Source organism: Microbacterium sp. 01T413_2, from assembly GCF_056398985.1.
Genome location: NZ_JBFTQL010000029.1, coordinates 1 through 48,524, shown reverse-complemented (window position 1 = coordinate 48,524; position 48,524 = coordinate 1). Strand labels below are relative to the sequence as shown.

Here is a 48,524-nt window from a genome sequence, read left to right as displayed (position 1 = left end):
CGATGCGACCGCGACCTCGAAGAAGGACGTCGTCAGCGCMTTCCRGCGCGCGATCGCGAAGTCCAACGAGTACGCCACCGCGCATCCCGAGGAGGCGATCAAGGCCGGCCTCGCCTACACGAAGTCGACGCTCTCGGTCGATCAGGTCAAGGTCCCGGTCTGGCCGGCGACCGTCACGGACGAGGACCTGCAGCGCCCCGACGACAAGATGGTGGGTCTCGGGTTCCTGAAGAAGCCGGTCGACCTCACGGGCGTCATCCTCACGAAGTGACGGCCATGACCCGCTCCCGCATCCTCCCCGCGCTGCTCGGCGCCGCCGGTGCGCTGACCGCACTCGTCGTGTGGCAGCTCGCGGCGACGGTCGGCCCGCTCGCCGGCGCGCCGCTGCCCTCCGCCCTCGAGGCGCTGGGCGCGGCGGGCCGCCTCCTGGGCGCGCCGCAGCTCTGGCAGGCGACGGCGGACACCCTGGTCATGGCCCTCAGCGGCCTCATCGCCGCCGCCCTCGTCGGCGTGCTGCTGGGCATTGCGATCGGATCTTCTCCGCTCGCGATGCACGCGACCAGGGTGCCGCTGGAGTTCCTCAAGCCGATCCCGCCCATCGTGATCCTCCCGGTCGTGGTGCTCGTGCTCGGCCCCACCTCGGGGATGGGGACCTTCCTCGTCTTCTTCGGCTCGTTCATCGCGATCGCGGTGCAGTCCTCCGCCGGGGTCTTCGACACCGACCCCGTGGCCCGCGCGACGGGCGCCTCCTACGGGATGAGTCGCGCGGAGATCCTCACCCGGATCGTGATCCCGAGCGCGCTGCCCTACATCGGCACCGCGCTGCGCGTCGCGGCCCCCACCTCGCTCGTCATCGCCGTCGTCGCCGGCCTCCTCGGGGGAGGCCCGGGACTCGGCCAGAGCCTGCTCATGTCGCAGATCTCCGGCAACCAGCCCGAACTGTTCGGCTACGTGCTGATCCTCGGCGTGCTCGGCCTGCTCATCCAGGGGCTCAGCCAGTGGGGCGAGCGGCGTCTGCTGCACTGGCACCCGCAGTACCGGAAGGCGGAACACGCATGACCCTCACCACGTCCGTGCAGACGAGTGCCCGACTCCGCCGCGGCCGCCGGCTGAGTTCCTCTCCGCGCTGGCTGCTGATCCTCGTCGAGATCGCGGTCCCGATCGTCCTCATCGCGCTGTGGTGGATCGCCTCGGCCGGATCCACGAACACGTTCTTCCCGCCGCTGTCCGCGATCCTCGCGCGCCTGGGCGAGCTGATCGGAACGCCCGCGTTCCTCGGCGACATCGGCATCTCCGTGCTGAATCTGGCCGTGTCCTTCCTCATCGCCACGGTCATCGGCGTGCTGCTGGGGTGCGCGCTCGGGCTCATCGCCCCGCTCAGCTGGTTCGTCGAGCCGACGATCCACTTCTTCCGGGCGATCCCGCCGGTCGCACTCGTGCCGATCTTCGTGTCGCTCATCGGCTTCGGCAACGGCACGCGCATCCTCTCGATCTCGCTCGCCGCGCTCTTCCCGATCCTCATCTCGACGATCGACGGCGTGCGCGCGGGGGAGCCCACCCTGCTGATGGTGGGACGGGTCTACCGGCTCACCCGCGCGGAGCGGCTGTTCCAGGTGACGCTGCCGGCCGCGAGTCCTCGGATCCTGTCCGGCATGCAGGTGAGCCTCATCACCGCGTTCGTCGTGATGATCGCGAGCGAGATGCTCGGATCCTCGGCGGGCCTGGGGGCCGCGACGCTGCTCGCGCAGCAGTCCTTCGCGATCGCCGACATGTGGGCCGGCATCATCGTCCTCGGCGTGCTCGGCTACCTCTCCACCGCCCTGTTCGTCCTGTTCCGCCGCGCGGTCCTGCGCTGGTACATCGCCTCACAACAACTGGAGAAGAGCGAATGAGCATCACCACCAGCCCCCGGCTCAGCGTCCAGGGCCTCGCCAAGACCTATCGCACCAAGGGCGGCGACGTCCCGGTCATCGCGGATCTCACGTTCGACGTGCAGGCGGGCGAGGTGGCCTGCATCGTCGGGCCGTCCGGCATCGGCAAGACCACGCTGCTGAAGTGCCTCACCGGCCTGCAGCCGATCACGTCCGGATCCGCCCGCATCGACGGCGTCGAGATCGACGGSCCGCCCGAGGAGATGGCGCTCGTCTTCCAGGAGTACACGCGCTCGCTCATGCCSTGGCTCACGGTCGASAAGAACGTSCGRCTGCCGCTCCGGCACCTYCGGCTGAGCACCGCRGAGCGGGAGGAGCGCATCGTGTCGGCGCTCGCCGCGGTCGGGCTCGCCGGCGCAGGCGCGAAGTATCCGTGGCAGCTCTCCGGCGGCATGCAGCAGCGCGTCGCGATCGCCCGCGCGATCGCCTACCGTCCCGAGGTGCTCGTGATGGACGAGCCGTTCGCCTCCGTCGACGCGCAGACCCGGTTCGAGCTCGAGGATCTGTGCCTGCGGATCCGCGAGCAGTTCGGCATGACGATCCTGGTCGTGACGCACGACATCGACGAGGCCGTGTACCTCTCGGATCGCGTCATCGTGCTCGGCGAGCGGCCCGCGCGCGTGACCGAGACCATCGAGATCGACTTCGGCGGCCCCCGCGACCAGCTGGAGACGCGGGCCACGGMGGAGTTCGCCGAGCTCCGCACCCGCATCTTCGGTCTCATCCGGAAGGCGGGCTGAATGGACCCCGCGGCACGCGGCTACGAGGGCTTCGCCGGGCGCGTCGGAGAGTTCACGTCCGAGTCGGATCCCGCGTGGCGCCCCCGGCCGACCGCCGCGGAAGGGGCGCCCAACATCGTCGTCATGCTCGTCGACGACCTCGGGTTCAGCGACCTCGGCCCGTTCGGCGGCGAGATCCGGACGCCGTTCATCGACGGCCTCGCGGCCGACGGCTGGCTGTTCACGAACTACCGCACGGCGCCGATGTGCTCGCCGGCCCGTGCCGCGCTGCTCACCGGGCTGAACCCGCACCGGGCGGGGTTCGGGTTCGTGGCGCACATCGATCCGGGCTACCCCGGCTTCGCCTGCGAGCTGCCCGCCGCCGCCCCCACGCTCGCGGAATCGCTGCGGGCAGGCGGGTACGCGACGTTCATGGTCGGCAAGTGGCATCTCACCCTCGAGTCGCGGCTGCACGATGGTGCGGATCGGTCGTCGTGGCCGCTGCAGCGCGGTTTCGATCGCTACTTCGGATCGATGGACGGGTTCACCTCGCTGCACCACCCGCACCGGCTCGTGCAGGACAACTCCGTCGTGGACGTGCCGGAGTTCCCCGACGGGTTCTTCCTCACCGACGAGCTTACCGACCGGGCGATCGCCATGGTCGACGAGCTCCGCGCGAACGATCGTCGTAAGCCCTTCTTCCTCTACTACGCGCACACCTCGGTGCATGGGCCGATCCAGGCCAAGGAGGAGGACATCGAGCGCTATCGCGGCCGGTACGAGCGCGGCTGGAACGCCGTGCGCGAGGAGCGGTTCGCGCGCCAGCGCGCCCGCGGCATCGTGCCCGCGCACGCCGAGCTGCCGGGGGATCCGCTCGCGGACGGAGACCGGATCCCGCACTGGGACGACCTCGGTCCCGAGGAGCGGGCGCTGTTCGCCCGCCACATGGAGGTCTACGCCGCCGCTGTCGACGAGATCGATCAGAGCGTCGGCCGCCTGCTCGCCCGGCTCGATGAACTCGGCGAGCGCGAGAACACGATCATCGTGATCGCGAGTGACAACGGCGGCACCGCCGAGGGAGGTCCGACCGGAACGCGCAGCTACTTCGCGCAGTTCGGCCTGCATGGCGCGGTGCCCGACGGGTGGGTGAACGACGTTCCCCGCGATCTCTCGGAGATCGGCGGACCGCGGTTGTACGGCCAGTACCCGACCGGCTGGGCGCGGGTGTCGAACACGCCGTTCCGGTCATTCAAGTCGAGCACCTACGAAGGCGGGGTGCATGCGCCGCTCGTGATCTCCTGGCCCGCCGGTGCGGCGTCGCCGGGACTCAGGGACCAGTTCGTCTTCGTGTCCGATCTCGCCCCGACCCTGCTCGAACTGGCCGGCGTCGCGCGTCCGGAGCAGTGGAACGGGACGTCCGCGCTCGAGGTCGACGGCGACAGCATCGCCGGGATACTCGCGGATCCGGCGGCTCCGGGACGCGAGCAGCAGTACTTCGAGTGCGTCGGCCGGCGCGCGTTCGTCGACGGCGAGTGGAAGGCGGTCTCGCCGATCCCGCCGACGCGCGCGCAGGGCGCCACCGGGGGCACGTGGGAGCTCTACCACCTGCCGAGCGATCCGACCGAGACGCGGGATCGTGCCGAGCATGAGCCCGAGCGGGTGCAGGAGCTCGCGGAGCGCTGGCGCGAGGAGGCCTGGCGCAACACCGTGTTCCCGCTGGACGACGACGGCACGCTGCACTCGGTGCGACCCGGAACCGAGGCCCCGCTCTCGGAGCCTGTCGAGCTCGTGCCGTTCCGACCGCCGCTCGAGCGGTTCCGCTCGGCGCGCCTCACGGTGCTGCGCTCCTTCGAGGTGCACGCCGAGCTCGAACTGGAGCACGGCGCGGAGGGCGTGGTGCTCGCGCACGGCGATCAGGGCGGGGGGTACCTGCTGGCATTGGACGGCGCCGAGCTGCTGCTCTCCTACAACGCGTACGGCGCGATGCGCCGCGTGCGCGCGAGCGCCCCGGAACCCGGCCACCACCGCATCGACCTGCGGGTGCGGGCCGACCTCGGGCTGCGCTCGAGTCTCGCCGTCGATGTCGATGGCACCGAGCGGCTCCGCCTCGACGACATGCCGATGCTCGTCGGCATGGCGCCCTTCACCGGTATCAGCGTCGGCTACGACTACGGCGGCCCCGTGGACTGGGATCTCCACGAACGGCACCGCTCCTACCCGTTCCGCGGCGGCCGGATCCGGTCCTTGCGCTACGTGCCGGGCGAGGCCTCGCCCGAAGACGCGACCGTGCTGCGCGCGATCGAGCAGGAGATGCGCGACCTCGTCGACTGAAAGGCGCTCTCAGCCCGCCACAGCCGCAGCGGACTCCGGGGTCGGGATGTTCACGCTGTACGGGACGTGCAGGGCCTGCGCGAAGCGCTCGAAGAGAGCCGGATCCCCCTGGAGCTGTACGGCCTCCGTGGCGAGCGCGTCGTGCGGGCTCAGCGTGCCCGCGAGCAGGTCGCGGATCGCCGGGCCCGCCATGATCTCCAGGTCCGCGTCCTCGAGCAGGCCCGGTTCGGCGACGACCCGGCCGTCGCGCATGACGACGTGCACCTCGATGTCGCCGACGCGCACGTTGTAGGTCGTGTCCCAGACGGCGGGTACGACGCCGTCGCCCGCGGCCACGCGGAGCGCCGCGGTGATCGACGACGTCGTCACGATCTCGCCCTCGCGGGGCGTGCGCATGCCACCCGCGCCCCATCGCGACAGCGCGTCCAGCGCGGGTCCGAGCTCCTGGCCGCGCGGCGTGAGGCCGTAGACGACCGAGCGCTCGCCGCCGGCGGGCGCCGCCCTCTCGACGATGCCCTCGTCCTCGAGCTCCTTCAACCGCGTTGCCAACGTGTTCGTGGGGATGCCGGGCAGTCCGGCGACGAGTTCCGAATAGCGCCGCGGTCCCACGCTGAGATCGCGCAGGATCAGCAGGGTCCAGCGCTGTCCTACGATCTCCGCCGCGCGGGCGAGACCGCAGAACTGGCCGTAGTGCTGGTTCGTCATGAAAATCACGATACCACTTGACTTCATTATTTGCAGTGTGCTTTATTTTTTGCAGTAACCCGGATTCGGGCACATCGCGAGAAGGAGAAGGACATGACCGCCACCATCGCCCCGGCCGAGATCGACGCCTCGCCGGAATCGGACGCCGGAGTTGCCGCGCGCAACCGCACCGCGCTGAGGCTGCTGCTCGCCGCGGTCTTCGTCGTGTTCCTGAACGAGACGATGATGGCCGTGGCGCTGCCGCGGATCCAGGAGTCCCTGCACATCGACGCGACCCGTGGGCAGTGGCTGACTACGGCCTTCGCGCTCACCATGGCGGTCGTCATCCCGACCACCGGCTGGCTCATGCAGCGCCTGCGCACCCGCACGGTCTTCACCGTCGCGCTGTCGAGCTTCGTCGCCGGCACGGTCATCGCCGCGCTGTCCCCGGTCTTCGAGATGCTCGTGGTGGGCCGCGTCGTACAGGCCATGGGCACCGCCGTGATGATGCCGCTCATGATGACGACCGTGATGACGGTCGTGCCCGCTGAGGAGCGCGGCAGGGTCATGGGGCGCGTGTCGATCGTCATGTCCGTGGCGCCTGCCGTCGGCCCCATCGTCTCGGGCGCCCTGATCCAGGTGCTGCCGTGGCAGGGGCTCTTCTGGGTGATGCTTCCCATCGCACTCACGATGCTCGCCATCGGGATCCGCCGCATCCCGAACGTCTCGGAGACGCGTGCCGTTCCGCTCGATGCGCTGTCGGTGGTCCTCGCCGCCCTGGCGTTCTCCGCACTGGTGTTCGGTCTCAGCCAGATCGGCGCGACCGCTGTCGGCGAGGCGGCGGTGCAGCCCTGGATCCCGATCGTGCTCGGCCTGGCCGGGCTCGGGCTCTTCGTCTGGCGTCAGCTCGTGCTGCAGCGCACCGACTCGGCGCTGCTCGATCTGCGCACGTTCCTCTCGCGGGACTTCGCCGTCGCCGTCGCGATGATGACCGCGGGCATGGTTTCGCTGTTCGGCGCCTTCATCGTGCTGCCGCAGTTCGCGCGCTACACTCTGGGCCTCGACCCGCTGTGGGTCGGTGCAATCCTGCTCCCCGGCGGCCTGCTGATGGGGCTCGCCGGACCCACCGTCGGGCGGCTGTACGACCGCTTCGGTCCGCGCCCGCTGGTCATCCCGGGCTCCATCGGCCTCGCGGTCTCCCTCTGGACCCTCGCCTTCGGGCTGGGGGAGCAGTCCTCCTGGGTCGTGCTGCTCGGGGCGCACATCGTGCTGATGCTGTCCCTCGCCTTCCTGTTCACGCCGGCGTTCAGCGCCTCGCTCGGATCGCTGGCCCCGCAGCTGTACTCGCACGGCAGCGCCACGATCGCGACGCTGCAGCAGGTGGCGGGCGCCGCGGGCACGGCGATCTTCGTCGCCCTCTATGCGACCGGGGTGACCGCGACCGGATCCGCGGATCCCGACCTCCCCTCGCCGGCAGCAGCTRCCGCGGGCTCGCACCTCGCGTTCCTCGCAGGCGCGATCCTCTCGCTCGTCGTCATCGCCCTCGCCCTGTGCGTGCGCCGTCCGGCGGCGGTGGCGGCGACGACGGCGGAGGAGGAGGCAGCGGTAGCGGCCGCGGAGGCGGAGGCGGAGGCCTGAACCGCCGACGCCCCCTCTCAGAATCGGGGCCCCCTCGCAGTGACGTTCCTGCGAGGGGGCCCCGATGCTGCAAGGGGGTGCCGGCGTCGGGGGCGCTCAGTCGTCCAGCAGCGCCACGGCGAACATCGGGCGAGCGGCGTCCGCACTCGGCGGGTGGAAGAGTCCCGCCGTGGCATCGCGGTACAGACGGCTCAGTTCGTGGCCGTTGTCGAAACCGGATCCGCCGGTGCACATGAGGGCGGCCTCGGCGGCGCGGCGGGCGGCCGTCGAGGCGTTCAGCCGTGCACTCACGAGCAGCAGCGGCCACCGTGCGCCGTGGTCGAGCAGTTCGTCGAAGTCGCGGCAGTACGCCTCGAGCTGCGCCGGCACGGCGAGATAGTCGAGGTGCGCATCGGCGAGCCGGGTGCGGGACTCGGGAACCTCGGCGTAGGTCGCGTCAGCTTTCGCGGAGCGTCGCTTCTTCAGACCTGCTGCGCCCAGGTCGAGCGCACGACGGGCGACGCCGGCGTAGACGGATCCGATGAGCAGCTGGAAGTTGCTCGTGATCGCGAACGTGAGCAGATCCGGCACCCGCCCCACGGCGATGCGGCGGTTCACGCGCTCCGGCGCCATGCGCACGCTCTTCAGGATCGTGGCGCGGCTCTGCGASGCCCGCATCCCCATCACGTCCCACTGGTCCGACACGGTGATGCCCTCCGTGCCGCGTTCGAGGAAGCCGTAGACGAGCATCGGGTTCTCCGGATCCGTGTCGTCGCGGCCGTGCGTGATCAGCCGGGTCCAGACGGGGGAGAGAGACGTGAAGATCTTGACGCCGCTGAGGAGGTAGCCGCCGTCGGCCTGCGGAACGGCGGCCGTCTTCGAGTCCTGCATGACCCAGTCGTTCGAGGGCTCGCTGATCCCGAAGGCGAAGATCTCGCCGGCCATCGCCTCGGCGAATACGTCGTCGAGCGAGTGGTCGCCGCGGTCGGCGAGGGCTTTCGCGACGCCGGTGCACATGAGGTGCATGTTCACAGCCAGCGCCGTCGCGGGAGCCGCGGTCGCGAGCCGCTGCTGCAGATGCGAGACCTCATCGAGGCTCAGGCCGGGGCCGTCGTGCGCCTCCGGCACGAACAGCAGCAGGTACCCGCGCTCGGTGAGTTCGGCGAGGTCCTCGTCGAAGAACCGGTTCTCCAGGTCGTACACGGCGGCGCGTTCGCGGAACCGCTCGAGCAGCTCATCCGGCAGATAGTGCTCGGCGAGCTCGGCGTGGCGGGTGAGACGGTCGGTCATCGTGCCTCCTGTGCGTGGTCGGAGAGGTCGGGGGACTCGAGCACGATGGCGCCGTTGTGGCCGCCGAACCCGAAAGAGGGGGAGAGGACGCGGCGGATCCGCCCGGCCGCTCGGGCCRTGCCGCGSACGATGTCCCAGTCSKCGAACTCSGGGTCGTCGAGGTTGACSGTGGGGGGGATCAGGCCGGTGCGCAGCGTCTGGATCGCGAGGATGGCCTCGACGGCTCCGGACGCGCCGAGCAGGTGTCCCGTGCTCGACTTCGTCGCCGTGATCGGGATCTGCCGGGCGCGCGCGCCGAACACGTTCTCGAGTGCCGCGAGCTCGGCCGCGTCGCCGGCCGCCGTGCCTGTACCGTGCGCGTTGACGTGGTCTATGCCGTCGGCGGCATGCGGATCCAGCMCGGCGTCGGCGAGCGCCGCGGCGACGGCCTGCGCGGCGCCGAGTCCCTGCGGATGCGGGGCCGTGGGATGGTGCGCGTCGCTGGACTCGCCGAACCCGGCCAGCACGGCGAGCGGTGCGGCGCCGCGGGCGCGCGCGACGTCCTCGGCCTCGAGCAGCAGAGCCGCGGCGCCCTGGGCCATCACGAAGCCACGGCGTCCGCGGTCGAACGGACGGCTGGCCGCGGACGGATCCGACTCGTACCCGCTGGCGAGCGCGCGCAGGTTCGCGTTCGCCGCAAGGTTGACAGGGTTCAGGCAGTCCTCCATGCCGACGACGAGCACGGCGTCGGCGTACCCGTGCCGGATGCGACGCAGCCCGTCGCCGAGCGCGATCGCGCTGGACGCGCACGTCGCCGTGACCCCGTGCGCGGTGCCGCGGGCGCCGTACCGCTCACTGAGCAGCGCCGCCGCGGCATCCRGCGCGCCGTGCACGACGACGCTCAGCGGCACGCCGCGGGGACCACGGGCGTCGAGGGCGCGGGTGGCGGCCTGCATCGCGTCCACCGGGCCGGATCCGGTCGCGGCGAGGACGGCGGCGCGGGTCGGATCCCAGGGGAGCGCTGCTCCGGCGCGCAGCGCGCCGGGATCGACGCCGGCGTCGGCTAGGGCCTGATCCGCGGCGGCGATCGCCCAGAGCTGCAGGGGGCTGAGGCGGCGGCTCAGCGGCGGATCAACGACCCCTGTCGCGTCGAAGCCCTGGATTCTGCCGCCGATCCGCACGGCCAGTTCTCGGAAGTCCGGTTCGTCGAGGGCGGTGATGGCGCTGCGGCCCGCGACGACCGCGTCCCAGAGGGAGGGGACGTCGAGGCCGCTCGGCGTGATCGCGCCGAGCCCGGTGACGACGACGCGCCGCGCCGCCGGGCTCACAGCCGGATCCCTTCGCGCTGCTCGATGAGCGCGGTGGTCGCCGGGCGCCGGATCTTGCCGCCGGCCGTGCGCGGGATCCGCTCGAGGACGTACCAGCGCCGTGGCACGAACTGCGGCGCCAGCCGCTCGCGCGCCCAGGCCTGGAGGGTGGCCTTGGTGATCTGCGCGGGGGAACCCGCCTCGACCACGAGCGCCACAACGCTGCCGAGTCGCGGATCCGGCAGGGCCACGGCGCACACCGGACCGAGCCCGGGCATCGCGTCGAACGCGCGCTCCACCTCGGGCAGTGAGACCTTGTGCCCGCCCGTCGTGACGATGTCGCCGGCTCGTCCGGCCAGCTGCAGTCGCCCGTCCACCAGGCGGCCCATGTCGTGCACGGTCGCCCAGCCGTCGGGCCCTCGCAGCACGGCGTCGGTCGTCGCAGCGAGGTAGCCGTCCGAGCAGGCGGCGGCGCGGATCCACAGCGTGCCGAGCTCGCCGTCGGGCAGGACGCTGCCCTCGTCGTCGCGGATCTCGGCGCCGATGCCGTCGTAGACGTCGAGCAGGGTGCCGTCGCCGCCGCGACTGTCGCCGATGAATCCGATCTCCGCGGCGCCGTAGTAGCTGATCAGCCGCACGCGCGGCAGTGCCGTGGCGAGGCCACCGCGCAGCGCCGCGGGCAGGTTCGCACCGCCGGTGACGACGAGGTCCAGCCCGGCGAAGGCGTCGGGAGCGCGCCGGGCGGCATCGATGAGCACCTGCACCACGGCCGGCACGGCGACGATCCGAGTGATCCTCTCCGCCGCGACGCGCTGCGCCAGGTGGGCGGCATCGAAGGCATCGGCGAGGTGTGCGCCGCCGCCGGTGGCGAGGCATTCGATGAGCGCGTACAGCGTGAGGCTGTACGACAGCGGTCCCGGGGCCAGGGTCTGCACACCGGGACGTGGTTCGAGGTGCGCGCTCGAGACGGTGACGTTCTCGCGGTACTGCCGTCGCGTCTTCAGGAAGGCCTTCGGATCGCTCGTGGTGCCGGAGGAGAACAGCAGCAGGAACGCCTCGTCGGCATCGCGCACCGTGGGCGGATCCGCGAAAGCCGTCGTCGCCTCCCGCGCGCGGAACTCCGCGAGGGAGAGCACGGTGCCGGTCCATCCGGCGGCGCGGAGTGCGGGTGCGAGCGCGGGGTCGTCGCCGATGACGAGCCCGATCCCCGCCGCCACCACGACGTGCACGCGGTGCGCGAGCGGCCACTGCGGGTCGATGGTGGCGGACACCGCGCGATAGCCGGCGAGGCCGGCGACGATGCGCGCGGCGTGGAAGGCGCTGGCGATGCTGACCGCGGTGATCGGGATCCCGCGGGTCTCCGGCGCGGGTGGCGGGGGAGCAGCCTGTGCGCGATGTGCGGCGTCGACGACGGCGAACACGCGACGGGAGTCCTCGACGAGCCCGGCGTAGTCCAGGGCGCCATCGGGCCCGACGATGGCCGGCTGAGCGGGATCGTGCGCGGCGGTGGAGAGCACGGTCCTGGTGATCGGCATGCCCCGCCCTTCCCGTGACGCGTGCGCGCCGGGCGCGGCCCGGCTTCGCCGATCCAGTCTATGACCGGGCGCGGTCACGGGACCGGTCGGGCCGCTGGTCACTCGTCCTGTGAGCGAGGCGACCGCGCCGATCGGGTGCACAGGCAACGGTGCTACTGTCGAAGGAGTCGGCATTCCTGCCGACGACCAGGGAAGACTTCTTGTCGACCGACGGGCTTCGGCCTTCCGCTTTGCGTCGCCTCCTCTGCGAGACCTGTAGGAGACCGATGCACGCTCTTGTCGCTGTTGATTCTGCCGAGCCGCGTTCCGCGGACCTGACCGATCCGACTCCTGTCCTTCCCCCGGGCTCCACAGCGGTGATCTACTGCGAAGGCCAGTTCGGCGAGCAGGACGGCAAGACCGCGAACGGTCTCATCCGCCACTCCGAGAAGTACGAGATCCTGAGCGTCCTCGACAGCCGCCATGCCGGAGCCGATGCGGGAATGCTGCTGGATGGCCATGCCAATGGCATTCCGGTGCTCGCCAGTCTTGCTGAGGCGATCGCTCATGCGGGCACAGCGCCCGACTACCTGATCTGCGGAGTCGCGCCGGCGGACGGCCTGCTCTCCACGGAACAGCGGGTGGTGCTCCTGGACGGCATCGCCCACGGGATGCACATCATCAACGGCTTGCACGAGTTCCTCAACGACGACGCCGAGTTCGTGGCGGCGTCCCTCCTGGCGCGCGTTTCCCTCACGGACATCCGACGCCCGCGCGAGATGCAGGATCTGCATCTCTTCTCCGGACGGATCTTCGACGTCACCTGCCCGCGGATCGCCGTCCTCGGCACGGACGGCGCGATCGGCAAACGCACCACCGCGACTCTGCTGGTCCGGGCGTTGAACGAGCGCGGCATCCGCGCCGTGATGGTCGGCACCGGGCAGACGACGATCATCCAGGGCGGCAAATACGGTATCGCTCTCGACGCTCTGGTTCCCCAGTACTGTTCCGGCGAGGTCGAAGACCAGGTGGTCGCCGCGTTCGAAGGGGAGGATCCGGACGTCATCGTCGTCGAAGGGCAGGGCGCGCTCAGCCACCCCGCCTATCTGACGTCGGCGCACATCCTTCGCGGCAGCCGTCCGGCGGGCGTTCTGGTGCAGCATGCTCCCAAACGCCGCACGCTGGGGGACTTCCCGATGGTGCCGATGCCCACCCTGGCCAGCGAAGTGGCACTGATCGAGGCCTTCGCCGACACGAAGGTCATCGGGGTGACGGTGAACCACGAAGGCATGACCGACGCGGAGATCGGCATAGCCATCGAGAGCATCGAGCTCGAGCTCGGCCTTCCCGCCACCGATCCGCTCACCCGCCCGCTCGATGCCCTCGTCGAGATCGTGCTCCACGCGTTCCCGGAGCTCACCCCGACGGTCGAGCGTCTGGCGTCCGCGCGGTCGCTCTGAAGACCGCCCTGCCGGGCTTCGTCTTGATCTCTCTTGCCATGCAAGCTAGCTTGTGATGCATGACACCGGACGCCGGGGCGCAGATGCGAAAGGGCGTTGTCGAGTACTGCGTGCTCGGCCTGCTCGCGCGCGGCCCGATGTACGGCTGGGAGCTCGCCGAGCGGCTCACGGCCGAGGGGCTCATCGCGAGCATCGGCACGCTCTATCCTCTGCTGTCGCGGCTGCGCCAGAGCGGCTGGGTGCGTACGTTCGAGCGCCCGTCGGAGTCCGGCCCGGTGCGCCGCTACTACGAGCTCACCGACAGCGGAGTGCGGCAACTGGCGCAGTTCCGCACATCGTGGACGCCGTTCGCGCGCAGCGTGGCCGGTCTGATCGCAGAGGCCCCGCCGACGGCGCGGGTGACCGCAGAGGGGGAAGCATGACCGAGGCCGAGGCGCAGAGCCTGCGCGACGACTACCTGGGACGGCTCGACGCCGCCATCGCGGATCTGCCGTGGCGTGTCGCGAACGAACTGCGCAGCGGCATCGAGGAGGAGCTCGACGGGCTCGATGCTGCGGAACTGCAGTCGCGGATCGTGCAGCTCGGGGATCCGGTGCGGATCGCCGCGGCCGCGAAGGAGGAGACCGGGTCCGCGCCACCCGCGCCCGTGGTCGTCGTGACTCCGGCACCTGTTCCGTCGGCGAAGCCTGCGACGGTCGACGCGAAGTGGTTCGCGATCGTCGGCGCACTCGTGCTCGGCATCGGCAGCTTCCTGTTCCCGATCGGCGGATGGGTCATCGGGGTGGCCCTGGTCACATCGAGCAGGTTCTGGCGGCGGTGGGAGAAGGCGGTGGCGATCCTGCTGCCATTCGCGGGGTGGGGGTTGCTCTACGCCGCCGCCCTGGTGTCGAAGCTGATCTGGGTCGAAGCGCCCGTCGATGGTGGCGCCAGCAACCCGCTGTTGCCCGCGGCCTACGACCTGGCGCACTCATCGCTGATCGTGGCGATCTTCTTCGTCCCCGTCGGCGCAGCATGGCTGCTCTGGCGCCTGCGCGGACGCGAGACGCCGCGTCGCTGACGAATGCCGCGGACCCGGATCCGATCAGGCTCCCGGTGTGCCGTGGTAGCGCATCAGCGCGGGCACGCTGAGCGCCATCACGGCCAGGAACAGCATCAGCAGGCTCGCGCTGATCACCGTTGTGGCGGCGATCCCGATGCTCTGCGCGGCGGCGCCGATGGCCAGCGCCGCGATGGGCTGTGCCCCGATCGCCAGCTCCTGCAGGCCCATGGCCCGCCCCTGCAGCGCCGGCGGCGTGGCGGACAGCATGAGCGTGTTCTGCAGCACTCCGAACACCGACGAGACGAGCCCCGCGAGGATGAATGCGCCGGTCGCGATGAGCGTCGTGGGCGCCAGGGCGAACAGGATCCAGCACACTGACATCCCCGCGATCCCGCACACGAACACGGCGCCCTTCCACGGGAAGTCGCCGAGGGCGGCGATCACGAGCGAGCCGACGATTCCGCCCACGCCGAACGCGGTCAGCAGCAGGCCGAGTCCGGCCGCGTCCAGCCGCATGCTCTGCGCGAACACCGGCATGAAGCCCTGGTGGATCGACCAGATGAGGAAGTTCACGGCGACCGTGATCAGCAGCACTGCCAGCACCACGCGCAGGCGCGCGATCGCGAGGAAACCCTCGCCCAGCATGCGCCAGATCGACCCGTGCGGCACCTCGGGCAGCCTGTAGCCGCCAGTCACGCCACGAAGCGCGATCAGCGAGAGCACGAACCAGAGGGAGCCGATCCACAGCGCCGTCGCCGTGCCGAACGCGCTCACCAGCAGCCCGCCGACCGCAGGCCCGAGCATGAGCGTCGTGTTCATCGCCAGGGCGTTCAGCGCGTTCGCGTTGCTGAGCTGTTCCGCCGGCACCTTACCCGCGACCAGCGCGGCCCGCGCGGGCTGGGAGGGGGAGTGCGCCAGCCCCAGCGCCAGCCCGCCGGCGGTGAGCACGCCGAACGAGCCGAGCCCGGCCGTGGTGAGGGCGGCGAGGCCGACGGCTGCGACGATCGCGACGCCGCACGCGATCATGAGCAGGCGCCTGCGGTCCATCCGGTCCGAGATCGCGCCGGAGAGCGGGCCGAGCAGCAGGGGAAGCAGCCGCACCGTGGTGAACGCGGCGACGAGGATCTCGGATCCGGTCTGCGCGAACACCATCCAGCCGAGGATGAACGTGAGCGTCCACATCCCCCCGAAGAAGGCGATGTTCGAGAGCAGCAGGGCCGAGAACTCGCGATTGCCGTGCAGGGAGGAGAACGGGCGGAGCAGAGCGGCGGAGAACCGATTCGGGCGGGCGTCGGGGCGCTCCTCGATGGCCATCCGGTCTCCTGATCGTGCGCGGGCGGGCGCGATCCGGGGCACGGTGCGCGATTGGTATACCATTCTACGCCCGTGGCGGGGCCACGCAGAACGCCTCCGCGCCGCCGGCAACGAGCACGGCGGCGCGGACGGATGCGCGACTGCTCAGTCGGCCGTGTACACCTCACGCCCGGCGAACCAGGTCGAGAGCACGCGCGCGTCGATGATGGCGTCGGCGGGGCCCGCGATCGCGTCACGGTCCAGCACAACGAAATCGGCGGACTTGCCGACCTCCAGGGATCCGGTCTCGGATCCGAGGCCCATCGCGACGGCGGCGTTGCGGGTGAAGACCTGCAGGGCCTCCTCGGCGGTGATCGCCTGCTCCGGCCAGAGCGTCCCTGGCGCGCGGCGCAGGGGATCCGCGCGGGTCACCAGCCCCTGGATGCCCTCGAGCGGGTTCGGCGACTCGCTGACCGGCCAGTCGGACCCGCCGGCGACGAGCGCCCCGGCGTCGATGAGAGCTCGGTTCGGCTGCGAGTGCTCGGCCCGTTCGCCGAGCACCTCGGTGAGCATCTGCGGGATGACACCGGGGAACCAGATGAAGGGCGAGATGTCCGCCACGACGTCGAGCGCGGCGAGCCGCGGGATGTCCTCGTCGGCGAGGAACTGGCCGTGCGCGATCTGGATCGGGGTCGCGAAGCCCTCGGCGCGCAGCTGCTCCGCGACATCGAGCACGAGGCGGGCGGATCCGTCGCCGGTGCAGTGCACTTTGGCGCCGAGGCCGCGCTCGGCGACCTGCCGCAGCCAGCCRTACAGTTCGTCGAACGTCATCGTGGTCTCACCGTGGAAGTGCGCCCCGTGCGCCGCGTCGGGGACGTACGGCTCCAGGAACGAGGCGGTGCGTGCCGGCGGCACTCCGTCGAGGAAGATCTTCACGAAGTCGGGTCGGTGGTGCCCGGTGCGGAACTCCTCGCCGCGCGCGATGAGGGCGGATCCGATCGGATCGAATCCGAAGATCTCGTCGTTGACGAGCAGGGAGGACACGACCCAGGCATTCAGCTCTCCATCCGTGTCGAGGGCCTGGAGCGCGCCGAGGATGTCGATGGAGACGCCGGCATCCTGGAACGCGGTGATGCCGTAGCTGTTCGCGAGGTGCACGCCGTGCGCCGACGCCGCGCGGTGCTGTGCGGCGCTCAGACCGCCGGATCGGTCGTACGCCTCCTGCACGGGGATCCCTGCGGCTTCGAGCAGCACGCCCGTCGGGGTGCCGTCCTCGGCGTCGAGGATCGTGACACCGCCTGCCGGGGTCGACCCGGGACCGATGCCGGCGAGCTCGAGGGCGCGCGAGTTCGCCCAGCGATTGTGCCGGGAGTCCTCCGCGATGACCACCGGGCGCCCGCCTGCGGCCTCGTCCAGCCGGAGCCGGACGGCCGTGCTCTGCAGCGACGGGAGCATGGTCGAGGCGACCACGCCGCCGATGATCCATGCGTCGTCCGGCAGCGTCGCGGCCTTCTCCCGCACCCGGTCGAGGATCTCGTCCAGAGTGAGGGAGGGCGGCAGGGTGAGCTCGAAGAGCTCTGTGCGCCCGGCCAGAGCGTGGTGATTGTGCACGTCTGCGAAGCCGGGATAGACCGCGGCCCCGCCGAGCTCGAGCACCCTGGTGCCGTCGCCGCGCAGCGCGTCGACCTCGGCGCGCGTGCCGATCGCGGCGATGCGGCCGTCGCGTACGGCGAACGCCTGGGCGTCGGGCCGAACGGGATCCACGGTGCGGATGACGTCGGCGGCGACGATGAGCTCGGCGGGGGCGGTCGTCATGTCAGGCCGTCGCCTTCTCGCCGGTGCCCTGCGCGCCGAAGTCCGCCGGCTCGAGCTCGGGCGCGTGGTGCGTCACCGAGATGAGACGGCCCCAGGCGCCGAAGGTGAAGTGCGTGGGCACCTCGCCGGTCTCGTCCAGTCCGAACAGCACGCCGTGCGAGCGGATCTTGTTGATGTCGCGGTGGTCGGCGACCGTGATCGACGCGCACGGGATGACCTTCTCGCGCCAGGCGAACATGTAGATGCCAGGCCGGATCTCCCACACGCTGTTCTCATCGGTGTCGGCGAGCCCGCGCTCCGGGCCGGCCAGGCACTGCCAGGTGTACCAGCGCTCGGAGAGGTACACGTGCTCGTACGCGTGGATCTCGCTGTACACCCACTCGACACGGCGGCCGATGAGGGCGGTCGTCGGCTGCGGCTCGACGCCGGTGGCCTCGATGCCGTCGATCGTCGCGGTGCCGAAGTGGTGCTGCACGCGSGTGCGGCCCTKCTCGKCCKSSGGSAGGATCTCGCTGATGATCGASAGCACGCGKCCSGCGCGCAGGTCGATCACGAGGGAGACCGCCTCGTTCGGCAGGTAGCGGTGGTGGAACTGCACGTAGAACAGGTCGTCGTCGACCTCGATGGCCTCATAGGCGTCGGTGTCGGTCGCGGGCGCCGTCGGGTCGCCCTCACCCGGCGAGTAGGTCCAGGTGACCTCGTCGTCGGCGAAGCGATGCGCGATGCGGGTGCCGTTGGGGGCGGTGACGTTGATCTCGCGCCCGGACAGAGCCGTGGTGTGCGGCGCCTTGTTCGCGTCGAAGCCGGGGGCGAGGCCATCCAGCGGCAACCAGGTCGAGGTGTCGGCGGGGTTCATGGTGGTCATGATGCTCCTTGATGAGGGGTGGTGAAAGTGGATGTCAGCGGTTGCTGAACTGCTCGAGATCGGCGGCGAGGCCGTCGTAGACGGCGGGTCTGGTGCGCTTCAGGTATTGCGCGTAGACGATCCCGCCGACCACCGCCAGCACCAGCAGCAGCGGCAGGAGGTTGATCCAGAGCTCCTCGGATCCGGCCACGATGTTGAAATTGAAGATCGCGAGGATCGAGATCGCCGCGATGCCCAGGAAGCCGATCCCCGGCGCGATGAAGGTGCTCCACCAGCGAGTGTCGTGCTGCCGGCGGAAGTACACGACGATCGACAGCGCCGCCAGGCCCTGCAGGATCAGCACGCTGAGCGTGCCGAAGCCGAGCATGGCCGGGACGACCTGCACGATCGGATCCGCACCGACGACGAAGAAGACCACGGCGACGACGCCTGCGAAGCCGGCCTGCACGATGCCGGCGATCGCCGGAGACCCGCCCGCGCGGGTGCGGGCGAGCGCACGGGGCAGGATGCGGGCGCGGCCGAGCGCGTACAGGTAGCGGCTCGCGGAGTTGTGGAAGGCGAGCATCGCGGCGAACAGGCTGACCAGCAGCAGGATCATCATGACCGTCGTGAGCGGGCCGCCGAGGTAGCGCTGGGCCAGTACGAAGATGAGGTCGCCCGTGGGCAGGTGCTTCACGGCGACAGCCTGCGCGTCCGGCACGCCGATCGCGCTGACGACCGCCCAGGTGGTGACGCCGAGGATGACGCCGATCGCGATGATCGCGGTGTAGGTGGCGCGCGGGATCGTGCGCAGCGGCTGCTTGGCCTCCTCGCTGAACAGCGCCGTTGCCTCGAAGCCGAGGAATCCGGTCGCCGCGAGCAGCATGCCGATCGGGAGCGAGCCGGAGAACACCCATTCGGGGCTGAACGCGGCGAAGGAGAATCCCTTCTGCACGAACACCGACACATCGAAGACGAGCAGCATCGTCGTCTCGAGCACGAGGCAGACGCCGAGCACCTTGGAGGAGAAGTCGACGCCGATGCGGGCGAGCACGAAGCAGACGGCGATCGAGAGCAGGCCCCAGAGGATCCAGCTCATGTCGAAGCCCGTGAGCTCCTTGATGATCGACTGCATGAAGAAGCCGCTCGTGCCGATCGTGCCGACCACGAAGAAGTTGTAGCCGAGGGTCGCGATGAGGCCGGCGATCAGCCCGCCGGTGCGGCCGAGGCCCTTCACGACGAAGGCGTAGAAGCCGCCCGCGTTCACGAGCTGCTTCGACATCTGCGCATAGCCGACGGCGAACAGCAGCAGGATCGCGGCGACGAGGAAGAACGACATCGGCGCGCCGCCGCCGTTGCCCAGCGCGATCGCAAGGGAGGCGACGACGACGATGCCGGTGAGCGGCGCGACGGCGGCGAGCACCAGGAAGACGATCCCGGCGACGCCGAGGGCTCCCTGTCGCAGTGCGGTGTGGGTCTGTTGGTCTTGTTCAGTGGTCACGTCGGCCCCTTCGCTCGGTGACGGCGCGTTCTTCCGGCCAGGGTGGGCGTCGCAGCGCGGACGTGATGCTGCGTGGAAGACGGGCATTCTCGGACTCTGCCGAGTCTGCCCTTCCCGGGTGCGGCGGACTTGCTCATGAGCGAAGGACGATGGTGTCAGCGTGCACACCCGTCCCGCGCCCCCTCGATCCCGCTTCGTCGGCGGAGCAGGATGGCGGAACGGAGACGGTCGGCATGGCCGGCACCGCACACGGAGGGAGCGGCGATGGAGCTGCAGCTGCAGGGCAGGACCGCCCTGGTCACCGGTGCCGCCGGAGGGATCGGGCGTGCCGTCGCACAGGCGCTCACCGCAGAGGGGGTGCGGGTCGCGCTGCTGGACCGTTCGGCCGAGGGGCTCGCGGAGACCGCCGCGACCTGCCCGGGGTCCGTCCCCGTGGTCGCCGATGTCACGGACGAGATCGCGGTCGGCGCGGCCGTCTCCGATGCCGTCGCTGCCCTCGGCGCCCTGCACACGGTGGTGTGCTGTGCGGGCATCTCCGGCCCGGTCGGATCCGGGATCGACGAGACCTCGCTCGCCGAGTGGCAGGCCGTGTTCGCCGTGAACGTGACCGGGGCTTTCCTCGTGCTCCGGGCCGCGCTGCCGGTGCTGCGTGCGGCGCCCGCGGCCTCGGTCGTGCTGGTGGCCAGTGACTCCGCGTTCGTGGCGTCGCCCGGCATGGCGCCGTACTGCGCGTCCAAGGCCGCCCTCGTGCAGTTCGGGCGCGCGCTCAGCGTCGACCTCGCGGACGATGACGTGCGGGTGACGACGGTGTCTCCGTCGGTCGTCGACACTCCGATGAGCCGGGGCGATCTCGGCGACGAGGCGTTCGCCGCCCCGGCCTTCCCCGTGCAGAGCGCCGAGGAGATCGCGGCGCACGTGGTCTATCTCGCCTCTCCGCGCGCCCGCGCCGTGAACGGATCCGGCATCCTCAGCGACTTCGGATACAGCGCCCGCTCCGGCTTCCCCGCCTGAGCCGCGACATCAATCCGGCCCCTTCTCTCTCGCATCCCCGCTTTCCCGACAGGAGACCCCCCATGACCACCAACGGATCGACCGGACGCGTCGTCGTCATCACGGGCGGCGGCACCGGCATCGGCGCCGCGATCGCCGCCCGCTACGCCGCGGAGGGCGCGCACGTCGTCGTCGTCGGACGACGCGAGGCGCCGCTGCGCGAGGTCGAGCGCGCGGTCGGCGCGCATCCCGTGATCGCCGACGCCGCCTCGACCGAGGACGCGAAGCGTGCGGTCGCCGAGGTGCTGGCGACGTTCGGCCGCATCGACGTGCTGGTCGCGAATGCGGGCGGGCACGGGTTCGCCCCGGTGGGGGAGACGGACGACGCCGGCTGGGAGGGCGCGATCCGCGCGAACCTCACGACGGCGTTCGTGATGGCGCGCGAGGCGCTCCCCGCGCTCATCGAGGCCAAGGGGCAGATCGTGGTGATCTCGTCGCTCGCGGGACTCTTCGCCGGCCCCTCGGTCGCGGGGTACACCGTCGGCAAGCACGCGCTGATCGGCCTCACTCGCACGCTCGCGCGCGACTACGGCAAGCACGGGGTGCGCGTGAATGCGGTCTGCCCCGGATGGGTGCAGACGCCGATGGCGGACGAGGAGATGGACGAGTTCGCGGAGCACGCCGGCCTCGCGTCGCGGGAGGAGGCGTACGCCACGGTCACCGCGGACGTGCCCCTGCACCGCCCCGCGCAGCCTGCCGAGATCGCGGCCGTCGTGCGGTTCCTGGGATCCAGCGAGTCGTCGTACATGACCGGATCGGTGCTGGTCGTCGACGGCGGCGCGCACATCGTCGACCTGCCCACGACCGCGTTCGAGCACGCCGGCATGTAGCCCAGGTATCCGCGTCGTTCCTGTCAGCGCAGGCCATAGGGTGCGCTGGCGGGGACGACTGCGAAGGGGGAGTGGTCAGGACGGGTCAGGATCGCGGATCGGGGCCTCCGGATCACCGAGCGGCTCGGGATCCGCGACGTGCAGGCCCGGGTTCATCGCCATGAGCACCGCGCGCAGCTCGGCGATCTCGCCCCGGAGCGCGTCGACGTGCGCCACGGGCGCCGCCTGTCGGCTGGTGTTCTCCGCCGACACCTGCTCGATGATCCAGGACGCGAACGTGGCCGTGATGACACCGAGCAGGGCGATGCCGCTCAGCATCAGCCCGACCGCGATGATCCTGCCCTGCAGCGTGATCGGCGAGAGGTCGCCGTACCCGACGGTCGTGATGGTCGTGAACGCCCACCAGATCGCGTCCCCGAAGGTGGAGATGCTGCCGCCGCCGGCGCGCTCCGCATCGAGCACGGCGAGCGAGGCGACGTAGACGAGGAGCAGGGTCGCGCTCGTGACGTAGATGACGATCTGTCCGCGGACGGCCCGACCCGCGGTGCGCTGCAGTACGGTCAGCAGCGTGACGACGCGCAGCACCCGCAGGGGACGCAGCATCGGCAGCACGACGGTCGCGAGATTGAACAGGTGGGTCAGAAACCAGTGCCAGCGCCGCGGAGCGAGCACGAGGCTCACGACGTAGTCGACCACGAACGTCCCCCAGGACACCCAGAGCAGAGCCTCGAGCAGCACGCCGAACTCGCCCCCGGGATCCGAGATCACCTGGATCGAGTAGGCGACGAGGAACAACAGGGACGCGGCGATCAGCGGCCACTCGGTGATCCCGCGCCAGCGTTCCAACGTCATGCGCGCATCGTAGCGCCGCGGACGGCCGCAGCGTCAGGCCTGCGGCCGGAGCGGCTCGGAGATAGGCTCGGCTCGTGAGGCGGAGGCGGCAGTGGGGGGCGATCGCGGTCGTCTGCGCGCTCGGTGTGCTGGCCGTGCTCGGTTACTCTCAGGGATGGATCGGCGGCGTGGGCGGCCCCGCCGGCACGTCGGTCACCGCGCCCGCGGCCGGATCCGCGTCCGCACCGGCGGATGACCCGATCCCGGGGCTGTTCGACGGCCGGCGCAGCGGCGTCGAAGTGCAGGGCGCCGGTGTCGTCTCCCGCGTTCTTCCGGACGACGACCAGGGWGCACGGCACCAGAAGTTCCTCCTSACGACCCCCCGCGGGATTACGATCCTGATCGCGCACAACATCGACATCGCTCCGCGTCTCGACGGCCTGTCGGTCGGCGATCGCGTCGACTTCCTCGGCGACTACGAGTGGAGCGACAAGGGCGGCACCGTGCACTGGACGCACCACGATCCGTCCGGACAGCACCAGAGCGGATGGCTGAAATGGAAGGGCCGCGCCTACGCCTGAGGCCCTGCGGGCTCTCTCCTTCTCCGGGCGCACGAGCTGCCTGGCCTGCCGGCGGGTCGTGACGTGCGCGCGTCCGTGCCGCCTCAGAATTCGGGGATTGCGGTGTCGCGTTCGGGCGGTGGGCCCGGATCCGGTTCATCGATGGTGAAGGTGACGGGGGAGGGCGGCCGGTCGACATAGCTCGCTCCGGCGGGGCTGGTCCATTCCAGGACCCCGGCCCCGAGCTGCTTCACCGTCCAGGCGGTCTGGTGTTTGAGGACGTGGTGTCGTCGGCAGAGCCCGCCGAGGTTGCCTTCCTCGGTCGCCCCGCCGAATGCCGCGTCGACCGTGTGGTCGAGGTCCTGGGTGACGGGAGGGAGCCCGCAAGTGGGGAACCGGCAGCGGGAGTCGCGGGCGTGCAGCAGCCGGCGCAGGTCGGCGTTGGGCCGGTACCGGTCCACGGCGAGGATCGCCCCGGTGATCGGGTGGGTGAGCACCCGTTCCCACGCGACGACCCCGCCGGCGAGGATCCGGGCGGTGTCCGTGTCGATCGGCTGCCCACCGGCGAGTTCCGCGGGCTGCTCGACACGGACGCCGAACGCGGAGCCTGCTCCTGCCGGCGTCCCGCATCCGCTCGCGCCCGTGTCGGCGGCCATCAGCGTGAACGCGGGAACAGTGACTTCGACGCGCGCGTGGATCGCGGACAACAGCCCGACGGTCGTGTCGTGTCCCGACGCGTCACCGGTGAGGAGGGTGTCCGCGCACAGGTCCGCGCGCAGCTGATCGGTCGTGCGCGTATCGCCCGGATCACCCAGCCCGTCCGGGTCGGTGGCGATTCCCGCCGCCGTGTCCTTCGCGGCCTTCGCATTCGCGGCCGTGACGATCCGGGCCTGCTGGGTGAGACGGTCGTAGATCCCGTTGATCACGGCGGCGGAGTGAATCAGCCCGAGGCCCTTCTGCCCGTCCGGGAGCTCCTCCCGCCACACCCGGCGCTGCTCCTGAGCGGACCGGTGCCGTTCCGTCAGACTCCGCGGGGCGAGCTGCTCCGCGAGACGCTCCACCTCCCGCTTCGCCCGATGCGGGGTCTCTCCGATGCATGCCGCGACCGCGATCTGTTCGAACTCGCCCCGCACCGCATCATCCAGACGGGCGCCGGCGTCTTGGATCAGCCGGACGTGGGCGGCGTTGATCCGCGCGTCGGTGAACGCCTGCATCGTCGCCGGGTACCGGGTCGTCAGCTCCGCCGCCCGCATCATCCGGCCCTGCACGACCCGGTCCGACATGTGCAGCACCCCGGCSAGCTCCGCCGCGACCGACCGCGCGGCCAGATCCGCTGACTCGCCCCGCACCGGCGCCCCGTCGGCGAGGTCATCGGCGAGGCGTTGCGCGACCGCGAGATGCGCGTCCCGCACCGCCTGCAACCGGATGATCGTCGCCTCCGTCGCCGCCAGGCCCTCGGTCAGCGTCCGCAACACGACCACCGGATCCACCGGGTCCACCCCGGGATCCACCACCGCGCCGGTCGAGTTCGTCATGACCCCAGTCAACACGGGACCACCGACATTCCGACCCCGAAAAGGGCCAGATCAGGCGGAATAAATATCACGTTCCGATCACGAATCAAAGGGGACGAAACGCTCCGGCGAAACGCTCCGGAATGTCGCCGGAGCCGGATCCCGATGGTCGTCTTGACCGGTGCAGCAGCCAGGGCGAGACCGCAGGCTGGGATAGCGTCAGGAGATGGACCTGGAAGAGATCTGGCCCCTGTTCGGACTCGAGATCGTAACTCCGCGCCTGTCGCTGCGTCCGATCAGAGACGCGGACCYCCCCGATCTTGCGCAGGCGGCCCTCGACGGCGTGCACGACCCCGCCCGCACCCCGTTCGCCACGGCCTGGACCGACGCGGCCCCGGCGGAGCTGCCTCGGAACCTGGCTGCGTTTCATTGGAGCCGGCGCAACCGGGTCGCGCCGGAGCGCTGGACGGTCGCCTTCGGCGTCCACCTCGAGGGGCACATCGTGGGGTCGCAGGACCTGTCCGCACACGACTTCGCGCATCGTCGCACCGTGTCCACCGGATCGTGGCTCACCAGGCGTGTGCAGGGTCAGGGGATCGGGACCGAGATGCGCGCCGGGCTCCTCCAGTTCGCCTTCGATGTGCTCAGCGCGGAATGGGCCGAATCCAGTGCGGCGAGCTGGAACGATGCCTCTCTCGGAGTGTCGCGGAAGCTCGGGTATGCACTCAACGGCGTCACGCGTTCCTCGCCCAGGGGCGGGGAACCGGTGGACGAGCAGCGTGTACGGCTGGAGCGCGCACGGTTCGTGCGGCCCGACTGGTCGATCGTGGTGCACGGTGCAGGACCCGCCCTCGCCCAGCTGGGAGTGGAGACGCCGTAGCGGGGCCCGCAGAAGAGTCACCCGCCCAGATACGCCCGGTGCAGAAGCTGCGGATCGGCCTTCAGGGCGGCGGACGTGCCCTGGAACGACACCTGGCCGCCGCCGACGACCACCGCGTCCTGCGCGATGCCGAGGGCGAGGTGCGTGAACTGCTCCACGAGCAGCACGCCCACCCCCGACTCGGCGATCGACTGCACGATCGGCACGAGGCGCATGAACACCACGGGCGCGAGACCCAGCGACATCTCGTCGATGAGCAGGATCTTCGGCTTCGCCGCGAACGCGCGTGCCAGCACCACCATCTGCTGCTCGCCGCCGCTCAGCAGCGCGGTGGGGGAGTCGATCCGCTTCTCGAGCTCCGGGAACGGCGCGAGCGCCGCCTCGATCCCCGCCGGGGTGCGCGCGGTCAGCGACAGGTTCTCCCGCACCGTCAGGGACGGGAACACCGCCCGGCCCTGCTCGATGTGCACGATGCCCTTGCGCGCCCGGGCGACACGGGAGAGCTTGTCGATCCGTTCCCCGTCCAGGCTCAGGGTCCCGGCCGAATGCCCGGTCACGCCGGAGATCGACTCGATCAGGCTGGTCTTGCCCGCGCCGTTGGGGCCGACCAGGGCGAGCACCTCGCCGCCGCGCACGGTCAGCGACACGTCCGAGATCACGGGGCCCGCGCCGCGGCTGACGGTGACGCCGTCCAGCACCAGTTCGCTCATGACAGCAGCTCCGTCTCTCCCATGTAGGCCTTGACCACGTCGGGGTTCGCGAGCACCTCGTCCTGCGGCCCGGTGGCGAGCACCGTGCCGAAGTTCAGCACGGTGAGCATCGGGCACACCGAGCGGACCAGATCGAGGTCGTGCTCGATGATGATGAGCGCCGTGCCGTAGCGCTCCGGCAGCTCGCGCAGCCGGGCGGCGAGCGCGAGGTGCTCGTCGTGCGAGAGTCCGGCGGCGGGCTCGTCCAGGATCAGCAGCCGCGGCTGCGAGAGCAGCGCCGCCGCGACCTCGACCAGCCTGCGAGTGCCGACGTCGACGCTCGATAGCCGCGCCCTGGCGGGCGGGCAGCCGAAGAACGCGAGCGTCTCGTCGATGTCGGCGGCGGACAGTCGGCGCCGTGCGACGAACCGCACGTAGCCGCCCACCGTGAGCAGCGGCGGCACCCGGTCCTGCTGGAAGGTGCGGCGCAGCCCGAGCCGGGCGCGGCGCGTGGGGGAGAGACCGGCGAGATCCCGTCCGCCCAGCAGCACGCGTCCGCCGTGCTTGGGCAGGAACCCGCTGATCGCGTCGACGAACGTCGACTTGCCCGCGCCGTTCGGGCCGATCAGACCCATGATCGACGCGGCGGGAACGGAGAACGACACATCATCCAGCGCCTTGAGTGCGCCGAACTGCACGGTGAGGTGTTCGACGGTGAGCACGGGCTCTCCGTTCAGCACCGCGGGGTCGAGCACGGCGGTCGTCGTGGTGCGGATCTCCTCGGCATGCTCGTCCGCGTCCGCCGGCAGCGCCGTGAGCACCGCGGCGGACGCGGACGCGTTCTTGCGGTCCTGCCGCTTCCAGATCGCCGAGCGGATCGTCTGGCCGAGGTTGGATCCGCTCGTGAGGGCCTGCACGCCCAGCACGCCGAAGATCACGAAGCCCCAGTCCTGAGGGATGCCCCATCGCTTCAGCAGCTCGGGAACGAGTACCCAGAGGATGCCGCCGAACACTGCCATGTCGATGAGGTGCGCGCCCGACATGATCGCCAGCACGTACAGCGCGAGCGACTGCAGCGGAGTGAAGCTCGATGCGAACGGCAGCTGCACCTGACCGGCGAGCAGGCCGCCGGAGATGCCGCCGAGCGCGGCTGACACGGCGAAGGCGGTGAGCTTCGCGCTCTGCACGCTCTGCCCGGCTGCGGCGGTGCCGCGCTCGGAGAAGGCGACGGCCTTCCAGCTCGCGCCCCAGCGGCCGCGCTGCAGGAAGAAGACGCCGAGACCGCACACCACCAGCACGATGATCGAGAGGAAGAAGAACTGCTTGTCACTCGTGAAGCCGGCGGGGCGGTCGATCGAGATGCTGTCGGCGGATCCGGGGAACTGGATCTGCACGAGCGTSACGTCCGCCGCAGCCGCGAAGCCGAGCGTGACGACGGCCAGGTTCACGCCGCGGAGGCGCAGGGCGGGCAGACCCACGAGCATGCCGACGAGGCCCGCCGCGATGCCACCTGCGATGAGCCAGACGATGAAGCCGCCCGGCACGTGCCAGAGGTTGAACAGCGCCACGATCCACGCGCCGACGGCGGCGAAGGTGAGCTGGCACAGCGCGATCATGCCGGCGGAGCCGGTCACGATCCCGAGCCCGAGGATCGCGATCGCGGCGGTCACGGCGCTGATCGCGAGGAAGACGAAGTACCCGGAGAGCGTGTTTGAGAGCACGAGGCCCACGAGTACGCAGACCACGGCGACCGCGAACGGCCACGTGTTGCGGAACAGAGGGTTCCCGGTCAGGCCCCGGCTCGGGGCGAGCGGGCGGTCAGCGTGCGGCATCCCACACCTCCTTGCGCTGCGTCCAGAGCAGCAGGATCACGATGAACAGGAACGGCAGGAAGTTGCGCACGAGTGCGACCTGGTTGATCTGCGCGACCAGGCCGCCGAGCACGCCGAGGACGAGACCGCCGATGACGGTGAGATCCAGGCGCTTGAACCCGCCGAGGAGCGCCGCGGCGGCGGCGGGGATGATCAGCATCGCGAGCCCCGTGGCGTCGTTGGACTGCGAGGGGGCGACGATGATGATCGCGATCGCGCCGATCACGCCGGTCACGAACCAGACCGCGATCGACAGCGGACGGGAGCGGATGCCGAGGAGCTCGGCCGTGGTGGGCCGCTCGGACAGGGCGCGCAGCTGCACGCCCACCCGGGTGCGGCTGAGCACGAGCTTGACCAGCAGCGCGGTCACGATCGCCATCAGCACGGTGGCGACGGTGACCTGGCTGACCACGACGCCGCCGATCGAGAAGGCGGGGCCGGCGATGATCGGGTCGAACGGCTGGGGCTTGTTGCCGAACAGGATGAACGACAGCGAGATCAGCAGCAGCAGCGGCCCGACGGTCATCGCCGAGCGCGTCGTGGTGGAGGCCTCGGACAGCCAGGTGGCGGCGATCCAGCCGATCGCGACCGCCAGGACTCCGGCGACGAGGACGCCGAGAACCGAACCGAGCCAGATGGGCAGGCCGGCCTGGCGCACCAGCCAGACAGCGGTGAACGCGCCGAACATGCCGGTGGCGGCCTGCGCGAAGTTCACCACCCGCACCAGCCGCGACATCAGGGTGAGGCACACGCCCAGCACCGCGTAGAGGCCGCCGGCGGCGAGGCCGGCGATGGCGCCCTGCAACATGGCGTCGTCCTTTCTGTGTTCCGGTCGCTGAGCTCGTCGAAGCGCCCGGAAAGGGGTAGGCGGATCCGGTCTGCTCGGGGCCCTTCGACAGGCTCAGGGACCGAGCAGACCGGATCCTCGGATCACTTGGTCAGGCGCAGCCAGTCGTCCGAGACCTTCTCCCACTTGTGGGTGCCGCTCTTCAGCACGATCGGCCAGCCGGCCGTGTTGTCGACGCCGAAGGTGTACGGCGTGCCGATCATCTTGTCGTCGATCGGCTTCATGCTCTTCAGCGCGGCGCTGACGCCCTCCCGGGTGACGTCGCCCTTGATCGTCTTCAGAACCTCGATGAAGTGCGTGGCGGCGAGGTAGCCGCCCTGGCTGAACGAGGTGAGCGGGATCTTGTTCTTCGTCATCAGGTCGCGCCAGCCCTTGTTGATGGCGTTGTCGTCGGTGAACGGGTAGAACTCGGCGGGCACGTAGACCCCGGCGCCGGCGTTGTCCACCGCCTGGGCGAAGTTGTCGCTGTAGACGCTGGTCAGGTAGAGGAACGTGACGTCGTTCCAGCCCTGCGCGTTGGCGGCCTTGATCTGGCCGATCGCGTCCGGCTCGATCGGGTTCACGGCGAGCGCCTTGCAGCCGGCCTGGCGGGCCTTCACGATGTACGGCGTGTAGTCGCTCGCGCCGTACGGCAGGGTGTCGTCGACGTACGAGGGCTTCTTGCCGGTCGCCTTGGTCCACTTGTCGATCGCCGCCTGGTAGGTCGGACGGGTGGAGCCGGCGATCTCGAGCAGGACGCAGATGTTGTCGAGGTGCAGCACTTCGGAGCCGTAGGTGAGGGTGAGCGTGAGGTCGTTGTACGGGCCGACGTTGGCGGGCGAGATGCTCTTGCTGTCGAAGCATCCGGTGTCCACGCCGATGCCGGGGATCGAGAGGATCCCCTCCTGCTCGTAGTACTTCTTGTTCAGGTCGCACTCGATCAGGCTCGCGGAGCCGACCATCGCGACCGCGTTGTCGCTGCCGACGATCTCGCGGGCGTTGGCGGTCGCCGTGGCAGGGTCGCCCTTGTCGTCGAGGGCCTTGTAGTCGATCTTCTGGCCGTTCAAGCCACCCGCGGCGTTGAACTGGTCGAACACGGCCTTCGCGGCCTGGGACGCCTCGGGGAAGGTCGCAGGACCCGAGATCGTGTTGACGGACCCGACCACGATCGGATCCTTGGATCCGCCTGATCCGCCGGATCCGGAGCAGCCGGCCAGAGCCAGCACACCCGCGGTCAGCAGCGCTGCCGCGGCGGTGATGCGCTTGTTCRTGTGATTCCTGTCTTTCGGGTTGCGGGGCGGACCCCCGCGCTGTGGTGCAGGTCTGTGCGAGGTGTTCGTCAGTCGCGGGTGGCGCGGGAGACCATCTCGGTGTCGGTGAACTGCTCGAAGGCCACGACTTCGCCGCCTTCGAGCCGCCACACGTGAGCGACGCGGGCGGCGAAGAAGCGTCCGGTGCTCTTGTTCGTGCCGGAGTAGGTGCCGATCCCGATCACGGTGTCGCCGCCGTCGATGACCTCGTCCACCGCGAGCGTGTAGTCATCCCAGTCGTCCTGGAGACGGGTGAACACGTTCTCCACGATCRCGTCCGCGCCGACGTAGGTGCCGGCGTAGGGGAAGCCGGCAGCCTCGGTCCAGCGCACATCGGCGGCGAGCGGGGCGAGCATGCCGTCGAGGTCGCCGCGATCGCTCGCCTCGTAGTGCGCGCGGATGATGTCGGCGTTGCTCATCGTGTGTGCCCTTTCGCGGTGTCGGATTCTGGAATGGAGGCCCCCGGGGCTCTGGAAGGGAGTCGTGAGCCTCGGGGGCCGGTCTGTCAGACGGGCTGGGCGTCGGGGTAGACGACCGCCCCGAGCGGGTAGATGTGGCCGCCGGCGCGGGAGTGCTCCGAGGCGCCCTCGCCGTTCAGGCCGAGGAAGATGCCGGTCGTCCTGAGCTGGTAGCCGAGGTCGTGCAGCCAGACGCTCGCGACCGCGATCCGGAACTCCCGGAAGCAGAACAGGTACAGGCCGTCCGCGAACTTCCACACGGTGGAGAGGTCGGTGTCGCCGTGCCCGCGCTGCACGCCCTCGAGGCACTGCCAGGCGTAGCGCTGGCTGGASASGTACACGTGCTCGTACAGGTGGTGCGGACTGTACCGGTAGACGTTGCGCTTGCCGATCAGGTCGCGGCTCGGATCGGGTGCCTCGCCGCTCGGCTCGCCGCCGTCGGTCGTCGCGGCCCAGAACTCCTGGCCGACCTGCGGGGTGCCCTCGATCGCCTCCGCGGCGATCCGGGAGCGGATCACGGTCGCCCGGTGTGTGGTGGTGGAGTAGACGACGGTGAGCGCCTCGCGTTCGCGGGAGGCGAGAGGCACGTTCACGAAGACGACATCGTCACGTACGGCGACAGCGTCGTAGGGGTCGGCGCCGGAGGAGCCGAGGCCGGACCAGTCGACGGTCCCTGAGCCTGTCGAAGGGCCGAACGAGAGCGCCAGTGTCTGGCCGTCGTCCAGCGTGAGGGTCAGCGCCGTCCCGGCGAGGTCGGTGTTCGGCAGGCGGTAGGTGTCGATGCCGGCGGCGAACTCGTCGTAGGTCCGCCACTCGTCGCGCGCCGGATCGGCGGCGGATGCGGTCACATCGTCGGTCACAGTGGGACTCCTTCGACCCAGCCCCGCCGGACTGCGGGGTGAGGCAATGCTCCGCCGTACTCGATCCAGCGCTCAACAACCCGACGCGGATCGCGCACCGAGAGTCAACCGGCGTGCCCCCAGGAGCAAGACGCCGGTCGGGGAGATTGCTTGCTAAAAACAAGTAACGGGATCAGACTGCAACCATGACAGTGAGCGAGCGGAAGCTGATCCTGAGTTACTACGTGTCCGTCGACGGCAAGAGCGTCGGCGCGGAGAACGGGATGCGCGGCGTCATGGAGTCGATCGACGACGACGTGCAGGAGAACGAGTATGTCCGGCAACTCTGGGAGGCGGGGGCCTTCCTGATGGGCCGGGCCTCGTACGACGCGATGAAGGGTTTCTGGCCGGTGGTGGAGCATCCGTCCGCTGCGCCGATGAACGCGATCCCGAAGGTGGTGTTCTCACGCACGCCGGTCTCGGTGGAGGAATGGGGCGAGGCGAGCATCGCCGCAGGAGATCTCGCCGGAGAGATCGCGCGGCTGAAGTCCGAACCCGGCAAGGACCTCTTCGCGATCGCAGGCGACACCTTCCAGCGCGCCCTGATCGCCGCCGACCTCGTCGACGAGTACCGCCTCTGGGTTCTGCCGGCGGCGGCCGGCACGGGCACGGCCCTGTTCCGGGAGCAGAGCGCGCCGCTGCGGCTGCGACTCGTGCAGAGCACGCCGTATCCCAGCGGGATCGTCGAGCTGCGTTACGCGCGCCAGTCGTAGAACGCGACCTCCTCGAGGGGGCGTCGGAGGCGGTGACCGCGAGATCAGTGCGTGGAGCGGTACTCGCTGGGGGAGACGCCGTAGGCGGTCTTGAACGCGCGGCTGAAATGCGCAGCGTCGACGAAGCCCCAGCGGGCGGCGATCGCGGCGACGGGACGATCGGCGAGGATCGGATCCAGCAGATCTCTGCGGCACTGCTCGAGTCGGCGGGTGCGGATCCACGTCGACACGGTGGTGCCCTGCTCCTGGAACAGGCCGTGCAGGTGCCGCGTGGAGATGAAGTGCGCGGCTGCGATCGACGTGGGACCGAGCTCGGTGGATGCGAGGTTGCGGTCGATGTGCCCGCGGATGCGCTGGATGAGGGCGCGGTGCGGGTCGCCGGCCGCCTCGTCGAGTCCCAGCTCGCGGGTGAACACGGTGGAGACGAGGTCGAGGGCGCTGTGCGCGAGGCGCGCTCCCGTGGCGCCGGCGAGCTGGTCGAGGTTCGTGGCGAGCTGACGCAGGTACGGCACGACCATGCCGCCCAGGCCTTCCTGGCCCGAGATGCGCACGGCGGTGAGCTGCCCGACCATCTCCGGCGGCAGGCTCAGCAGGTGCTTCGGGAACATGACGACCATGGTGCGGAAGTCCTCGTCGAACACGAGCGAGTACGGCCGGTCGGTGTCGTAGACGGCGAGGTCGCCGGGGGCCAGGACAGCCTCGCGGTCGTCCTGGATGAGCAGGCCGGTGCCGGCCAGCATCAGGCTCACCTTGAAGTAGGAACGGTCGCCGCGGGCGATGAGCTCGGGCGTGCGCTCGACGACATGGCTCGTGGCGCGCACGTCGGTGACGTGCACCTCATCGACCGAGGCGCCCCGGATCATGCCGCGGAACGGGTCGGCTCCGGTGCCGCTCACCTGGAGCGGCACGAACGAGTCGGAGACCGCGGAGCGGAACTCGCTGATGTTGCGCGCGACGAGCGTCGAGACGGACTCTGCGGGAGCGACGGGGACTGCTGCCACGGCTGATCACCTCGGGAAGATGAAGGGTGGATCGACGACTTTGTATACGATCCGTTGAGGCACTCTACCACCGCGGCCCGTCCGGCGGGTGAGTTCCCTCCTGACGGGCCGCGGCGATCGAGGATCCGGCGCTACTCCACGAGCTTCCCGGCGGTGTCCACCTCGCGGATCAGCGCGTCGATCTCCGCCGGGATCGACGGGATCTCCTCGCGTACGACGCCCGTGGACGGCGACCACACCAGGTTCACCTGCAGGGCCGGATCCATCGCGGGGTAGTCGCTGCGGTTGTGGCAGCCGCGGGTCTCGCGGCGCTCGAGCGCCGCCTCCAGCGTCGCCCGTGCGGCGAGGGCGGAGGAGCGCAGGTCGAACGCGTGCGCGAGATCCTGGAACCCGGCGATGTCGGGGTGGATCCCGATCCGCGTCATCCGCTCCTCGATCGCGTCGAGTTCGGCGAGGCCCGCGACCAGTCCGTCCTCGTTGCGGACGACGCCGGCGTGCGCCGTCATGGTGTCGCGGATCGCCCGCTGCAGGGCTCGCACGTTCTCCGGGCCGTCGGCGGCGAGCATGTCGTCGATCTCCGCCCGCGCACGGCGCACCGCGACGGTCGAGCGGCGCTGCGCGTCGAGTCCGTAGGCGTGCGCGACGGCGGCGCGGCCGGTGATACGGCCGAACACGAGCAGCTCGATGAGCGAGTTGCCGCCGAGCCGGTTCGCGCCGTGGAGGCCAGACGACGCCTCGCCGATCGCGTAGAGCCCGTCCACATCGGTGCGGTGGTCCTCCGGGCGCACCCAGACGCCGCCCATCGAGTAGTGCGCGGTCGGTGCGATCTCGATCGGGTCCTTCGTGATGTCGAGCATCTGCAGCTCGAGCATCGTCTGGTACACGCGCGGCAGGCGGGTCATGATCGTCTCGCGGGGCAGGTGCGAGACATCCAGCCAGACGCCCCCGTTCGGGGTGCCCCTGCCCTCCGCGATCTCCGTGTACGCGGCCAGCGCCACGCGATCGCGCGTGGAAAGCTCCATCCGCTCCGGGTCGTACTTGCTCATGAAGCGCTCACCGAGGCCGTTGCGCAGAATGCCGCCCTCGCCGCGCGCCGCCTCGGAGACCAGTGTTCCCGCCTCGCTCTCCGGTTCGATGATGCCGGAGGGGTGGAACTGCACCAGCTCGGGGTCGCGGATCCGCCCGCCGGCCTCCACGGCCAGACGGAATGAGTCGCCGGTGTTCTCGTCGCGGCGCGACGACGTGCGCCGCCAGATCCGGTTGTGGCCGCCGGCGGCGAGGATCACGGCGTCGGCGTGGATGAGGTAGCGCTCGCCGGAGACCAGGTCGAAGCCGTAGGCGCCGAAGATGCGGGGCGCGGTGCCGCCGTCGGGTGCGGCGACGTCGTCGACCAGCAGGCGCGTGATGTAGACGGTGTCGAGGATCGGGATCTCGAGCTGTTCGGCGCGGTCGACGAGTGCGCGCTGGATCTCGAGCCCGGTGTAGTCGCCCGCGAACGCGGTGCGGCGAAAGGTGTGCGCGCCGAAGAAGCGCTGCGAGATGCGGCCGTCGTCCTCGCGGGCGAAGCCCATGCCGTAACGCTCGAGGTCGCGGATGCCCTCTTCCGCGCCTCGTGTGACGATCTCGACCGTGCGGGGATCCGCGAGGAAATAACTCTCCTTGATCGTGTCGGCGGCGTGCTGCTGCCAGCTGTCCTGCGGATCCATGGTGCCGAGGGCGGCGTTGATGCCGCCGGCCGCGAGGGAGGTGTGGGCGTCGTGGCGCGGGCGCTTGCCGACGGCGAGCACGTCGACGCCCTGCTCGGCGACCTCGATGGCCGCGCGCAGTCCGGATCCGCCGGTGCCGATCACGAGCACAGTCGTGGAGACGAGGCGCTCGTGGGTGGTGTTCTCAGTCATGGCTTCCACGCTARGAATCCGCCGACGATTACTCCAATGCATAATGCCGCTGGACTGAATGCCTCTAGGCTATGGCCATGAACCTCGAGCAGCTCCGCGGATTCGTCGAGATCGCCCGGCTSGGCAACTTCACCCGGGCTGCCGAGGAGCTGCATCTCGCGCAGCCTTCCCTGAGCCGGCAGATCTCGACGCTGGAGCGAGAGCTCGGATCCGAGTTGTTCCATCGCGCGCGCGGTCACATCTCGCTCACGGCCGCGGGCGAGGTGCTGCTGCCGTACGCCCGCCGCATGCTCGCCGATGCCGCCTCGGTGCGCCGGGAGATGGCCGAGATCGCGGGACTGCGCCGGGGGCGGGTGCGCCTGGGCGCTCCACCGTCGCTGTGCGCGAGCATCGTGCCGGAGGTCGTGGGCGCGTTCCGTGCCGCACACCCCGGGATCGAACTGGAGATCACCGAGCGCGGCTCGCGGGGGCTCGTGTCCGCGCTGGCCGAGGGCGCGCTGGACCTTGCGCTCCTCGCCTCCTCGGATGCGGCGGCGGCCTCTCCGGTGAGCCTCACCCGTACCGCGCTGCTGGAAGAGGATCTCGTGGTGATCTCGTCCGCCGCGCAGTCGCCGGTGAGCCACGGCCGGGCGATCGCGCTCGCCGCGGTCGCGGATCTGCCGCTCATCGCCTTCCCGCGCAGCTATGAGCTGCGCGCCGCGACCGATGCCGCCTTCGCCGGATCGGGGCTGACCGCGGAGGTGGTCGTGGAGGGGCCGGAGATGGACACCGTGCTGCGCTTCGTGGAGCGCGGAGTGGGCGTCGCTGTCGTCCCCGCCATGGTGGCGCTCGACCGCCCGGGCTTGCGCGCCGTGCCGCTGGCCTCGCCGAAGCTGACCCGCACGGTGAGCCTGGCGCACCGCGCCGACATGGCGCCGACGCGAGCGGCCGCGGCCCTCCGCGACACCATCATCGCCACCGCCGATGCGCTCGTCGGATCCGGCGGCTTCGTCGCGAAGGCGGTCTGAGTCCGCTCCGGCTCGTCCTCTCCGAGCGTCGCGCGGATCAGGATCCGGAGAGCACGTCGCCGAGGACGCGTGCGGCCTCAGGGAAGCGCTCCGGGGCCGCTCCGGAGTAGTTGAGTCGGACGAACGCACCAGACGGCTCTGCGGGGAACCACTCCGACCCCGGCGCGAGGATCACGCCGCGCACCGCGCACTCGCGCACGACCTGCTCGGCGTCTCCGCCCTCGGGCAGGCGCACCCACAGATTGAGCCCGCCGCGCGGCACCGTCTCGACGCTCGCGGTCGGGGCGTGCTCGTGGAGCGCGTCGAGCAGCAGATCCCGGCGGGCCCGCAGCTGCTCCCGCAGGCCGCGCAGATGAGCGCGCCAGGCGGGCTGTGTGACGACGTCGAGCGCCGCGGCCTGCAGCAGCCCGCTGACGTACATAGACTCCGCGGCGCGATCGGCCAGGATGCGCTCCCGCGCAGGCCCGCGGGCGATGACCGCCGCGACGCGCAGGGCGGGCGACACGCTCTTGGTCAGCGAACGGAGGTAGATCACATGGCCGTCGTCGTCCTGGAGGGCGATCGGACGGGGATCCGCGTCGATCGCGAGGTCGTGCGCCCAGTCGTCCTCGATGAGGAACGCGCCGTGCTGTCGCACGATCTCGAGCACGGCGGTCCTCGTCGTCTCGGACCACATCGCGCCCGTCGGGTTCGCGAACGTCGGCTGGGCGTAGAACCCGCGGGCGCCGGTCTCGGCGAAGGCGCGTTCGACGGCATCCGGATCCGGCCCATCCGGACCGGCGGGGACGGGCACGAGCTCGACGCCCGCCTGCGCTGCCGCGAGGATCGCGCCCCAATAGGTGGGCGATTCGATGAGCAGAGGCTGGCCGACGCCGACCACGGCGCGGAAGATCGAGCTGAGCCCGCTCTGGCTGCCGGAGATGATGAGCGCGTCTCGGGCGGATGCCGGGGTCACACCGACCGGAGCGGCAGCGGCGAGCTCCCCGGCGAACCATGCCTGCAGCTCGGGGGATCCCGCCGCGGGGGAGCGCAGCACGGCCGCCTCCAGGCGGGCTGCGCGGGCGAGCGCCTGCCGGACCAGGCGTTCGGGCAGCAGTTCGGGAGCCGGGTAGCCGGAATGCAGTGCGATCGCATCGGGGGCCGCGGAGCGCTGGGTCGAGGAGAGCAGAGGCATCCGCGACGGCAGCGCCCCGAGGGCCGCGGTCTGCCAGGAGTAGTCGGCGGGTCGTGCCGTGCGCATCGCGCGGGCGAACGTGCCGACCCCGGGCCGGGTCTCGATCAGGCCGAGTGCGGACAGTCGGCGCATCGCCTTCTGCACCGTCACCGGGCTGGCCCCGTGCTGGAGCGTCAGCTCCCGATTCGAGGGGAGACGGGCGCCCGGCGCCGCACGTGCGATCCACTCGCGCAGCGCTGTCACGATGCGCTCGGTGCTATCCTGACTCATGAAAGAACAGAGTAGCGTTACTCAACCGCCACGCCAAGCGTTTTCCCTCCCTCCTGGGCTCGGCTGGGGTCTTCTCGGGGTCGTGGCGTTCTCGTTCACGGTGCCGTTCACCCGGGTCGCCGTCGGCGGGCTCTCTCCGCTGTTCATCGGCTCCGGCCGTGCCGTGGTCGCCGCTGTCCTCGCCGCGTCCGCCCTCGCTCTCACACGGCAGAAGCGGCCGACGGCGCGGCAGTGGCTGCGCGTGGCGGTCGTCGCCGGCGGCGTCGTCGCGGGCTTCCCCCTGCTCACGTCCTTCGCCCTCACGTCGGTGCCGGCGAGTCACGGTGCGGTCGTCATCGGGTTGCTCCCTGCGGCGACCGCGGTCGCCGCGGTGGTGCGCACGGGGGAGCGCCCCGCCCGGTCGTTCTGGCTCTTCGCCGCCCTGGGCGCCCTGACGGCCATCCTGTTCGCGGCGCTGCAGAACGGAGGCCTCGGTGAGCTGCGGCCGTCCGACCTGCTGCTGTTCGGCGCGGTGCTCGCCGCCGCGATCGGCTACGCGGAGGGCGGGCTGCTCGCGCGGGAGCTGGGGTCCTGGCAGACCGTGTCCTGGGCGCTCGTGCTCTCGGCGCCGCTCATGCTCGTGCTGGCGACGTTCGCGCTCGTGAACCGACCGCCCGACGCGACACCCGTGCAGTGGCTCGCGTTCGCGTACCTCGCGGTGGTGAGCATGTTCCTCGCCTTCTTCGCGTGGTACCGGGGACTCGCGATCGGGCCGATGGCGCAGGTCAGCCAGATCCAGCTCGTGCAACCCGTGCTGAGCATCCTCTGGGCGGGGATCCTGCTCCGCGAGCAGCTCGGCTGGGCCACCATCCTCGGCGGACTCGCCGTCATCCTGTGCGCCGCGCTCGCGGTGCGCACCCGCCTTCGGAAGGACTCCTGATGCGTCACACCCCTCGCTACCTGATGACCGAACCGGACGAGGTCAAGCGGCTGATCCGCGCGCACCCGTGGGCGACGTTCGTCTCGCACACGGCGACCGGGCTCGTCGCCTCGCACTACCCCGTGATCCTGGACGAGGCCGCCTCCGCCGGCGATGAGATCGTGATCGTCAGCCATTTCGGTCGCCCCGACGAGCAGCTGCACGAGCTCGGTGCGCACCAGGTGCTCGTGATCGTGCAGGGTCCGCACGACTACGTCTCGCCGAGCTGGTACGCGCCGGGCGACCTCGTGCCGACCTGGAACCACGTCACGGCGCACCTCTACGGCACGCCGGAGATCCTCTCCGACGAGGAGAACTACGCGATGCTCGGCCGGCTCACCGATCATTTCGAGAAGCACCGGCCTCATGGCCGCAGCCTGTCCGAGGACGAGGAGGGCACCCGCCGGATCGCCCGGGGCGCTGTCGGTCTGCGGATGTCCGTCGATCGCTTCGACGCCCGGGCCAAGCTCAGCCAGAACAAGACGCCCGAGGTGCGCGACACGATCGCCGCCCGCCTGGACGAGAGCAACCCCGCCCTCGCCGTCGCGATGCGGCGCCGGCGGGATTGATCCGTCCGGTCAGTGTCCGCAGGTGCAGGCGTCCCCGCCGCCGCAGCACGCGGATCCGGCGCCGCTGACGGCGTGCGCCTGCGACGACTCCGGCACGTCCATGCCCGGGTTCTGGTCGAGGAAGCCGTACGGGCGGAACGCGAAGCCGGCGGTGTCGACGGGCATGATCGGCCAGTCCTCGGGGCGCGGGAAATGCGTCAGACCGAAGGTGTGCCAGAGCACCAGGTCGGCGCCCTCCGTGCCGTCGAGCGGGGCATCGCCGGCGGAGTACTCCGGCAGTCCGGATCCGCCCTGGTGCGCGTTCGGGTAGCGGCCGGCCGGCCACAGCTCTCCCTCGCGATGCGCGGTGGCCCAGAGGTGCTTGGTCGCGAAGGCCGCGCGCGCAGCCACGGAGGAAGCCGGATCCGCCATGAGCAGCGCGGTCGGCTGCGGCACGAGCTGGTAGGCGGTGGCGCGGCCCACGGCATTGGTGTGGGAGGCGCTCTGCACCTCCCACACCCGGGCGACCGAGGTGTCGGCCTCGCGCTGCGCGGCGGACTCGGAGGCCAGCACGGTCTCGGTCCAGCTGAACGCGTTGCCGAACGGGTTCTCCGGGCCCATCGGCACGCGCTGGGCGTCGACCTCGACGAGGCGGTTGTCGTTGCCGTCGATCGCGACGTCCAATCGTGCGGAGAAGAGATGCTGGTGCACGGGGGCGAACACGCCGGGGGCGAGCTCGGTGGCGTGACGCTGCGGGACACCGGGTTCGCCGGCGCCCACGAACACGATGCCCGTGGCCTTCGCGATCACCTCGATCGTGCCGTCCAAGCCGAAGTTCCAGTAGAAGCCGTAGTCGTAGTTGCCGATCGTGGAGAAGTACGAGACGACGAAGCGGCGGGCGCGGCGCACGTCGGAGCGGCCCTCGAGATTCGTGTGCTTCCAGAGGATCCCGGTGTCCTCCTCGTGCATGCAGATSACGTTCGGGATCCGYACCGGGTKGCCMTGGTCGTCGGCGACGTAGCCGTCGAGGTASCGGATCACGCCCAGGCAGTCGCAGCCGAGCTCGAGGTGGTTGGCGTTCTTGCCGAGCAGGTACTCGCCGGCGTCGAAGTAGCTGATCCAGAAGCGTCCCGGTGCGGTGTCGCCGTACGGCACCACCATCTCGGGCACGCTGGCCCGGTTCAGCACCGGCCGGCCGTCGAAGCGCACGTCGTGCAGCACGAGCCCCTCGCGGGCGTTGAAGCTCACCCGCATCGACCAGTTCTCCCACTCGACGAGGGATCCGGAGACCGAGAAGCTCGGGCCCTCGGGCTGGACGATCTCGATGGGCTTGAGGGACGTGCGCGCTTCGCCCTGCACCTCGGGGTAGTAGTTGCCGTGTCCGGCGGGCACGGGGACGTCGCCGATGTCCTCGACGCGGATCACGCTGTTCGACGTGAGGTCGATGTGCACGATGAGGCCCTCGACGGGGTGCGCCCAGGGCGAGTCGTTCTCGTCGTAGCGGAGGAACGTGAGCGAGCGGATCACCCGTCGCCCGACCTCGTCGGCGCGGCCCGTGTAGCCCGGGGCGAGCGGCCCGCAGAAGGCGAGGTCGATGTGCGCGGCGAGTCCGCGGCGCTCCATCGCGGCGCGCCACTCGGGGGAGGCCTTCGCGATCGCCTCGGCGCGCTCGTACTCCTCGAACAGGTACTGCGGCTGGCCGTAGGGCGGGGCGTCGTTGGGTACCCGTTCGGCGCGCAGCACCTCGCCGCGCGTGATCGACACCACGACTTCGGTGGCGACGCCGGTCGTCATGTCGAGCAGGGTCGCGTCGACGCGGCGGTCGATCGGGGCGCCCGGCGTCCACGCCGCGAGCTCCTGGCGGGTGGGCTCGTCGGGCAGCAGCATCGGCACCCRCACGGTGTCGCCGAGCAGGCCCGCTGATGCGAGGATCGCGCGGGCGGCTGCGATCTCGGGCCCGGTGAGGGGATCCAGCGGATGCGGCGTCGGGATGGCGTCGAGCGTGATCGGCTGCGGGGCGTGGTGGGGCATCGTCGACCTCTGCGGTTTAGTTGAGCGATTGCTCAAGAAACGGGTTGGCTCGATGATAGGCCGCGCAGGGGCGCGGGCGCAACGGGCGGATCCGCGCGCCGTCACGGGGTGCAGCGTGTGACGATCGGCACAGCGTGTGGCGATCAGCACACGGATCGGCGCCATTCCTGTGCTGATCGTCACGGAGTGTGCCGATCGTGACACGGCGTGGGCCGGCTGTGGTCCCTCAGGCGCGCCAGGGGTGCAGGATCGCCGCGAGCACGCGCAGGTGCGTGGCAGCGTCCGCCGGCTCGGCGACCTCGACGATCTGCTGCCCGTACGTGATCGCGCGCAGGAGTGCCAGTATGTCGTCGAGTGGAGTGTCCGCCCGCAGTTCGCCGTCGGCGACGGCCTGTTCGAGTGCTTCGGAGGTCTCCGTGCGCCAGAGCGGGATCGTCGGAGCGGACGCCTCGGCGGTGGGCGCGATCGAGGCGAGGCGCCCCCAGAACCCCACGACGACATGCGCTTCGGTGCGCGTGGTGGCGTCGACCGGCAGAACCTCGCGCATGATCGCCTCCAGGCGTGCGAGCCCGCGCAGGCCTTCGGTCGCCGTGCGGATCCGCTCCTCGGTACGGCGGGTGACTTCGGCCGCTGCGGCGCGGATCACGTCGTCGAAGCCGTCGAAGTAGTGCCACAGGGACCCGACGGCGACGCCCAGCTCGCGCGCCACGGCCCGCGAGTTCACCCCGTCGTGGCCGTCGCGGGCGGCGACGGCCAGCAGCGCCGCGGCGATGTCGCGCCGGCGCGCGTCGTGATCGACGACTCTGGGCATGCATCCATCCTGGCGCAGATTCCGCGATGGTCGTCCGCGCATCCGGGTGGCGCCGCGGATGGATCCGGTCTGGCCAGTCACCGATCGGTCGTCGAGATCCGGATGCCTCCCGGGGGTATTGTTTTTGAGCGTTCGATCAATAACACTGTTCGGATGCTCCACATGGCAGCGACGGTGCTGATGATCGGATCCGCGATCGCCGCGGCGGCGTGCTGCCTCGGTGCCGGACGCGTCGTGCCCAGCGCGGTGCCATGGCAGGCGCGGCAGAGCGCCGTGGTGATGGCCCTCGGCATGGTCGCCTTGTGTGCGGGCGGCCACGACGCCCGCATCCTGCTGCTGGTCGCGGTCTCGGGGATCGTCTCCGCGATGCTGGGCGTGGCGGGAACGCGCGGGCGGACGCACGCCGACGCCTGCTTCCACCGCGCGCTCGGCGGCGTGGTGATGGCGGTGTGCGCTCTGGCGATGCTGCGTACCGAGGTCGTCACGGGCGCGAATCCGGGCTCGACCGGCGGCGTCGCCGCGGCGGCGGCCGCGGGTCCTGGGCATGCCGGTCACGGCGGGATCGTGCCGCTGTCCGTGGTGGCGGCGACCGGAGTCACCGTGCTGCTCGGGCTCATGCTCTTCGCGYGGGTGCGGCACCGCACGGTTCTGGGCCGTGCCGCAGCGGTCGGTGCTCGCGCGACAGCGAGCGTCGTGGCTGTCGCCGCCGGTGGCGCGTCTTCCGGTCGCGGGGTGACGCGGGGGAGCGGGGTGCTCAACGGGCGGATCCTGCTCGAGGCGGAGGGCGCGGCGATGGCGGTGTCCATGGTCGTGATGGGCGCGATGGTGCTCGTGATCTGAGGTGCATGCGGCGCCTCGCAGCCCGGCTTCCCGCATATCGTTCGGATCCCGTACATTCTGATGCATGACCTTCTCCGGCACGGCTGCGATCGACCTGGGTAAATCGCTGTGCCGCGCTCGGCTGACGAACGACGGGGACGGGATGCGCCGCGAGGGCGGGGGCGCGCCGGGACTGGCGGCCCGCGACGGTGTGGCGCTGGCTCTGGCCTCGATCCTGCCGCTGCTGGCCGACCTCCGCCCGCAGCGGATCGGCGTGGGTGCGGCGGGAGCGCTATACGCACCGACGGAGGCCGGCGCGCTCGCCCGCGCGATCGCCGACGACCGTGGTGTGCCCGTCGCCGTCACCTCTGACGTGGTCACGGCGCACGTCGGCGCTCTCGGCGGCGAAGCGGGCGTGCTGCTCATCGCCGGCACCGGCGCGGTCGCGCTGGGCGTCACCGCCGACGCGTATCGCAGCGTGGATGGCTGGGGGCCGGACCTGGGCGACTTCGGCAGCGGGTCCTGGCTCGGACGCGAGGGCGTGCGAGCGGTGCTCCGCGCCAGGGACGGGCTGGGGCCGGAGACGGTGCTGACAGACGTGCTGACCCTGCTCATGGGCGAGGAGACGTCGCCCGTCGCGTGGCTGGGAGGCGCCGCGGCGCCGGCCCGGTTGCTGGCGACTTTCGCACCCGCCGTGCTCGACGCCGCCGACCAGGGCGACGCAGCCGCGCGCACGATCCGCGACGAGGCCGCCCGGTTGCTCGCCGAGACCGCGCTCGCCGCGTCCGGTGGATCCTCCCTGGTGGCCCTGCACGGTGGCCTGACCTCGCACGACGGATTCCGCGCTGCAGTCTCATCCGCACTCGAGACCCGCGGGCTCGAAGCCGCCCCCGCCCGCGGCGATGCCCTCGACGGCGCCGCCATGATCGCCGAGGGGCGCGCCCCTCTCCACGAAAGGTTCGTGCACCGTGCCGAATGAGAGCCTGCCCGACGAAGCCCTGCCGACCGATGCCGCGGCGACCGACGATGCCCGACTCGCGGCGCTGATCGGGGAGCTGTCGCACCTGTCCACCGAGCAGGCCGACACCTCTCGCGGCGATCTCGATCTGCTGTCGACGCTCGACCTCGTGCGGGCGATGAACGCCGAGGACCGGCGGGTGCCGGAGGCGATCGCCGCCCAGGCCGATCGGATCGTCGAGGCCGTCGACGGCATCACGGAGCGCTTCCGGCGCGGCGGACGGCTGATCTACATCGGGGCGGGGACTGCGGGGCGCGTCGGGGTGCTCGACGCCTCCGAATGCCCGCCCACGTTCGGCACGGATCCGAACATGGTCGTCGGCATCATCGCCGGCGGCGAGACGGCGATCCGCAACGCCGTGGAGAACGCGGAGGACGATGACGCCGCTGCCGCGGAGTCGTTGCGCGCCCTCGGACTGGGCGAGAACGACACCGTCGTCGGGATCTCGGCCTCGGGGCRCACGCCCTACGTGCTCGGCGGACTCAGCTATGCGCGCGAGGTGGGCGCCTTCACCGTCGCGATCGCTGCGAACGCCGGATCCGCCATCGGCGCTGCCGCCGACGTGCCGATCGAAGTCGTCGTCGGCCCCGAGTTCGTGACGGGGTCGACCCGTCTCAAGGCCGGTACGTCGCAGAAGCTCGTGGTGAACATGCTCACTACGCTGTCGATGATCCGCCTCGGCAAGACCTATCGCGGCGTCATGGTCGATCTGCAGGCCACGAACGAGAAGCTGCGGGCCCGGTCGGTGCGAACCCTCATCCAGCTCAGCGGCGCGGCGCAGGACGATGCAGTGCGCGCACTTTCGGAGGCGGGCGGATCCGTCAAGCTCGCCCTGCTGATGCTCTTCACCGGCACGTCCGCAGAGGTCGCCGCCCCTGCGCTCGCCGCGTCGGGCGGCGTGCTGCGCGATGCGATCGCCGCGCTGAGCTGAGCTGAGCTGAGCTTCGGCATTCAGGTCGCAGTTTCTGCGCCAAAACGGGCGTCCAAAGGACCAAAAGTGCGACCTGAACACCCTCGACGGGACGCTGGGGACGCGCAACGGTCGCGAGAGCAAGCGATCTCAGCTCGACCGTCGTGCCGCCGGGCGCACGGCGAACCACGCGATCAACGCCGCCACGAATGCAGCGGCAGCCATCGTGACGCCCATCGTCATCGCGTTCGCACCGCCGATGCCGACGGCGAGCGGTGACAGCAGCGGCCCGACCAGGAACGTCGACATGCCGAGCAGGGCGGAGGCCGTGCCGGCGCGGGCTCCGTGATGCGCGAGCGCGAGGGCCGACGAGTTCGGACCTCCCAGACCCGCACAGAGCATGAATCCGACGAGCGCCGCGGCGAATCCCCAGACACCTGCACCGAGCAGGGCGAGCGTCGCGAGGACGACGGTGGCGATCGCCGTCGCGGTGACGCCCAGCAGGTAGACGCGCAGCGGGCCGGTGCGGCGCACGATCAGCCGGCTCGCCTGGCTGCCCGCGATGTTCGCGAGTGCGCCGAGTGCGAAGGCGAGGCTGAACCCTTGCGGATCCAGCCCGAACTCATCCTGCAGCACGAACGAGGTCATCGACAGGTAGGTGAAGAACGCCACACCGCCGCCGGCCCCCGCGCACAGCACCGCGAGGAACAGGCGATCCCGCAGGACGGCGCCGGTGTGCGCGCCGAGCTCTCGAACACCGCCCGCGTGACGATCGGAGGGTTCGAGCGTCTCGGGCAGCGCGAGGAGCACGACCAGCAGGAGGGCGACGCCGATCCCTGCGAGCACGCCGAAGATCCCGCGCCAGTCCATGATCCGTGCCAGCTGGCCGCCGACGACGGGCGCGACCACCGGGGCGGCCCCGGAGACGAGGAACAGCAGCGACAGCATGCGGCTGAGCTCTGCGCCCGCGAATTGGTCGCGGGCGATGGCGAGGCAGATCACGATGCCGGCGGATCCGGCGAGTCCCTGCAGGAAGCGAGCGATCAGGAGCACTTCGATCCCCGGAGCGACCGCGCACACGAGCGACAGCACCGCGAAGGCCGAGACGCCCACCAGGAGCGGACGGCGCCGGCCGAAGCGGTCGCTGAGCGGCCCTGCAGCGAGCTGGCCGAGTCCGAGACCCACCATGCACGCCGACATCGTGGCCTGCGCCAGCGCGTCGCTCGTGCCGAGTGCTGTGGCGAGCTGCGGCAGCTGCGGCAGGTACAGGTCCATCGACAGCGGGCCGAACGCCTCCAGCAGGCCGAGCACGAGCATCGCGCGCAGCGTGCTCATGCGGGGGCGGGCGAGCACCCCGCTCATCCGTCGAGCCGCAGCACGCGGCGCAGCCAGCTCTCGCGTGCCGCGTTCGCGGCGACCGACACCACGGCGTCGGGGGAGAAGCCGTGGAACCCGTGATAGCCGCCGGCCCAGACGTGCAGTTCGGCCTGCCCGCCGGTGGCCCAGATCCGGGAGGCGTAGTCGACGGCCTCATCGCGGAACGTCTCGGCCGCCCCGACCTCGATGTACGCCGGGGGGAGGCTTGCGAGATCGGTCGCGCGGGCCGGCGCCGTGTACGGCGACACCAGGTCGGTGAACCGGTCCTCGCCGGCGATCGCGGTCCAGGCGGTGTCGTTGTTGTTGCGGTCCCAGGCGCCGATGCCGTCGTACTGCCGAGCGGACACGGTCTCGTTGCGGTCGTCGAGCATGGGGCAGCCCAGCAGCTGGCCGGCGAGCCGCGGGCCGTTGCGGTCGCGGGCGAGAAGGGCCACCGCGGCGGAGAGGCCCCCGCCGGCGCTCTGCCCGGACGCGATGATGCGCGCCGAGTCGATCCCGAGCTCGCCGGCGTGCGCGGCCATCCACTCCAGCGCCGCGTAGCAGTCCTCCGCCTGTGCCGGACCGGGATGCTCCGGGGCGAGGCGGTACTCGACCGCGACGCCCACGACGCCGTGCCGCTCGGCGAGGCCGATGAGCTCGGGCGTGCCGAAGAACCGAGTGCCGAGCACCATGCCGCCGCCGTGGATGGACAGCACGGCGGGGGCCGGGTCCGCCGCGGGGGCCGCGGGGGCCGCGGGGCGCACGATCGTGATCTCGACGTCGGGGGCGCCCGCAGGCCCGGGGATCGACCGGTCCTCGAAGGTCACGGCCCTGCCCTCGGCCTGCACCGCGATCGGCGGGATGATCGTCGCGAAGTGCGCGCGGTTGGCGAGGATCGTGTCGGCGCGCAGCGGGATGATCTCGACGAGGTCGAGGAACGCCGCGAGCCCGTCGACGAGCTCGGGGTCGTAGGGCACGGGGGCGACGGATCCGATCGCGGTCTCGCTCGCGGCCATCATGCGCCCCAGATCCGGCGCAGCCAGCTGGCCCGCGCGGCCAGCGCCGCCCGGGAGATCTCGGCATCGGGCATGTACATGTCGAAGCCGTGCGCGCCGCCGCCCCAGACGTGCAGCTCGGCCTGTCCGCCCGTGGCCCAGATCCGCAGTGCGTACTGGGTGTCCTCGTCGCGGAACATCTCCGCTTCGCCGACCTCGATGAACGCCGGGGCGAGGTGCGAGACGTCGGCGGCGTGGGTCGGCGCCGCGTAGCCGGAGGCCTCGGGACTGAACGCCAGGTCCTCGCCGAGCAGGCACGACCAGGCGAGCAAGTTCGCCTCGCGCTGCCAGGTGCCGATGCCGTCGTACTGCAGGCTCGACACGGTCGTGTTCGTGTTGTCGAGCATCGGGCACAACAGGAGCTGCCCGGCCAGTGCGGGTCCCTGCCGGTCGCGGGCGAGCAGGGCGACGCCGGCGGCGAGGCAGCCGCCCGCGCTGCCGCCGCCGACGATGATCCGGTCGGCGTCGACGCCGAGCTCCGCGGCGTGGGCGTGCAGCCAGAGCAGCGCGGCGTAGCAGTCCTCGAGCCCGGCCGGGGAGGGGTGCTCCGGTGCGAGCCTGTACTCGACGTTGACCGCGACCGCGCCGTGCTCCGCCACGATGTCGACCACGCGGCCGCTCTCCCAGTTGCGGTGTCCGACGATCTGGCCGCCGCCGTGGATGTTGACGAACCCGGGGCGGAGCGATCCGGCCGCGCCACGAGGCCGGAAGATCGTGATCTCGATGTCGGGCGCCCCGGCAGGACCCGGGATCACGCGGTCCTCCCAGTCGATCGGACGCCCGGCGATCACCGTATCGTTGTCGGGGAACATCGCGTCTGTGCCCTCGCGGGGCAGGGTCTCGCGGGTGAGGGCGGGCGGCGGGTTCAGCGCGATCGCGTCGAGCACGATCTGCACCTCAGGGTCGAACGGGACCGGGGGCACGGTCGGATAGCCGGCGGCGGTGACGGTCATGCGGTGCTGCCTTTCGGTGGATACGGGAAGTTCAGGGACCTTCGGGATCGACGACGTCGCGGTCGGCCCAGAAGGGTTCGACGAGGCGGCGCAGCTCGGCCGATCCGACTCGGTCGACGAGCGCCGCCGCATCGAGGTTCGCGCGCAGCTGCGCGATGCTCGAGGCCCCGAACAAGGTCGTGGTGAGCGCAGGGTGCGTGAGCGTGAAGGCGATGCCGAGCTGCGCCGGCRTCACCTCGAGCGACTCCGCGAGCGTCGTGAACGCCGGGACGTCGTCGACGATGCGCTGCCGGATGCCGCCCGGATCCCGGCCGATCTGCCGCTCGCCGTTCACCTTGCCGGCGAGCACTCCGCCCTCCAGGCAATCCGAGGCCTGCAGGGTCAGCCCCTGCTCCCAGAGCCGCGCGAACGGCTCGCCATCGGGAATGGACCGGCGCGAGACGCTGTACTTCAGCTGAGCGATCTGCGGACCTGCGACTCCCTCCGCGGCGGCGATGTCGATCAGCGCGTGGATGGATCCGGCCGACCAGTTGTTCACGCCCCAGGCGCGGATCAGCCCGCGATCCGCGAGGCCGGCGAGATCGAGCACGAGGTCGCGCAGTTCCAGGTCCTCCCGGCGCAGGTCGCCGAGGATCACCAGATCCGCGTGCTCCGCGCCGACGCGGAACAGGGCGTTCTCGAGCTGCGGGCGGAAGCCGTCCGCGCCGAACGCCTCGAGCCACAGCTTCGACGACAGCAGCCACTCGTCGCGGCGGAGGCCCGCCGCGCGGACCATCGCGCTGAAGATGACGTCGGTGAAGGCGGGCGGCATACCGGGCCCGGTTTASACGCCGACGTCGAAGAGGTTCACGCCGCGGTCGACGGCCTCGCGGAGCATGGCTGTGGCGTCGCCGAAGTCCATGCGGTCGTAGGTGTGCCAGGACCCCAGCGAGAACAGCGAGGCGTGGATGCCGCTGGTGG

At 70.9% G+C, this 48,524-nt stretch carries 45 protein-coding genes; 20 read left to right on the top strand and 25 right to left on the bottom strand.

The genetic code is table 11. From position 1 onward, the window contains the following. The 5 genes from AC1DMN_RS14610 to AC1DMN_RS14590 form a co-directional block, all read left to right on the top strand. Nucleotides 1–271: ABC transporter substrate-binding protein (locus AC1DMN_RS14610; protein ID WP_477384472.1), on the top strand; the 271-nt coding region annotated here is incomplete at its 5' end. Nucleotides 272–276: 5 nt separating this feature from the next. Next, nucleotides 277–1,059, top strand: coding sequence for an ABC transporter permease (locus tag AC1DMN_RS14605; RefSeq protein ID WP_477230982.1), 783 nt, complete (start codon nt 277–279; stop codon nt 1,057–1,059). Then, a complete protein-coding gene (locus AC1DMN_RS14600; protein ID WP_477230943.1) occupies nt 1,056–1,892 on the top strand; it encodes an ABC transporter permease in 837 nt (278 codons plus the stop codon). The genes AC1DMN_RS14605 and AC1DMN_RS14600 overlap by 4 nt, the downstream gene beginning before the upstream one ends. Beyond that, entirely contained in the window at nt 1,889–2,671 is a 783-nt protein-coding gene (locus tag AC1DMN_RS14595) for an ABC transporter ATP-binding protein (protein ID WP_477384470.1), read from the top strand. Before AC1DMN_RS14600 ends, AC1DMN_RS14595 begins: the two co-directional genes overlap by 4 nt. After that, nucleotides 2,672–4,981: an arylsulfatase gene (locus tag AC1DMN_RS14590; protein ID WP_477230941.1), complete on the top strand. Its 2,310-nt coding sequence runs from the start codon at nt 2,672–2,674 to the stop codon at nt 4,979–4,981. It begins immediately after the preceding gene. A gap of 9 nt (nt 4,982–4,990) precedes the next feature. On the opposite strand, the gene AC1DMN_RS14585 is transcribed toward AC1DMN_RS14590, so the two are convergent. After that, on the bottom strand, nt 4,991–5,686 hold the full coding sequence (locus tag AC1DMN_RS14585) for a winged helix-turn-helix transcriptional regulator (RefSeq protein ID WP_477230940.1): 696 nt from the start codon (nt 5,684–5,686) through the stop codon (nt 4,991–4,993). 93 nt (nt 5,687–5,779) lie between these two features. Between AC1DMN_RS14585 and AC1DMN_RS14580 the strand changes: the two genes are divergently transcribed. After that, the gene (locus AC1DMN_RS14580) at nt 5,780–7,303 is read left to right on the top strand and encodes a DHA2 family efflux MFS transporter permease subunit (RefSeq protein ID WP_477384468.1); all 1,524 of its coding nucleotides are present in this window, start codon (nt 5,780–5,782) and stop codon (nt 7,301–7,303) included. Between the two features lie 96 nt (nt 7,304–7,399). Here AC1DMN_RS14580 and AC1DMN_RS14575 read toward each other — a convergent pair whose 3' ends face one another. Genes AC1DMN_RS14575 through AC1DMN_RS14565 form a run of 3 tightly spaced genes read right to left on the bottom strand, consistent with a single transcriptional unit; the run spans nt 7,400 to nt 11,393 of the window. Continuing rightward, entirely contained in the window at nt 7,400–8,572 is a 1,173-nt protein-coding gene (locus AC1DMN_RS14575) for an acyl-CoA dehydrogenase family protein (RefSeq protein WP_477230938.1), read from the bottom strand. Beyond that, nucleotides 8,569–9,879 carry a beta-ketoacyl-[acyl-carrier-protein] synthase family protein gene (locus AC1DMN_RS14570; protein ID WP_477384466.1) on the bottom strand — a complete coding sequence of 437 codons (1,311 nt, stop codon included), beginning with the start codon at nt 9,877–9,879 and terminating at the stop codon, nt 8,569–8,571. Before AC1DMN_RS14570 ends, AC1DMN_RS14575 begins: the two co-directional genes overlap by 4 nt. After that, a complete protein-coding gene (locus AC1DMN_RS14565) occupies nt 9,876–11,393 on the bottom strand; it encodes an ANL family adenylate-forming protein (protein ID WP_477230936.1) in 1,518 nt (505 codons plus the stop codon). The genes AC1DMN_RS14570 and AC1DMN_RS14565 overlap by 4 nt, the downstream gene beginning before the upstream one ends. 266 nt (nt 11,394–11,659) lie before the next feature. Here AC1DMN_RS14565 and AC1DMN_RS14560 point away from each other — a divergent pair, with 266 nt between their 5' ends. From AC1DMN_RS14560 to AC1DMN_RS14550, 3 genes are read left to right on the top strand one after another with little or no spacing between them, the layout of a single operon-like run. Beyond that, nucleotides 11,660–12,832, top strand: a complete 1,173-nt coding sequence (locus tag AC1DMN_RS14560) for an N-acetyltransferase DgcN family protein (RefSeq protein WP_477230935.1) — start codon at nt 11,660–11,662, stop codon at nt 12,830–12,832. Between the two features lie 59 nt (nt 12,833–12,891). Further along, nucleotides 12,892–13,254, top strand: coding sequence for a PadR family transcriptional regulator (locus AC1DMN_RS14555; protein WP_441977305.1), 363 nt, complete (start codon nt 12,892–12,894; stop codon nt 13,252–13,254). Continuing rightward, entirely contained in the window at nt 13,251–13,889 is a 639-nt protein-coding gene (locus AC1DMN_RS14550; RefSeq protein ID WP_477230934.1) for a hypothetical protein, read from the top strand. The genes AC1DMN_RS14555 and AC1DMN_RS14550 overlap by 4 nt, the downstream gene beginning before the upstream one ends. A 24-nt stretch (nt 13,890–13,913) precedes the next feature. Here the strand turns inward: AC1DMN_RS14550 and AC1DMN_RS14545 are convergent, their stop codons facing one another. The 4 genes from AC1DMN_RS14545 to AC1DMN_RS14530 form a co-directional block, all read right to left on the bottom strand. After that, nucleotides 13,914–15,185: an MFS transporter gene (locus tag AC1DMN_RS14545; RefSeq protein WP_477230933.1), complete on the bottom strand. Its 1,272-nt coding sequence runs from the start codon at nt 15,183–15,185 to the stop codon at nt 13,914–13,916. 144 nt (nt 15,186–15,329) lie between these two features. Beyond that, nucleotides 15,330–16,979, bottom strand: a complete 1,650-nt coding sequence (locus AC1DMN_RS14540) for an amidohydrolase (RefSeq protein ID WP_477230932.1) — start codon at nt 16,977–16,979, stop codon at nt 15,330–15,332. A gap of 1 nt (nt 16,980) precedes the next feature. After that, the gene (locus AC1DMN_RS14535; protein ID WP_477384464.1) at nt 16,981–17,844 is read right to left on the bottom strand and encodes a molybdenum cofactor biosynthesis F family protein; all 864 of its coding nucleotides are present in this window, start codon (nt 17,842–17,844) and stop codon (nt 16,981–16,983) included. Between the two features lie 34 nt (nt 17,845–17,878). Next, a complete protein-coding gene (locus tag AC1DMN_RS14530; RefSeq protein WP_440733427.1) occupies nt 17,879–19,324 on the bottom strand; it encodes an APC family permease in 1,446 nt (481 codons plus the stop codon). Between the two features lie 264 nt (nt 19,325–19,588). On the opposite strand from AC1DMN_RS14530, the gene AC1DMN_RS14525 reads away from it, so the two are divergent. Both AC1DMN_RS14525 and AC1DMN_RS14520 read left to right on the top strand, forming a co-directional pair. Next, nucleotides 19,589–20,335 carry an SDR family NAD(P)-dependent oxidoreductase gene (locus AC1DMN_RS14525; RefSeq protein ID WP_477230930.1) on the top strand — a complete coding sequence of 249 codons (747 nt, stop codon included), beginning with the start codon at nt 19,589–19,591 and terminating at the stop codon, nt 20,333–20,335. A 62-nt stretch (nt 20,336–20,397) separates the two neighbouring features. Then, nucleotides 20,398–21,204, top strand: a complete 807-nt coding sequence (locus tag AC1DMN_RS14520; protein WP_233312560.1) for an SDR family NAD(P)-dependent oxidoreductase — start codon at nt 20,398–20,400, stop codon at nt 21,202–21,204. A gap of 75 nt (nt 21,205–21,279) precedes the next feature. Here the strand turns inward: AC1DMN_RS14520 and AC1DMN_RS14515 are convergent, their stop codons facing one another. Beyond that, nucleotides 21,280–22,056: a potassium channel family protein gene (locus AC1DMN_RS14515; protein WP_477384462.1), complete on the bottom strand. Its 777-nt coding sequence runs from the start codon at nt 22,054–22,056 to the stop codon at nt 21,280–21,282. Between the two features lie 74 nt (nt 22,057–22,130). Between AC1DMN_RS14515 and AC1DMN_RS14510 the strand changes: the two genes are divergently transcribed. Then, nucleotides 22,131–22,616 (top strand): DUF3465 domain-containing protein, encoded by a 486-nt coding sequence (locus AC1DMN_RS14510; protein WP_477384460.1) that lies wholly within the window; start codon nt 22,131–22,133, stop codon nt 22,614–22,616. Nucleotides 22,617–22,699: 83 nt separating this feature from the next. Here the strand turns inward: AC1DMN_RS14510 and AC1DMN_RS14505 are convergent, their stop codons facing one another. Next, nucleotides 22,700–24,130 carry an HNH endonuclease signature motif containing protein gene (locus AC1DMN_RS14505; protein WP_477230927.1) on the bottom strand — a complete coding sequence of 477 codons (1,431 nt, stop codon included), beginning with the start codon at nt 24,128–24,130 and terminating at the stop codon, nt 22,700–22,702. A 205-nt stretch (nt 24,131–24,335) separates the two neighbouring features. Between AC1DMN_RS14505 and AC1DMN_RS14500 the strand changes: the two genes are divergently transcribed. Then, a complete protein-coding gene (locus tag AC1DMN_RS14500; protein WP_477384458.1) occupies nt 24,336–24,989 on the top strand; it encodes a GNAT family N-acetyltransferase in 654 nt (217 codons plus the stop codon). A gap of 17 nt (nt 24,990–25,006) precedes the next feature. On the opposite strand, the gene AC1DMN_RS14495 is transcribed toward AC1DMN_RS14500, so the two are convergent. From AC1DMN_RS14495 to AC1DMN_RS14470, 6 genes are all read right to left on the bottom strand, one after another. Continuing rightward, complete coding sequence (locus tag AC1DMN_RS14495) at nt 25,007–25,699, bottom strand: ABC transporter ATP-binding protein (protein ID WP_477230925.1); 693 nt, start codon at nt 25,697–25,699, stop codon at nt 25,007–25,009. Beyond that, nucleotides 25,696–27,510: a branched-chain amino acid ABC transporter ATP-binding protein/permease gene (locus tag AC1DMN_RS14490; RefSeq protein ID WP_477230924.1), complete on the bottom strand. Its 1,815-nt coding sequence runs from the start codon at nt 27,508–27,510 to the stop codon at nt 25,696–25,698. Before AC1DMN_RS14490 ends, AC1DMN_RS14495 begins: the two co-directional genes overlap by 4 nt. Beyond that, a complete protein-coding gene (locus AC1DMN_RS14485) occupies nt 27,497–28,357 on the bottom strand; it encodes an ABC transporter permease subunit (protein WP_441977296.1) in 861 nt (286 codons plus the stop codon). Before AC1DMN_RS14485 ends, AC1DMN_RS14490 begins: the two co-directional genes overlap by 14 nt. A gap of 122 nt (nt 28,358–28,479) precedes the next feature. Next, nucleotides 28,480–29,541, bottom strand: a complete 1,062-nt coding sequence (locus AC1DMN_RS14480; protein WP_477384456.1) for an ABC transporter substrate-binding protein — start codon at nt 29,539–29,541, stop codon at nt 28,480–28,482. 173 nt (nt 29,542–29,714) lie between these two features. Then, nucleotides 29,715–30,104 carry a nuclear transport factor 2 family protein gene (locus AC1DMN_RS14475; RefSeq protein WP_477384454.1) on the bottom strand — a complete coding sequence of 130 codons (390 nt, stop codon included), beginning with the start codon at nt 30,102–30,104 and terminating at the stop codon, nt 29,715–29,717. Nucleotides 30,105–30,190: 86 nt separating this feature from the next. Then, nucleotides 30,191–31,003: a MoaF C-terminal domain-containing protein gene (locus tag AC1DMN_RS14470; protein ID WP_477384452.1), complete on the bottom strand. Its 813-nt coding sequence runs from the start codon at nt 31,001–31,003 to the stop codon at nt 30,191–30,193. Between the two features lie 185 nt (nt 31,004–31,188). Between AC1DMN_RS14470 and AC1DMN_RS14465 the strand changes: the two genes are divergently transcribed. Next, on the top strand, nt 31,189–31,755 hold the full coding sequence (locus tag AC1DMN_RS14465) for a dihydrofolate reductase family protein (RefSeq protein ID WP_477230921.1): 567 nt from the start codon (nt 31,189–31,191) through the stop codon (nt 31,753–31,755). Nucleotides 31,756–31,799: 44 nt separating this feature from the next. On the opposite strand, the gene AC1DMN_RS14460 is transcribed toward AC1DMN_RS14465, so the two are convergent. Together AC1DMN_RS14460 and AC1DMN_RS14455 are read right to left on the bottom strand one after the other, a co-directional pair. Further along, on the bottom strand, nt 31,800–32,756 hold the full coding sequence (locus AC1DMN_RS14460; protein WP_440733416.1) for an AraC-like ligand-binding domain-containing protein: 957 nt from the start codon (nt 32,754–32,756) through the stop codon (nt 31,800–31,802). Nucleotides 32,757–32,887: 131 nt separating this feature from the next. Then, the gene (locus tag AC1DMN_RS14455) at nt 32,888–34,654 is read right to left on the bottom strand and encodes an FAD-binding protein (RefSeq protein ID WP_477230920.1); all 1,767 of its coding nucleotides are present in this window, start codon (nt 34,652–34,654) and stop codon (nt 32,888–32,890) included. 77 nt (nt 34,655–34,731) lie between these two features. Between AC1DMN_RS14455 and AC1DMN_RS14450 the strand changes: the two genes are divergently transcribed. Continuing rightward, nucleotides 34,732–35,661: a LysR family transcriptional regulator gene (locus AC1DMN_RS14450; protein ID WP_440733414.1), complete on the top strand. Its 930-nt coding sequence runs from the start codon at nt 34,732–34,734 to the stop codon at nt 35,659–35,661. Nucleotides 35,662–35,698: 37 nt separating this feature from the next. Here AC1DMN_RS14450 and AC1DMN_RS14445 read toward each other — a convergent pair whose 3' ends face one another. Then, complete coding sequence (locus AC1DMN_RS14445; protein WP_441977289.1) at nt 35,699–37,105, bottom strand: aminotransferase-like domain-containing protein; 1,407 nt, start codon at nt 37,103–37,105, stop codon at nt 35,699–35,701. On the opposite strand from AC1DMN_RS14445, the gene AC1DMN_RS14440 reads away from it, so the two are divergent. Next, nucleotides 37,104–38,024, top strand: a complete 921-nt coding sequence (locus tag AC1DMN_RS14440; protein ID WP_477230919.1) for a DMT family transporter — start codon at nt 37,104–37,106, stop codon at nt 38,022–38,024. The genes AC1DMN_RS14445 and AC1DMN_RS14440 overlap by 2 nt on opposite strands. Further along, on the top strand, nt 38,024–38,632 hold the full coding sequence (locus AC1DMN_RS14435; RefSeq protein WP_477230918.1) for an FMN-binding negative transcriptional regulator: 609 nt from the start codon (nt 38,024–38,026) through the stop codon (nt 38,630–38,632). The genes AC1DMN_RS14440 and AC1DMN_RS14435 overlap by 1 nt, the downstream gene beginning before the upstream one ends. A gap of 9 nt (nt 38,633–38,641) precedes the next feature. Here AC1DMN_RS14435 and AC1DMN_RS14430 read toward each other — a convergent pair whose 3' ends face one another. Together AC1DMN_RS14430 and AC1DMN_RS14425 are read right to left on the bottom strand one after the other, a co-directional pair. Further along, nucleotides 38,642–40,642, bottom strand: coding sequence for a primary-amine oxidase (locus AC1DMN_RS14430; protein ID WP_477384450.1), 2,001 nt, complete (start codon nt 40,640–40,642; stop codon nt 38,642–38,644). A 226-nt stretch (nt 40,643–40,868) separates the two neighbouring features. Further along, nucleotides 40,869–41,453, bottom strand: coding sequence for a TetR/AcrR family transcriptional regulator (locus AC1DMN_RS14425; RefSeq protein WP_441977285.1), 585 nt, complete (start codon nt 41,451–41,453; stop codon nt 40,869–40,871). Between the two features lie 153 nt (nt 41,454–41,606). Here AC1DMN_RS14425 and AC1DMN_RS14420 point away from each other — a divergent pair, with 153 nt between their 5' ends. The 3 genes from AC1DMN_RS14420 (at nt 41,607) to murQ (ending at nt 44,221) form a co-directional block, all read left to right on the top strand. Beyond that, on the top strand, nt 41,607–42,293 hold the full coding sequence (locus AC1DMN_RS14420) for a hypothetical protein (RefSeq protein ID WP_477384448.1): 687 nt from the start codon (nt 41,607–41,609) through the stop codon (nt 42,291–42,293). Between the two features lie 64 nt (nt 42,294–42,357). Continuing rightward, entirely contained in the window at nt 42,358–43,251 is an 894-nt protein-coding gene (locus AC1DMN_RS14415) for an N-acetylglucosamine kinase (protein ID WP_477230916.1), read from the top strand. After that, nucleotides 43,241–44,221: an N-acetylmuramic acid 6-phosphate etherase gene (gene murQ, locus AC1DMN_RS14410; protein ID WP_477384446.1), complete on the top strand. Its 981-nt coding sequence runs from the start codon at nt 43,241–43,243 to the stop codon at nt 44,219–44,221. Before AC1DMN_RS14415 ends, murQ begins: the two co-directional genes overlap by 11 nt. A gap of 129 nt (nt 44,222–44,350) precedes the next feature. Here murQ and AC1DMN_RS14405 read toward each other — a convergent pair whose 3' ends face one another. From AC1DMN_RS14405 to AC1DMN_RS14390, 4 genes are read right to left on the bottom strand one after another with little or no spacing between them, the layout of a single operon-like run. Next, entirely contained in the window at nt 44,351–45,562 is a 1,212-nt protein-coding gene (locus AC1DMN_RS14405; protein WP_441977281.1) for a multidrug effflux MFS transporter, read from the bottom strand. After that, nucleotides 45,559–46,575 (bottom strand): alpha/beta hydrolase, encoded by a 1,017-nt coding sequence (locus AC1DMN_RS14400; protein ID WP_477230915.1) that lies wholly within the window; start codon nt 46,573–46,575, stop codon nt 45,559–45,561. The genes AC1DMN_RS14405 and AC1DMN_RS14400 overlap by 4 nt, the downstream gene beginning before the upstream one ends. Continuing rightward, the gene (locus tag AC1DMN_RS14395) at nt 46,572–47,564 is read right to left on the bottom strand and encodes an alpha/beta hydrolase (RefSeq protein ID WP_477230914.1); all 993 of its coding nucleotides are present in this window, start codon (nt 47,562–47,564) and stop codon (nt 46,572–46,574) included. The genes AC1DMN_RS14400 and AC1DMN_RS14395 overlap by 4 nt, the downstream gene beginning before the upstream one ends. Nucleotides 47,565–47,595: 31 nt before the next feature. Beyond that, the gene (locus tag AC1DMN_RS14390) at nt 47,596–48,375 is read right to left on the bottom strand and encodes an aldo/keto reductase (protein WP_477384444.1); all 780 of its coding nucleotides are present in this window, start codon (nt 48,373–48,375) and stop codon (nt 47,596–47,598) included. Nucleotides 48,376–48,524: the final 149 nt, after the last annotated feature.

What these genes read in the sequence shown, in the direction of transcription:
- AC1DMN_RS14605 (WP_477230982.1), top strand. Translation starts at nt 277, where the DNA reads ATGACCCGCTCCCGCATCCTCCCCGCGCTGCTCGGCGCCGCCGGTGCG.
- AC1DMN_RS14600 (WP_477230943.1), top strand. Translation starts at nt 1,056, where the DNA reads ATGACCCTCACCACGTCCGTGCAGACGAGTGCCCGACTCCGCCGCGGC.
- AC1DMN_RS14590 (WP_477230941.1), top strand. Translation starts at nt 2,672, where the DNA reads ATGGACCCCGCGGCACGCGGCTACGAGGGCTTCGCCGGGCGCGTCGGA.
- AC1DMN_RS14585 (WP_477230940.1), bottom strand. Translation starts at nt 5,686, where the DNA reads ATGACGAACCAGCACTACGGCCAGTTCTGCGGTCTCGCCCGCGCGGCG.
- AC1DMN_RS14565 (WP_477230936.1), bottom strand. Translation starts at nt 11,393, where the DNA reads ATGCCGATCACCAGGACCGTGCTCTCCACCGCCGCGCACGATCCCGCT.
- AC1DMN_RS14560 (WP_477230935.1), top strand. Translation starts at nt 11,660, where the DNA reads ATGCACGCTCTTGTCGCTGTTGATTCTGCCGAGCCGCGTTCCGCGGAC.
- AC1DMN_RS14555 (WP_441977305.1), top strand. Translation starts at nt 12,892, where the DNA reads ATGACACCGGACGCCGGGGCGCAGATGCGAAAGGGCGTTGTCGAGTAC.
- AC1DMN_RS14550 (WP_477230934.1), top strand. Translation starts at nt 13,251, where the DNA reads ATGACCGAGGCCGAGGCGCAGAGCCTGCGCGACGACTACCTGGGACGG.
- AC1DMN_RS14545 (WP_477230933.1), bottom strand. Translation starts at nt 15,185, where the DNA reads ATGGCCATCGAGGAGCGCCCCGACGCCCGCCCGAATCGGTTCTCCGCC.
- AC1DMN_RS14525 (WP_477230930.1), top strand. Translation starts at nt 19,589, where the DNA reads ATGGAGCTGCAGCTGCAGGGCAGGACCGCCCTGGTCACCGGTGCCGCC.
- AC1DMN_RS14520 (WP_233312560.1), top strand. Translation starts at nt 20,398, where the DNA reads ATGACCACCAACGGATCGACCGGACGCGTCGTCGTCATCACGGGCGGC.
- AC1DMN_RS14515 (WP_477384462.1), bottom strand. Translation starts at nt 22,056, where the DNA reads ATGACGTTGGAACGCTGGCGCGGGATCACCGAGTGGCCGCTGATCGCC.
- AC1DMN_RS14495 (WP_477230925.1), bottom strand. Translation starts at nt 25,699, where the DNA reads ATGAGCGAACTGGTGCTGGACGGCGTCACCGTCAGCCGCGGCGCGGGC.
- AC1DMN_RS14485 (WP_441977296.1), bottom strand. Translation starts at nt 28,357, where the DNA reads ATGTTGCAGGGCGCCATCGCCGGCCTCGCCGCCGGCGGCCTCTACGCG.
- AC1DMN_RS14465 (WP_477230921.1), top strand. Translation starts at nt 31,189, where the DNA reads ATGACAGTGAGCGAGCGGAAGCTGATCCTGAGTTACTACGTGTCCGTC.
- AC1DMN_RS14455 (WP_477230920.1), bottom strand. Translation starts at nt 34,654, where the DNA reads ATGACTGAGAACACCACCCACGAGCGCCTCGTCTCCACGACTGTGCTC.
- AC1DMN_RS14440 (WP_477230919.1), top strand. Translation starts at nt 37,104, where the DNA reads ATGAAAGAACAGAGTAGCGTTACTCAACCGCCACGCCAAGCGTTTTCC.
- AC1DMN_RS14445 (WP_441977289.1), bottom strand. Translation starts at nt 37,105, where the DNA reads ATGAGTCAGGATAGCACCGAGCGCATCGTGACAGCGCTGCGCGAGTGG.
- AC1DMN_RS14435 (WP_477230918.1), top strand. Translation starts at nt 38,024, where the DNA reads ATGCGTCACACCCCTCGCTACCTGATGACCGAACCGGACGAGGTCAAG.
- AC1DMN_RS14425 (WP_441977285.1), bottom strand. Translation starts at nt 41,453, where the DNA reads ATGCCCAGAGTCGTCGATCACGACGCGCGCCGGCGCGACATCGCCGCG.
- AC1DMN_RS14415 (WP_477230916.1), top strand. Translation starts at nt 42,358, where the DNA reads ATGACCTTCTCCGGCACGGCTGCGATCGACCTGGGTAAATCGCTGTGC.
- AC1DMN_RS14405 (WP_441977281.1), bottom strand. Translation starts at nt 45,562, where the DNA reads ATGAGCGGGGTGCTCGCCCGCCCCCGCATGAGCACGCTGCGCGCGATG.
- AC1DMN_RS14400 (WP_477230915.1), bottom strand. Translation starts at nt 46,575, where the DNA reads ATGATGGCCGCGAGCGAGACCGCGATCGGATCCGTCGCCCCCGTGCCC.
- AC1DMN_RS14395 (WP_477230914.1), bottom strand. Translation starts at nt 47,564, where the DNA reads ATGACCGTCACCGCCGCCGGCTATCCGACCGTGCCCCCGGTCCCGTTC.